The sequence below is a fragment of the Streptomyces sp. KL116D genome (assembly GCF_030766975.1).
Classification (GTDB): Bacteria; Actinomycetota; Actinomycetes; order Streptomycetales; family Streptomycetaceae; genus Streptomyces; species Streptomyces longispororuber_A.
The window spans coordinates 55757-110551 of the sequence record NZ_JASERH010000108.1 but is presented as its reverse complement, the minus strand read 5'-3'; the positions used below and the strand labels follow the sequence as shown (position 1 = coordinate 110551).

Annotated in this window: 61 protein-coding genes and 5 pseudogenes (1 of these 66 running past the window's edge); 34 read left to right on the top strand and 32 right to left on the bottom strand. The window is 68.6% G+C overall.

The genetic code is table 11. The features are described from left to right. The 3 genes from RBJ77_RS42140 to RBJ77_RS42130 all read left to right on the top strand — a co-directional run bounded on the left by RBJ77_RS42140 (window position 1) and on the right by RBJ77_RS42130 (window position 1452). On the top strand, window positions 1-129 hold the full coding sequence (locus RBJ77_RS42140; protein ID WP_372349812.1) for a hypothetical protein: 129 nt from the start codon (window positions 1-3) through the stop codon (window positions 127-129). 143 nt (window positions 130-272) lie between these two features. After that, window positions 273-1028: an MFS transporter gene (locus RBJ77_RS42135; RefSeq protein ID WP_372349811.1), complete on the top strand. Its 756-nt coding sequence runs from the start codon at window positions 273-275 to the stop codon at window positions 1026-1028. A 19-nt stretch (window positions 1029-1047) separates the two neighbouring features. After that, window positions 1048-1452 carry an MFS transporter gene (locus tag RBJ77_RS42130; protein ID WP_372349810.1) on the top strand — a complete coding sequence of 135 codons (405 nt, stop codon included), beginning with the start codon at window positions 1048-1050 and terminating at the stop codon, window positions 1450-1452. On the opposite strand, the gene RBJ77_RS42125 is transcribed toward RBJ77_RS42130, so the two are convergent. The 11 genes and pseudogenes from RBJ77_RS42125 to RBJ77_RS42075 form a co-directional block, all read right to left on the bottom strand. After that, entirely contained in the window at window positions 1371-1736 is a 366-nt protein-coding gene (locus tag RBJ77_RS42125) for a hypothetical protein (protein ID WP_372349850.1), read from the bottom strand. The genes RBJ77_RS42130 and RBJ77_RS42125 overlap by 82 nt on opposite strands. A 284-nt stretch (window positions 1737-2020) precedes the next feature. Further along, window positions 2021-2233, bottom strand: a pseudogene (locus RBJ77_RS42120) (transketolase C-terminal domain-containing protein); the annotation flags it as partial. Window positions 2234-2607: 374 nt separating this feature from the next. After that, complete coding sequence (locus RBJ77_RS42115; RefSeq protein ID WP_372349809.1) at window positions 2608-2850, bottom strand: hypothetical protein; 243 nt, start codon at window positions 2848-2850, stop codon at window positions 2608-2610. Further along, entirely contained in the window at window positions 2847-3494 is a 648-nt protein-coding gene (locus RBJ77_RS42110) for a thiamine pyrophosphate-dependent dehydrogenase E1 component subunit alpha (RefSeq protein ID WP_372349808.1), read from the bottom strand. The genes RBJ77_RS42115 and RBJ77_RS42110 overlap by 4 nt, the downstream gene beginning before the upstream one ends. Next, a complete protein-coding gene (locus tag RBJ77_RS42105; protein ID WP_372349807.1) occupies window positions 3494-3748 on the bottom strand; it encodes a thiamine pyrophosphate-dependent enzyme in 255 nt (84 codons plus the stop codon). Before RBJ77_RS42105 ends, RBJ77_RS42110 begins: the two co-directional genes overlap by 1 nt. Window positions 3749-3843: 95 nt before the next feature. Then, window positions 3844-4257 carry an FAD-binding protein gene (locus RBJ77_RS42100; protein ID WP_372349849.1) on the bottom strand — a complete coding sequence of 138 codons (414 nt, stop codon included), beginning with the start codon at window positions 4255-4257 and terminating at the stop codon, window positions 3844-3846. A 181-nt stretch (window positions 4258-4438) separates the two neighbouring features. Further along, window positions 4439-4744, bottom strand: a pseudogene (locus tag RBJ77_RS42095) (FAD-binding protein); the annotation flags it as partial. Beyond that, window positions 4735-5547: an FAD-binding protein gene (locus RBJ77_RS42090; RefSeq protein ID WP_372349806.1), complete on the bottom strand. Its 813-nt coding sequence runs from the start codon at window positions 5545-5547 to the stop codon at window positions 4735-4737. The pseudogene RBJ77_RS42095 and the gene RBJ77_RS42090, both read right to left, overlap by 10 nt. A gap of 139 nt (window positions 5548-5686) precedes the next feature. Beyond that, window positions 5687-6501, bottom strand: a pseudogene (locus RBJ77_RS42085) (SRPBCC family protein); the annotation flags it as partial. Then, window positions 6498-6686 (bottom strand): Rieske 2Fe-2S domain-containing protein, encoded by a 189-nt coding sequence (locus RBJ77_RS42080; RefSeq protein WP_372349848.1) that lies wholly within the window; start codon window positions 6684-6686, stop codon window positions 6498-6500. The pseudogene RBJ77_RS42085 and the gene RBJ77_RS42080, both read right to left, overlap by 4 nt. Beyond that, a complete protein-coding gene (locus RBJ77_RS42075) occupies window positions 6683-6916 on the bottom strand; it encodes a Rieske 2Fe-2S domain-containing protein (protein WP_372349805.1) in 234 nt (77 codons plus the stop codon). Before RBJ77_RS42075 ends, RBJ77_RS42080 begins: the two co-directional genes overlap by 4 nt. Before the next feature lie 1226 nt (window positions 6917-8142). On the opposite strand from RBJ77_RS42075, the gene RBJ77_RS42070 reads away from it, so the two are divergent. The 11 genes and pseudogenes from RBJ77_RS42070 (at window position 8143) to RBJ77_RS42020 (ending at window position 12912) form a co-directional block, all read left to right on the top strand. Continuing rightward, window positions 8143-8484 (top strand): AMP-binding protein, encoded by a 342-nt coding sequence (locus RBJ77_RS42070; protein ID WP_372349847.1) that lies wholly within the window; start codon window positions 8143-8145, stop codon window positions 8482-8484. Between the two features lie 519 nt (window positions 8485-9003). Beyond that, window positions 9004-9231, top strand: coding sequence for a hypothetical protein (locus RBJ77_RS42065; RefSeq protein WP_372349804.1), 228 nt, complete (start codon window positions 9004-9006; stop codon window positions 9229-9231). 532 nt (window positions 9232-9763) lie between these two features. Beyond that, window positions 9764-10231, top strand: a complete 468-nt coding sequence (locus RBJ77_RS42060; RefSeq protein WP_372349803.1) for an AMP-binding protein — start codon at window positions 9764-9766, stop codon at window positions 10229-10231. Between the two features lie 200 nt (window positions 10232-10431). After that, entirely contained in the window at window positions 10432-10659 is a 228-nt protein-coding gene (locus tag RBJ77_RS42055; protein WP_372349802.1) for a hypothetical protein, read from the top strand. 107 nt (window positions 10660-10766) lie between these two features. Further along, complete coding sequence (locus tag RBJ77_RS42050; protein WP_372349801.1) at window positions 10767-11000, top strand: acyl-CoA dehydrogenase family protein; 234 nt, start codon at window positions 10767-10769, stop codon at window positions 10998-11000. Between the two features lie 136 nt (window positions 11001-11136). After that, on the top strand, window positions 11137-11370 hold the full coding sequence (locus RBJ77_RS42045; protein WP_372349800.1) for an acyl-CoA dehydrogenase family protein: 234 nt from the start codon (window positions 11137-11139) through the stop codon (window positions 11368-11370). 177 nt (window positions 11371-11547) lie between these two features. After that, the gene (locus RBJ77_RS42040) at window positions 11548-11736 is read left to right on the top strand and encodes an acyl-CoA dehydrogenase family protein (protein ID WP_372349799.1); all 189 of its coding nucleotides are present in this window, start codon (window positions 11548-11550) and stop codon (window positions 11734-11736) included. A gap of 424 nt (window positions 11737-12160) precedes the next feature. Further along, window positions 12161-12292, top strand: a complete 132-nt coding sequence (locus tag RBJ77_RS42035) for a hypothetical protein (RefSeq protein ID WP_372349798.1) — start codon at window positions 12161-12163, stop codon at window positions 12290-12292. An 8-nt stretch (window positions 12293-12300) separates the two neighbouring features. Further along, a pseudogene (locus RBJ77_RS42030) lies at window positions 12301-12390 on the top strand (hypothetical protein); the annotation flags it as partial. Next, entirely contained in the window at window positions 12375-12632 is a 258-nt protein-coding gene (locus RBJ77_RS42025) for an OB-fold domain-containing protein (RefSeq protein ID WP_372349846.1), read from the top strand. The pseudogene RBJ77_RS42030 and the gene RBJ77_RS42025, both read left to right, overlap by 16 nt. A 109-nt stretch (window positions 12633-12741) precedes the next feature. Then, complete coding sequence (locus RBJ77_RS42020; protein ID WP_372349854.1) at window positions 12742-12912, top strand: hypothetical protein; 171 nt, start codon at window positions 12742-12744, stop codon at window positions 12910-12912. Between the two features lie 25 nt (window positions 12913-12937). Here the strand turns inward: RBJ77_RS42020 and RBJ77_RS42015 are convergent, their stop codons facing one another. Further along, complete coding sequence (locus RBJ77_RS42015) at window positions 12938-13066, bottom strand: hypothetical protein (RefSeq protein ID WP_372349797.1); 129 nt, start codon at window positions 13064-13066, stop codon at window positions 12938-12940. 442 nt (window positions 13067-13508) lie between these two features. Here RBJ77_RS42015 and RBJ77_RS42010 point away from each other — a divergent pair, with 442 nt between their 5' ends. The 3 genes and pseudogenes from RBJ77_RS42010 to RBJ77_RS42000 form a co-directional block, all read left to right on the top strand. Continuing rightward, window positions 13509-13715 carry a hypothetical protein gene (locus tag RBJ77_RS42010; protein WP_372349796.1) on the top strand — a complete coding sequence of 69 codons (207 nt, stop codon included), beginning with the start codon at window positions 13509-13511 and terminating at the stop codon, window positions 13713-13715. Window positions 13716-14110: 395 nt separating this feature from the next. Continuing rightward, a complete protein-coding gene (locus RBJ77_RS42005) occupies window positions 14111-14314 on the top strand; it encodes a hypothetical protein (protein ID WP_372349795.1) in 204 nt (67 codons plus the stop codon). Between the two features lie 1503 nt (window positions 14315-15817). Beyond that, window positions 15818-15970 (top strand): annotated as a pseudogene (locus RBJ77_RS42000) (acyl-CoA dehydrogenase); the annotation flags it as partial. A 195-nt stretch (window positions 15971-16165) separates the two neighbouring features. Here RBJ77_RS42000 and RBJ77_RS41995 read toward each other — a convergent pair. From RBJ77_RS41995 to RBJ77_RS41980, 4 genes are all read right to left on the bottom strand, one after another. Beyond that, window positions 16166-17425: a TIGR03617 family F420-dependent LLM class oxidoreductase gene (locus RBJ77_RS41995; RefSeq protein ID WP_372349794.1), complete on the bottom strand. Its 1260-nt coding sequence runs from the start codon at window positions 17423-17425 to the stop codon at window positions 16166-16168. Between the two features lie 67 nt (window positions 17426-17492). Then, a complete protein-coding gene (locus RBJ77_RS41990; RefSeq protein ID WP_372349793.1) occupies window positions 17493-18611 on the bottom strand; it encodes an acyl-CoA dehydrogenase family protein in 1119 nt (372 codons plus the stop codon). Window positions 18612-18795: 184 nt separating this feature from the next. Beyond that, window positions 18796-19302 carry a MaoC/PaaZ C-terminal domain-containing protein gene (locus RBJ77_RS41985; RefSeq protein WP_372349792.1) on the bottom strand — a complete coding sequence of 169 codons (507 nt, stop codon included), beginning with the start codon at window positions 19300-19302 and terminating at the stop codon, window positions 18796-18798. A gap of 68 nt (window positions 19303-19370) precedes the next feature. Further along, entirely contained in the window at window positions 19371-20192 is an 822-nt protein-coding gene (locus tag RBJ77_RS41980; protein WP_372349791.1) for an enoyl-CoA hydratase/isomerase family protein, read from the bottom strand. Between the two features lie 87 nt (window positions 20193-20279). Between RBJ77_RS41980 and RBJ77_RS41975 the strand changes: the two genes are divergently transcribed. Together RBJ77_RS41975 and RBJ77_RS41970 are read left to right on the top strand one after the other, a co-directional pair. Beyond that, window positions 20280-21398, top strand: coding sequence for an acyl-CoA dehydrogenase family protein (locus RBJ77_RS41975; protein WP_372349790.1), 1119 nt, complete (start codon window positions 20280-20282; stop codon window positions 21396-21398). 33 nt (window positions 21399-21431) lie between these two features. Then, window positions 21432-22610, top strand: a complete 1179-nt coding sequence (locus RBJ77_RS41970) for an acyl-CoA dehydrogenase family protein (RefSeq protein WP_372349789.1) — start codon at window positions 21432-21434, stop codon at window positions 22608-22610. A gap of 90 nt (window positions 22611-22700) precedes the next feature. Here RBJ77_RS41970 and RBJ77_RS41965 read toward each other — a convergent pair whose 3' ends face one another. The 5 genes from RBJ77_RS41965 to RBJ77_RS41945 all read right to left on the bottom strand — a co-directional run bounded on the left by RBJ77_RS41965 (window position 22701) and on the right by RBJ77_RS41945 (window position 27673). Further along, window positions 22701-23912, bottom strand: a complete 1212-nt coding sequence (locus RBJ77_RS41965) for a CaiB/BaiF CoA transferase family protein (protein WP_372349788.1) — start codon at window positions 23910-23912, stop codon at window positions 22701-22703. 302 nt (window positions 23913-24214) lie between these two features. Beyond that, window positions 24215-25450, bottom strand: coding sequence for an acyl-CoA dehydrogenase family protein (locus RBJ77_RS41960; protein ID WP_372349787.1), 1236 nt, complete (start codon window positions 25448-25450; stop codon window positions 24215-24217). A 52-nt stretch (window positions 25451-25502) separates the two neighbouring features. Next, complete coding sequence (locus RBJ77_RS41955) at window positions 25503-26345, bottom strand: enoyl-CoA hydratase-related protein (RefSeq protein WP_372349786.1); 843 nt, start codon at window positions 26343-26345, stop codon at window positions 25503-25505. A 33-nt stretch (window positions 26346-26378) separates the two neighbouring features. Then, window positions 26379-26879 carry a PaaI family thioesterase gene (locus tag RBJ77_RS41950; RefSeq protein ID WP_372349785.1) on the bottom strand — a complete coding sequence of 167 codons (501 nt, stop codon included), beginning with the start codon at window positions 26877-26879 and terminating at the stop codon, window positions 26379-26381. Then, complete coding sequence (locus RBJ77_RS41945) at window positions 26876-27673, bottom strand: crotonase/enoyl-CoA hydratase family protein (protein ID WP_372349784.1); 798 nt, start codon at window positions 27671-27673, stop codon at window positions 26876-26878. The genes RBJ77_RS41950 and RBJ77_RS41945 overlap by 4 nt, the downstream gene beginning before the upstream one ends. Before the next feature lie 129 nt (window positions 27674-27802). Here RBJ77_RS41945 and RBJ77_RS41940 point away from each other — a divergent pair, with 129 nt between their 5' ends. Beyond that, window positions 27803-28705: an alpha/beta fold hydrolase gene (locus RBJ77_RS41940; RefSeq protein WP_372349783.1), complete on the top strand. Its 903-nt coding sequence runs from the start codon at window positions 27803-27805 to the stop codon at window positions 28703-28705. A gap of 43 nt (window positions 28706-28748) precedes the next feature. Here the strand turns inward: RBJ77_RS41940 and RBJ77_RS41935 are convergent, their stop codons facing one another. From RBJ77_RS41935 to RBJ77_RS41910, 6 genes are all read right to left on the bottom strand, one after another. Continuing rightward, window positions 28749-30344, bottom strand: coding sequence for an AMP-binding protein (locus tag RBJ77_RS41935; protein WP_372349782.1), 1596 nt, complete (start codon window positions 30342-30344; stop codon window positions 28749-28751). A gap of 212 nt (window positions 30345-30556) precedes the next feature. Next, window positions 30557-31411, bottom strand: a complete 855-nt coding sequence (locus RBJ77_RS41930; RefSeq protein WP_372349781.1) for an oxidoreductase — start codon at window positions 31409-31411, stop codon at window positions 30557-30559. Between the two features lie 133 nt (window positions 31412-31544). Continuing rightward, on the bottom strand, window positions 31545-32690 hold the full coding sequence (locus RBJ77_RS41925; RefSeq protein ID WP_372349780.1) for a CaiB/BaiF CoA transferase family protein: 1146 nt from the start codon (window positions 32688-32690) through the stop codon (window positions 31545-31547). Beyond that, entirely contained in the window at window positions 32687-34072 is a 1386-nt protein-coding gene (locus tag RBJ77_RS41920) for an MmgE/PrpD family protein (protein ID WP_372349779.1), read from the bottom strand. The genes RBJ77_RS41925 and RBJ77_RS41920 overlap by 4 nt, the downstream gene beginning before the upstream one ends. Continuing rightward, a complete protein-coding gene (locus tag RBJ77_RS41915; RefSeq protein ID WP_372349778.1) occupies window positions 34069-35529 on the bottom strand; it encodes an NAD-dependent succinate-semialdehyde dehydrogenase in 1461 nt (486 codons plus the stop codon). The genes RBJ77_RS41920 and RBJ77_RS41915 overlap by 4 nt, the downstream gene beginning before the upstream one ends. Window positions 35530-35596: 67 nt before the next feature. Further along, a complete protein-coding gene (locus RBJ77_RS41910) occupies window positions 35597-36289 on the bottom strand; it encodes a GntR family transcriptional regulator (protein ID WP_372349777.1) in 693 nt (230 codons plus the stop codon). Window positions 36290-36425: 136 nt separating this feature from the next. Here RBJ77_RS41910 and RBJ77_RS41905 point away from each other — a divergent pair, with 136 nt between their 5' ends. Together RBJ77_RS41905 and RBJ77_RS41900 are read left to right on the top strand one after the other, a co-directional pair. After that, window positions 36426-37298 carry an N-acyl homoserine lactonase family protein gene (locus RBJ77_RS41905; RefSeq protein WP_372349776.1) on the top strand — a complete coding sequence of 291 codons (873 nt, stop codon included), beginning with the start codon at window positions 36426-36428 and terminating at the stop codon, window positions 37296-37298. Continuing rightward, window positions 37295-38173: an NAD(P)-dependent oxidoreductase gene (locus RBJ77_RS41900; RefSeq protein ID WP_372349775.1), complete on the top strand. Its 879-nt coding sequence runs from the start codon at window positions 37295-37297 to the stop codon at window positions 38171-38173. Before RBJ77_RS41905 ends, RBJ77_RS41900 begins: the two co-directional genes overlap by 4 nt. 58 nt (window positions 38174-38231) lie before the next feature. Here RBJ77_RS41900 and RBJ77_RS41895 read toward each other — a convergent pair whose 3' ends face one another. The 3 genes from RBJ77_RS41895 to RBJ77_RS41885 all read right to left on the bottom strand — a co-directional run bounded on the left by RBJ77_RS41895 (window position 38232) and on the right by RBJ77_RS41885 (window position 43073). Next, window positions 38232-40280: an acetate--CoA ligase family protein gene (locus tag RBJ77_RS41895; protein WP_372349774.1), complete on the bottom strand. Its 2049-nt coding sequence runs from the start codon at window positions 40278-40280 to the stop codon at window positions 38232-38234. A 17-nt stretch (window positions 40281-40297) separates the two neighbouring features. After that, a complete protein-coding gene (locus RBJ77_RS41890; RefSeq protein WP_372349773.1) occupies window positions 40298-41449 on the bottom strand; it encodes an acyl-CoA dehydrogenase family protein in 1152 nt (383 codons plus the stop codon). 247 nt (window positions 41450-41696) lie between these two features. After that, window positions 41697-43073, bottom strand: a complete 1377-nt coding sequence (locus tag RBJ77_RS41885) for a family 1 glycosylhydrolase (RefSeq protein ID WP_372349772.1) — start codon at window positions 43071-43073, stop codon at window positions 41697-41699. Window positions 43074-43301: 228 nt separating this feature from the next. Here RBJ77_RS41885 and RBJ77_RS41880 point away from each other — a divergent pair, with 228 nt between their 5' ends. The 7 genes from RBJ77_RS41880 to RBJ77_RS41850 all read left to right on the top strand — a co-directional run bounded on the left by RBJ77_RS41880 (window position 43302) and on the right by RBJ77_RS41850 (window position 50083). Further along, window positions 43302-44561: a CaiB/BaiF CoA transferase family protein gene (locus RBJ77_RS41880; RefSeq protein WP_372349771.1), complete on the top strand. Its 1260-nt coding sequence runs from the start codon at window positions 43302-43304 to the stop codon at window positions 44559-44561. Between the two features lie 107 nt (window positions 44562-44668). Beyond that, window positions 44669-46135 carry an OB-fold domain-containing protein gene (locus RBJ77_RS41875; RefSeq protein ID WP_372349770.1) on the top strand — a complete coding sequence of 489 codons (1467 nt, stop codon included), beginning with the start codon at window positions 44669-44671 and terminating at the stop codon, window positions 46133-46135. Further along, on the top strand, window positions 46135-47343 hold the full coding sequence (locus RBJ77_RS41870; RefSeq protein ID WP_372349769.1) for an acetyl-CoA acetyltransferase: 1209 nt from the start codon (window positions 46135-46137) through the stop codon (window positions 47341-47343). Before RBJ77_RS41875 ends, RBJ77_RS41870 begins: the two co-directional genes overlap by 1 nt. A 184-nt stretch (window positions 47344-47527) precedes the next feature. Continuing rightward, window positions 47528-48289 (top strand): SDR family NAD(P)-dependent oxidoreductase, encoded by a 762-nt coding sequence (locus RBJ77_RS41865; RefSeq protein WP_372349768.1) that lies wholly within the window; start codon window positions 47528-47530, stop codon window positions 48287-48289. Window positions 48290-48297: 8 nt separating this feature from the next. After that, on the top strand, window positions 48298-49110 hold the full coding sequence (locus RBJ77_RS41860; protein ID WP_372349767.1) for an enoyl-CoA hydratase/isomerase family protein: 813 nt from the start codon (window positions 48298-48300) through the stop codon (window positions 49108-49110). A gap of 53 nt (window positions 49111-49163) precedes the next feature. Further along, window positions 49164-49652, top strand: coding sequence for a MaoC family dehydratase N-terminal domain-containing protein (locus tag RBJ77_RS41855; RefSeq protein ID WP_372349766.1), 489 nt, complete (start codon window positions 49164-49166; stop codon window positions 49650-49652). After that, window positions 49649-50083 (top strand): MaoC/PaaZ C-terminal domain-containing protein, encoded by a 435-nt coding sequence (locus RBJ77_RS41850; RefSeq protein ID WP_372349765.1) that lies wholly within the window; start codon window positions 49649-49651, stop codon window positions 50081-50083. Before RBJ77_RS41855 ends, RBJ77_RS41850 begins: the two co-directional genes overlap by 4 nt. Window positions 50084-50118: 35 nt before the next feature. Here the strand turns inward: RBJ77_RS41850 and RBJ77_RS41845 are convergent, their stop codons facing one another. Continuing rightward, window positions 50119-50925 carry a FadR/GntR family transcriptional regulator gene (locus RBJ77_RS41845; protein ID WP_372349764.1) on the bottom strand — a complete coding sequence of 269 codons (807 nt, stop codon included), beginning with the start codon at window positions 50923-50925 and terminating at the stop codon, window positions 50119-50121. A 124-nt stretch (window positions 50926-51049) separates the two neighbouring features. Between RBJ77_RS41845 and RBJ77_RS41840 the strand changes: the two genes are divergently transcribed. The 5 genes from RBJ77_RS41840 (at window position 51050) to RBJ77_RS41820 (ending at window position 54309) form a co-directional block, all read left to right on the top strand. After that, entirely contained in the window at window positions 51050-51883 is an 834-nt protein-coding gene (locus RBJ77_RS41840; protein ID WP_372349763.1) for an enoyl-CoA hydratase-related protein, read from the top strand. Further along, window positions 51883-52506 carry a DUF2889 domain-containing protein gene (locus tag RBJ77_RS41835; RefSeq protein ID WP_372349762.1) on the top strand — a complete coding sequence of 208 codons (624 nt, stop codon included), beginning with the start codon at window positions 51883-51885 and terminating at the stop codon, window positions 52504-52506. The genes RBJ77_RS41840 and RBJ77_RS41835 overlap by 1 nt, the downstream gene beginning before the upstream one ends. 369 nt (window positions 52507-52875) lie before the next feature. Then, the gene (locus RBJ77_RS41830) at window positions 52876-53595 is read left to right on the top strand and encodes a FadR/GntR family transcriptional regulator (protein ID WP_372349761.1); all 720 of its coding nucleotides are present in this window, start codon (window positions 52876-52878) and stop codon (window positions 53593-53595) included. A gap of 376 nt (window positions 53596-53971) precedes the next feature. Further along, complete coding sequence (locus RBJ77_RS41825) at window positions 53972-54205, top strand: hypothetical protein (RefSeq protein ID WP_372349760.1); 234 nt, start codon at window positions 53972-53974, stop codon at window positions 54203-54205. After that, the gene (locus RBJ77_RS41820) at window positions 54205-54309 is read left to right on the top strand and encodes a hypothetical protein (protein WP_372349759.1); all 105 of its coding nucleotides are present in this window, start codon (window positions 54205-54207) and stop codon (window positions 54307-54309) included. Before RBJ77_RS41825 ends, RBJ77_RS41820 begins: the two co-directional genes overlap by 1 nt. A 72-nt stretch (window positions 54310-54381) precedes the next feature. Here the strand turns inward: RBJ77_RS41820 and RBJ77_RS41815 are convergent, their stop codons facing one another. Continuing rightward, window positions 54382-54795, bottom strand: partial view of an SDR family NAD(P)-dependent oxidoreductase gene (locus RBJ77_RS41815; protein ID WP_372349758.1) — the 3' portion only. 363 nt of this gene lie beyond the right edge of the window; only the last 414 of its 777 coding nucleotides appear in the window; its start codon lies off the right edge, out of view — the gene reads right to left on this strand; the stop codon is at window positions 54382-54384.

Sequence of the window (54795 nt, the reverse complement as noted above, 5' to 3'; positions counted from 1 at the left end):
GTGGACTTCGGTGCGCTCGGGCCGGTCACCCACGAGATCAACGCGACAGAACTGGCCTGGCAGTTCTTCCTGAACCACCGCAGCAACCGCGCCGACCTGCCTGCAGCGCAGGGGCGATTGACCAGCTGAGGCTGCTGTTCCCTTCCCTTCCTCCGGCACGACAACGAGGTCGTCGCGACACATGCACCCCCTGGTCCCGAGCCGATCGCCCCCGCCGAAGTCCCCGCAGGCAAGACTCGTGTGCCGGGCGAACGCCGCCTCTCACCGGTCTGATGGCCAACAGCGTCGCTCTCTACGCTGTCTACGGCGCTGTTCCCGCGATCCTCCTCGCGAATCTCGTCGCCGACGTGGACCCTCACAACAAGTCCACCTCTCTCGGCGTCATCAGCGCGGTCGGCGCGTTCGGCGCCATGCTCGCCAACCCCATCGCCGGCGCACTCTCGGACCGCACCTATGGCCGCTTCGGCCGACGCGCGCCCTGGATGGCCGGTGGTGCCCTGCTTGGCGGGCTCTCCCTCATAGCGGTCGGCCTCGGCAACAACTTGCTGTGGATCGGCGTCGCCTGGACTTTCGCTGCAGGTCGCCTCAACGGCCTGCAAGCACCTCTGACCGCCGTCATCCCCGACCGCACCCCTGAACACCGGCGCGGTGTCTTCTCCTCCGCCGCCGGCCTGGCGCAGATGCTCGGTGGGATCGTGGGCACGGCAGTCGCGGCTGCCTTTGCCCACGCGCTCGGCCTCGGCTTCGCCTTCTTCGGTGTCCTCGTCGTCGTCGGCACGGCGGTCTTCCTGCTCCTCAACAAGGAGCCCGCCGCCTCCGCCCCGGAAGGCGAACCGTTCCGCTGGAAGACCTTCCTCGCCGGATTCTGGGTCAGTCCCCGCCAACACCCCGACTTCGCCTGGGCGTTCCTCGGTCGCTTCCTGCTGATTCTCGGCTACTACGTCGTCTACTCGTACCAGCTGTACATCCTCGACGACTACCTGGGCCTGACCCGCGATCGCGCCAACGAGCTGTGGTGCCGCTGCTGAGTGTGGCGATGCTGCCCGAATGATCGTGATGATCGTCGTGTCCGGCCCGTGGTCCGACCGCGTCGGACGCCGCAAGCCCTTTGTCATCGCCTCCAGCCTGGGCATGTGCGTCGCCCCCGCCATGCCGTTCGTCTTCCACAGTGAAGCGTCGATGTTCGCGTATTCGATCGTCAGCGGCTGTGCGTTCGGGATGTACATGGCCGTCGACACCGCCTCTGATGACGCAGGTACTGCCCAGGCCCGACGATGCGGCCAAGGACATGGGGTCCTCAACGTCGCCAACGCACTGCCGCAGGCCCTGGCTCCCGCAGTCGCCGCGGCGGTCATCGCGGTCCTCGGCGGCTACAGTGCGCTGTTCGTCGTCGGCGTCGTCCTAGTGGCCTTCGGTGCGCTGAGCATCCTGCCCATCCGAACGGTGCGCTGAGCACCCGACGCGGGAGCCCGCCGGACAACCGGGGGCTCCCTCGCCGCGAGATGACTACGGAGAGCTCTGCCCTTCCTCTCCGTAGTCCGTTGCACTCGGTGCTGCACGGACACCGTGTGCTGGCGGCTTCCCTGTAAGAGCAGGAAGCGAGCTAGCTGGGCGTGATTTTCGCCAGAACCTCGCCCACCTTGTGAGGAGGTGTCCTCCTCGCCAATCAAGTGGATGGTTCCTGCGGCTGGGGACTCGATCTCGTGCTCCACCTTGTCTGTGGACATCGAGTAGATGGGCTGTCGGACTCAACGGTGTCGCCATCCGCGACGAGCCACTCCGCCAACTCGCCCTCCTGCATGGTGAGTCCGAGCTTGGGGAGTTTGACCAGGACGACCACTCCGCTCATGACACCGACTTCCTGATCGCACTCTCCACGTCGGAGATCTTGTACAGGTACTCCTCCTCCAGTGCCCTGGAGAACGGCACGGGGCTGTTCACCGAGGTGACCCGAACCACAGGGGAGTGCAGCTGGCCAAGCAGTTCCTCGCCGATCCGCGCGGAGACTCTGGGCGCCCACGCCGAACTGGCCGACCGCCTCGTGGACGATGACGGCACGTCCGGTGGACGCCACCGATGCCAGGACGGTCTCCTCGTCCAACGGAGAGATGGTGCGGAGGTCGATGACTTCCACGCTGATCCCGTCGTCGGCCAGCTTCTCGGCCAGCTCCAGGACCTGGCCCACTGGTCGGCCATAGGTGATCACGGAGACGTCGCTGCCCTGTCTGGCCACATGGGCCTTGCCCGGGGAATGCGCAGCCCCGGCTCCGGGGCGCGCCCTTCGTCCAGTAGAGCTGCGTGTGCTCGACGCACACGCAGGGGTCGTCGTCCTCGATGCAGGACAGCAGCAGCCCCTTGGCCTCGGCAGGGAGGAGGGCACCACGACCTTGAGCCCCGGCACGTGGGCGAGCTTTCAGGCCTCCAACATGTCCGAATGCTGGCCGCCGGTGCCGCCGCCTGCCCCCGATGGCCGTGCGGATGGTCAGCGGAACTCCTGTGAGTCCGCCGGACATGAAGCGGAGCTTGGCCGCGTGGTTCACCAGCTGGTCGAGGCCGAGCGTGATGAAGTTCATCAGCATGATCTCGGCGACCGGACGCATGCCGGCGCTACCGCGGCACCGACGGCGGTGCCGACGATCGCTTGCTCCGAGATCGGAGTCGAACGGACCCGCTCGGTGCCGTACTGGTGGCGAGACCCGAGGTGACCTTGAAGGTCCCTCCGCCCTCCCGGTCGGCGACGTCCTCGCCGAGAAGGAAGACGGAGCTGTCGGTCGCCATGGCTTCGTCGAGGGCCATCGTGCAGCCCTGCTGGAACGAGATCTTCTTGCTGCGTTGGCTGCGGTCGGTCACGCGGGCACCTCTTCGCGGTAGACATCCAGGCGGAGCTCCTCCGGACCGGGGTAGGGGCTCTCCGTGGCGAACTCCACGGCACCCTCCACCTGTGCCGCGATGTCGCCCTCCATGGCGAGCAACTGCTCCTCGGTGGCCAGACCGCGTTCCTTCAGCAGCGCGCGGAGCGCGGGCACCGGGTCGGCCTCCAGAGCCTTGTCGTACTCCCCGCGGTCCATGTAGGCGCCCGGGTCACCGAAGTAGTGACCCATGAAGCGGTACGTGACCGCTTCGACAAGCGTCGGACCACCCCCGGACCTGGCCCGCTCCACGGCGGCTGTGAACGCGTCGAGTGACTCCTGTGGATCATTGCCGTTAACCGTCACGCCGGGCATCCCGTAACCGGCGGCCCGGTCCGCGATGTGCTCGGCGGTCGTGCCATGGGCGTATGCGGTGGACTCGGCGTACAGGTTGTTCTGGCAGACGAAGACGATGGGCAGCTTCCACAGCGAGGCGAGGTTGAGCGACTCGTGGAAGGCGCCGATGTTGCTGGCTCCGTCACCGAAGCAGACCACCGTGACGCGGCCGTCCTTGCGGAGGTCCGACGAGGTGGCAAGGCCCACGCCGATCGGCAGTCCGCTGCCGACGATGCCGGTAGTGACCATTACACCGGTTTCGGGGTGCGTGACGTGCATGGGGCCGCCCTGCCCTTGCAGGCTCCCGTGGCCTTGCCGAAGATCTCCGCGAACAGCAGCTCGAGGGGCATGCCCTTGGCGATCTGGTCATGCATGCCGCGGTACGTGGTGACCAGGTAGTCCTCGTCGCGGACACCTGCGTGTGACAGGGACGCAGCGAGGATCTCCTGCTCCACGCGGCGAGTAGTAGGCCGCAGCGAGTTCACCGGAGGTGAGCATGCCACGAAGCCGTTCGTCAGCGCGGTGGATCAGGGCGGCAGTGCGGTAGATCTCGACGAGCGGTGAGCCGTTCGGTACTGCGGGCGAAGCGTCTGTCGACTCAGGCAACGGAGGTACTCCTTGCGGTGGTGTCGATCATGTGGTGGGTGGCCACCCAACCGAAGATGAAGGAGGCGGCGACGCTGGCCCCGGCACCTGTGTAGGTGTGGCCCGTGATAGCGGCCGTACAGTTGCCGGTCGCGTACAGGCCGGGGATCGGCGCGCCGTCCTCCCGGAGCACCCGGGCATGCTCGTCCGTGATCAGTCCTCCGGAGGTGCCGACGTCGCCCGGGTAGATCTCGACGCCGTAGAAGGGAGGCTTGGTGAGCGGTGCCACACAGGGGTTCGGCCTGACCGTGGGGTCGCCGTAGTAGCGGTCGTAGGCCCGGTCCCCCTTGTGGAACTCGGGGTCCTTGCCGTGTGCCGCCGCAGCGTTGTACTGCTCCACGGTGGCGCGCAGCCCCTCGGGGTCGATGCCGCACTGGGCCGCCGAGGCCCTCCACGGTGTTGTCCTTCTTCATGTAGCTCGAGGTGATCCACTTGCGCGGCGTAATGCCGCCGGGCGTCATTCCCCACAGATGGCGCTGCCGGTTGTTCGAATCCATGATGAACCAGCTGGGGACCGCTCCGACCTTCTGGTGGCGCGCGTACATCGCCTGTCCCACCTCCATGTAGGAGGCGGCCTCGTTGACGTACCGGGTACCCGAGGCGTCGACCATCATGGAGTACGGCTTCGAGCGCTCGTAGACGGAGAACAGCGGCGACCGTCTGGAAGGATCGACGAGGGCGCCCACCAGGCCTCGTCCATGAGGTCCACCGCTCCGCCGTGCCGCACTGGCGACCTCGATGATTTCGCCGGTGTCGCCCTCGTTCGCGGAGGTCCATGCGGTGGAGGCGGGTTTCGGGCCCCACTGTTCGCGCATGGTCGCGTTGTGTGCGAAGCCACCCGAGTTCAGCAGCACTCCGTTGCGCGCCCGGACCTCTGATGCGGCGGCCGTCCCGCTCGGCCAGCACGCCGACCACACGGCCGTCCTCGACGACGAGGTCGACCGCGGGTGTTCGTCCAGATGGGAACTTCGGCCCGTAGTGCGGCCAGCAGCATCCAGCCCTGCAGGGCCGCCCCGGAACCGCGCAGGTCGCGCCCCGTGACCTTCGCGGAGATCGCACGCGCGACCACCTTGGCGGCCGTGATCACCGATTTCAGGGTGCGGGGCGCCAGGGACATCGGCGCGACTTCACTGGTGTAGAGCGGAATGGGCGGGATGTCGATGCGGGCCCGGAACTTGGCGCGCCAAGGCCCGAGTTGATGGACATCGAACAGCTCGGCCTCGAGCGAGCGGCTGCGCGCCTTGCCGCCGGGCGGCTCGTCGTAGTAGTCCGAGTAGCCCTCGCAGTGGCGGAGAGGGACGCCGTGCTCCAGCAGGAATTCCGTCATCGGTTCGACGGCGTTCAAGAAGGCCTCGACGCGTGCCTGGGAGGTCGCGGGCCCGGCGTCGCCGACCGATGCGGCGAAGTAGCGCCGGGCGTCGTCAAGGCTGTCGCGGACACCCGCGCGCCGGGACACCGGGTTGTTCGGCAGCCAGATGATGCCGCCGGACATGGCGGTGGACCCGCCGACCACATCGGTCTTCTCCAGCACAAGAGGCTGCAGCCCGCCCCGTCTCGCCGTCAGCGCGGCGCACAGTGACCCGCCACCACTGCCCACCACGACGAGATCGGAGACCGCGTCCCAGCCTGCCTCGGTATCGGTCGCAAGTTCCGTCATCGACGCACCTCCGCCTTCGTCCGTCCACCTGCCGCTCGGCCTTGACTCTCGTGCCCCGCGCCGGAGGAATGTCGTTGTAGTAGTACTCGTGCAGCACTCTGTGCAGATTGCTGATCGCCACCTCTTGCTTCGGGCTGGGCCGGGAGCCAGGAAAGCCCCGGGACTTCATGCCCTGCTGGACGGCGGCGAGGTTCTCGAAGTCCTGCTCAAGGATCCGTCCCCAACTGTCGCTGTCGCGCCAGTCGTTGTAGAACTCCCTCTTGAGCTCGGGCTCCGCGCCCGGTGCGTAGCGCATGAGCGACCAGACGTCGAAGACGCAGCTGTCGGGTCGGCGCCGTTCGGGCGGGCTCGATACCACAGGGCCCCGTCCGGGTACGGCAGAACGATGAGGTTGGGGAAGATGTGCCAGTCTGGCCGGCGCGGATGAGGTTCTCCGCGGAGAGCTTGGGCCAGCCAGCGCCTTCCTTCTCCGCCTCCTCGGCGGCGAAAGCCATGAGCGCCCCCATCACCCGCGCACCGTCGGCGCCGTCCGCCTCGTCGAGGTCCGTCATGAGGCGGTGTGCGGCGGTGACGTCGCGAGGCGTCCAGATCGCCTTGAGCCGCTTCTCCATCAACTCCAGGAAGGTGACCACACCCGGCCGCAGGTCCTTCGGGAACGGCTGCCCCAGCCGCCGGGAGGGCGCTCCCAGGGGCCGGTTGTCCTCCGCCCCCGTGAAGGTGGAGTGCTTGCCGCGAGGCTGCTGCTGCGGGTCTGGTCGTCGGTGTTCCGCAGCAGCTGGGGTGGGTGGTCTGGACGTGGTAGCCCTCATTGAAGGCTTCGAGCGCGGTCTTCCAGTTGCAGGGCAGTACGACGGTCTTGTACCACGCGGAAGCGAAACTTCTCGAACTCGAACGGGTCGAACACCTCGGGCACGGGTGCGAGGTAGTCGCGCAGGGGCTCGGCGTCGGGTTCATGGTGATGAAGACGAACCCGCCCCAGGTGTCGACCCGGGGCTCCTTGAGCCGCAGAGCGCGTCGTTGCTGATCCGGTCGCCCCAGTCCTGCGGGTCCACCACCTCGCGGACGCTGCCGTCCAGGTTCCAACGCCAGCCGTGGTAGCGGCAGAAGAAGTGCTGGGCGGTGCCGCAGCCCTCGGTCAGCCTCGGCGGCGGTGCTGACAGGCGTTGTAGTAGGCCTTGATCTCGCCCGTGGCCAGGCGGATCACGATGATGGATTCGTCCGCGACATCGAAGGTTACGAAGTTCCCGGCTTTGGGGATCTCCTCCTCGCGGCAGGCGACCTGCCATACGTCCGGCCAGAGACGCTCCTTCTCCAGTGCGACATAGCGGGGATCGATGTAGTCGTCCTTCGGTACGAGGTCTTCTTGCACAGGGCAGTCCGGTGGATGCGTGGGTAGTCCGGGCTGTGGTTCCTCTTGCTGCTCCCGGAAGGCAGGGAGTCGACTGCAGTCATCGTGACGTCCCTTCCGCGGCTCAGGCCCTCAGGGCTTCGCTCTCCTGAGGGAGGTCGATCTTGTATGCAGGCGAGCGGGAGATCCCGCGCCCTGCATATCCCTGGTGTCCGCGCCGGCGTCCGTCGCACAGCCTCGGGCATCAAGGCCACAAGCAGGGTTGCGTGAGAAACTCAATGAGTTATATCTATATCCGAATCTAGCTCTTTGCAATAGGCTGCCACGGCGGATTAACGAGTTCGATGCCGCGCCTCTGTTGCTCTGGGCGCGCTTGCGTGCGCACGACCTCGTGGGCACCCGAACCCGCATCTACAGGAGGCGACATTGCCGCATCGTCTGTCCGATGAAACCTCACTTTCCGAAGCGCACTGGCCGGCTGACACTGGGCCGGAGCTGTGGAGAACAGTGGGGGATTGCTGTTGCGCAACGCCGAGGCTCACCCGACCGGCCAGCGATCCAAGTTCTCAGACGGGGCAGATCTGGACCGCCTGACCAGCGGACTCAGGCGGAGCGGGCAACACGGGCGGCGCACCGGATGCTGGAGCGTGTCGCCCCCGGTGAGAAGGTGGCAGTGTGGGGCGCCAACTCTGTGCCTTGGGTGGTGGCTCTCAATACGCCCGCGCATTGGCAGGCGTGGTGCTCGTACTTCGCCGAACACCTCACTCGCAGACGCGGAGTGCGGCCTGACCAGACGGCAGGGCTGGTGCGCGGTTGCTGCTTGCCTCGGATGGACCATCGCGGGCGGCCGCTGCTGGAGAGTGGCGCAGAAGCTGGCCTCGAGCCTTCCTGCAGCTCTCCGCCCGACCTTCGGCTCGGCTCCCTGGAGCAGGGGCGGCGCGTACCGCACGAGCCTGCCCGAGGTCTCCGCAGATGATCCTGCTGGTCCAGTACACCTCCGGCACCACGGCCGTCCTGCAAGGGCTGCCGTGCTCTCACACCTCGCGTGCGTCAACACCGCGCGTTTCGGCCTCGACCGGCAGCGCACCGGCGCGGAATATGAGGTCATCATGTGCTCACTGCTGCCGCTGCATCACGTCGGTGCCTCGGTGTGCGGGGTCCTGGTCATGAATGCGCGGGCACGCTGGTCACCGCGCCCCGCTTTGATGCCGACACTCTGCTGAGAGTGATGGAGCGGACCGACGACCATCCCGCTGGTCCCCACCATGGTGACCGACCTGCTGCGCCATCCGGATCTCGGCAGTTTCGACCTGAGCGCACTGCGAGTGGCGATGGGCGGCGGAGCGACCGTCTCGCGCACGTGGTCGAGGACTTCTGAGCGGGCGCTCGGCGTCCAACTGATCATCGGCTATGGCCAGTCCGAGAGCCCCGCTGCCTGCAAGCCACCGACACTATCGATGACAAGCCGGAGGACAGGCGCAGCGGCTCGGACGCCCCTCTCACCGCGTGAGATGAAAATCGGCCGCTGCGGGCACTGGGCTCAGCTCGCGGCGCTGGGAGCCGGCGAACTGCTGATCCGTCCCCTCTGAACATGGCCGGCCACGCCACGACATGCCTCAGGAGACCGCGTCCGTCATCGACGAGGACGGCTGGTTGAGCACGGGGACATGTGCAGCATGGACGAGCGCGGGATGATCACTTTTCACGGGCGGACACGTGAAGTGATCGCCTCGTGGCGGCGAGAACGCAGAACCCGCGAGAGGTCGAGGAAGTCCTGGAGCGGCATCCGGACGTCGTGACCGCTGTGGTGGTCGGACTGGCGGATCCGCGGCCTCGGAGAGTCCGAGGCCGCCAGCGTCCAGCTGCGCGCCGGTGCGCGGAAGCGGACTGCTGCGACTTGCAGGAGTACGCGCGGCGCGCAGCCTCGCATCGTTCAAGGTTCCCCGGAGTTGGCAGTTCGTCGTCGAGTTCCCCATGACCGGGTCCGGAAAGGTCCGGCGTGGCGAGGTGCGTTCGGGGTTTGTCGCGACGGACCACGCCTGACGCGGACGACGACATCGCGTCGAGCCGCGCTCCGGGTCGGCGTGCCATGGGCAGGGAGGGCAGGAGTGGCCGACACCGGGGCCGGTGAAGACGCGTGGAGCTACGTCCCTGAGCAGCTCAGGGTCCGCTACGACAAGGAACTCGTTTCCATCCCGAACGCCGTACGCGTGGCGGCACGGCGGTACGGGGACACGGAGGCCGTGGTCGACGGCGCTCTGCGCCTGACCTTCGCCGAGCTCGAGGACGCGATGGTGTCCGTCGTCCGGGCGATGTCGGCGCTCGGCGTGACGTGAGGGCAGACCGTGTCGCAGTCTGGGCCCTGAACAGTGCGCGCTGGATACTGGCCGCCCTCGGAGTGCACGGAGCCGGTGCCGCCTCTGGTGCCCGTGAACACACGGCTCACCGCGGGTGCAGCGGCCACGTACTCGAACGCAGCGCGAAGGCGCTCGTCACCGTCACCGACTTCCTCGCACGACTACCCGGGAATGCTCCGCGAGGCACAGCTTGTGCCCGAACTACTGGAGTCGGGGCGGGTGGTCACCGCTCCGGCCCGGCCGGGCCGGGCCGGCTGTCCTGGAGGAGTTCATCGCGTCCGGCGAGGACGCGGACGCCGCGGAGGCTCAGCGTTCCATTGACGCGGTGTCCGCGGACGATCTATCGGACATCATGTTCACCTCAGGGACGACCGGGCGACCAAAGGCGTAATGCTGACGCATGGTCAATCACTGCGTGCACATGGCTGGTTCAGCAAAGTGCTGGACTTCCGCCACGGCGACCGCCACTCGTCATCCCGCCGTTCTTCCACACCTTCGGCTATAAGGGAGGATGGATGGCCTGCATCGTGCATGGGGTCACCGCTCTCCCCGAGGCGGTCTCTCGCCGGACGAGGTCCTGGACACGATCGAGCGAGAGCGCATCAGCGTAATTACGGGGCCGCCGACTCTCTTCCGGGACCTGCTCGACTCGCCCGCGAGCGACGGGACGCGATCTCTCCTCTCTCCGTGTGGCCCTGGCGGCATCCGCGGCCGTCGACCCCGCGCTGATGCGCCGGATCCGGACGAGCTGCGGGTGGAGATCACCACCAGCTCGTACGGCCTGACCGAAGCCACGTCGCTGACCACCACGACATATCCGACCGTGGACCCGTTCGAGACGCTGTGCTCGACGGTCGGTCGTGCGGCGCTTGACGTCGAGCCCAAAATCGTCGACGAGAAGGGCGCGGAAGTCCCGCCCGGCACGCCGGGCGAACTGCTGTGTCGGGGCTTCAACGTGATGCGGGGCTACTGGCAGTGACTCTGCCGCGACCGCCGCGGCGATCACCGCTGACGGCTGGCTGCACACCGGGATATCGCGACGAAGGACGAGCGGGGCTTCGTCCGTATCACCGACCGGAAGAAGGATGTCGTCCCCGTCGGCGGGTTCAACGTCTATCCCGCGGAGGTCGAACGCATCCTGGTGAACACTCCGGCCGTGGCGGCCGTCGCTGTGGTGGAGTGGTCGACGCGCGGCTCGGTGAGGTGCCTGCCGCCTTCATTGTGCTCAGGCCCGCCGCGTCGCTGTCCCCTGAGGCCTTGCTGGCGTGGGCGCGAGGCCGCATCGCCAACTTCAAGACGCCCAGGCACGCGGCGGTCGTGGCGGATCTCCCGCGCAACGCGAGCATGAAGGTTCTGAAGTCCCGACTGCGGGCGCGGGCGGCCGAGTTGTTCGCGCCGAAGGCGTAGCGCCGCCGGGCAGTCCGTGTTCGACCCCCGCTGGCGGTTCCCGAAGCCACCTGGCAGCAGATCTGCGCCCTCCCGACCCTAGCAGCTGATATAGTAAAAGTAGTTAGATGATTGATCGGCTGGAGGGGGTTGTTGTGGACTTCGGGCTTACTGACGAGCAGGAGATGCTGCGGGCGACAGCGCGCGACTTCGTACGGGACGTCCGCCCGGCGGAGAAGGCTAAGGAGTGGGACGAACAGGGCATCGTGCCGGCCGGCCTCTTCGAGGGGATGGCCGACATGGGCTGGTTCTCGCCGCCGTTCTCGGAGTGTGGAGGGTGGGGACGGTGGCGGGCCGCTTGAACTCATCGTCATCGCCGAGGAACTGCCGCGGCGAGCTTCGATGTCGCCATGTGCTACATCGGAGTCCTGATCCCCGGGCATCACGGTCTTCCGGTGGGGCAGCGAAGAGCAGAGGGCGCTCATCCGTGAGCGCGTGATGACGGGGCGGCACCGGCTCGCCGTCGGCCTGAGTGAGCCCGACAGCGGATCGGACGCCGCCGCGCTGCGCACGAGTGCCGAGGACAAGGGCGACCACTATGTGGTGCGCGGCCAGAAGGCCTGGTGCACGGGTGGCGGCCTCCCGGGGACCACGATCGCCACCTATGCGCGCACCGGCCCGCGCGAGCCCAAGCACGGCGGCATCAGCCTGCTGCTGCGACCCCGCCAGTGACGGGTGGCGGTCAAGCGGACGCCGACGCTGGCGCGCCACATCCTCGGTACGAACGAGGTGTTCTTCAATGATGTCGTCGTACCGAAGAAGAACCTCGTCGGGCCGCAGGATGAGGGCTGAAGGTCATGCTCTCCAATATCGAACTGGAGAAGGTGATCACTACCGGCGGCTACCTCGGTGCAGCGCAGGCCACCCTGGACGAGATGCTCGAGTACAGCGCGTACCCGCGAGGCCTTCGGGCGTCCGATCGGCAATTTCCAGTCGCTCGCGCACGCGATGGCGGATCTGCAGACCGAGATTGATTCCGCGCGACTGCTGGCCCATCGAGCCGCCCGCTCTGGCTCAGGGGAAGCCCTGCACTCGTGAGGCTCGATGGCGAAGCTCAAGGGGTCGGAGACCTATGCCGCGGCGGCGCGCCTGGGTATGCAGGTCTGTGCCGGTCACGGCTTCTCCACGGAGAGCGTGATGAGCTTCCGGTATCGCGAGTCCATCGTGGCCACTCATCTCCGGTGGTACCAGCCAGATCCAGCGCAACGGCATCGCTCGCAGCATGGGGCTGCGCACCTACTGACAGCCCGCCGGATTCCCCGGTGCGGGTTCCGTCTGGGGGTGAGCTGTGTAAATAGTTGACTTATTATCCTCTTAGTCGCACGATTTGAAGGTGCTGAGCCGTCGGCGACACGGACGGCCGCAACGGGGATCGACTCTTCGTACCCTCGCCCTCCGGCCGGACTCCCGTCCCGCTCGCCGCCTCTCTGAGGGTGGACTACGTCGCCGATGGCCTGCGCGTGTGACGGATCGGGTGTTCGGCATCCTCGGTGGCCGGGTCATGGCGCAGGAGGGCTGGGGCAACGGCTCCGTCGCGAGCTTCGAGTCCGCCCCTGTGGACGGCACCGTTTTCCTGTCCACTCCGAACCTCTAAGGAGCCTTGTGACGACACTCAAGCCGGTGGCCGAGGGCCTGTTCACCGAGTCCGCCGAGCGGCCGCAGCTGATCGGCTCCGCCTGCGGTGCCTGCGGGCTGGTCGACTTCCCGGCCGCCACGCACTGTCTGCGCTGCGGGCCACCGACCAACAGGCCAAGCAACTCGGCGACCGCGGGACGCTCTGGACCTTCACCACGCAGAACTTCCGCCCGCCGTCCCCTCCCTACGACGGCTCCGACACGGCGGACACCTTCCGCCCCTACGCACTGGGCTACATCGAGCTCCCGGGCGAACTCTCGTCGAGGCGCGCCTCACCGAGTCCGACCCGACGAAGCTGAAGATTGGGCAGCCGATGCGCATGACGCTGGTGCCCTACACCACCGACGCCCAAGGTGCCGAAGTCTTCACCTTTGCCTTCACTCCCGACACCGACGCACAGGAGGCGTGATGGAAGCCGCCATCATCGGGGTGGGCCTCCACCCCTTCGGGCGATTCCCCGGCAAGGCCGCCATGGACATGGGCGCGGACGCGGTGCGCCTCGCCCTCACGGACGCGGGTATCACTTGGCCGCAGGTACAGGCGGGCTTCATCGGCAGCCACGAGGTCTCCAACCCCTGACGCCATCGTGTGGGCCGTCTCGGCCTCACAGGGATCGCTCCGCGGCGTCTTCAACGGTGCGCGCGACCGCCGGCACGGCCGTCTCCATGGCGCCGCTCGCGCCATCGAGACCGGTGAGCACGACGTCACCATCGCGATCGGCATGGACAAGCACCCGCGGGGCGTTTCCTTCAGCCGCGGACCCCTCGGTGGCCGGGATCCCTCTAGCTGTACGGCCGAGACCGGACTCTTTCCCTCACCACCCACTACTTCGGGATGAAGATCAACCGGTACATGCATCGACCACGACATCTCCGAACGCACACTGGCCGAGGTGGCGTCGAAGAACCCTCGCAACGCGCAGTCCGACAACGAGCAAGGCCTGGCGCCGCACCCTGCCCAGCGTGGACGAGATCCTCGCGTCGCCCGTCCTCGACCACGCTGCTGTGCAGTTCATGTACTGCGGGCCCGACGAGGGCGCCGCGGCCGTCATCTCTGCCGCGCCGACCAGGCTCACCGCTACACCTCGACTCCGATCCGGTACGAGCCACCTCCTTGCAGAGCCGCAAGCTCTGGTGCCTTCGAGGTCCAGAGCCCTCGCTGCCGCTAGCAGGAGCGTGCGGACAGCCCCACCGTGGGCGCCAGCCGGGAGGCGCCTCGAGCGTGCCGGCACCGGGCCCGACGACGTCGACATCGCGCAGCTCCAGGACACCGACGCCGGCTCCGAGATCATTCACATGGCCGAGACCGGCCTGTGCAAGGACGGCGACCAGGAGCGCATGATCGCCGAGGGCGCCACCAGATCGGAGGCCGCCTGCCGGTGAACACCGATGGTGGTCTCCTAGGCAACGGCGAACCAACTCGGAGCCTCCGGACTGCGGTGGCAGATCCACGAGACTGTGCTGCAACTGCGACGGCAGGGGCCCGGCAGGTTCCGAACAGCCCTCGCGTCGGCCTGGCTACACACCTCTACGGTGCGCCGGGTGTGCCCGCCGTGACCATCCTGTCCACCTGATCCACGGAGTCCAGACCCATGCACGACGATGTAGCCCATGGGCTGGGCGCCTTCGAGGAAGAAGTCCGGGCGCTTTCTCGACGCCCGGGCCTCGAAGCGTCCGTCCTCCAGCGAATTCGCCTGGGGGCAGGGTGACGACCGTGGCCTACTTCAATGCCGCACCGCCGGAGGTGAACGCCACGCCGCCGTCGAAGAGGCGCGGCAGTGGCAACGCACCCGCACGAGGCCGGTCTCGGCTGGATCACCGGTCCCGCCGCATACGGCGGCCGTGAGCTGAGCCGCGTTCACGACATGCTCTACGACGCCGTCGAGGCCGAGTACGACGTCCCCGACACGGGCACCCTCAGCGTCATCGGGCTGAGCATGATTGGGCCGACGATCTCCTCGCGCACGCCCAGTCTGCCCTGAAGGACCGCTGGCTGCCAGCCATGTACCAGGGCGAGGTCATCGCGTGCCAGCTCTTCAGCGAACCAGACGCTGGGTCCGACCCAGCCGGCATCACCACCCGCGCCGTGCGCGACGTGCGACAGTTGGGTCCTGGACGGCCAGAAAGTCTGGACTTCCGTCGCCCAGCACAGCCAGATTGGCTCGCGCTGGCCTTTCGCACCAACCCGGACGCGCCCAAGCACCGGGGTATCACGGCTTTCCTCGTACCCATGGACACCCCCGGCGTGGAAGTCCGTCCGCTGCGACAGATGACCGGCGGCGCGGACTTCAACGAAGTCTTCCTCACCGGTGTCCGCGCCCGACGACCATCGCCTCGGCGAGGTCGTGACGAGGGATGTGACCGCGGCGTTGACCACTCTGATGAACGAGCGAGCCACCGTCGGGAGCGATAGGCGCCGGTCCGGTCGCCTCCGCGCTGTCGGAACGCTGTCCGCGCTCATGCGCGCCACCTCGACCTCGGACGATCGCGCACTGCGCGGCAGACTCGCCGAACTTCTCGCCGATTTCAAGGCCACCGAGTATCTCAACGCTCGCGCACTGCGGGCCTCTGCGCTCGGCGCGCCGTACCGGGACCCGAGATGTCCGTGTCCAAGCTGATGTACGGCCAGAACCTTACCCGGGCCGTCCCACTTCGTGTCGGACGTGCTCGGCCCTCGCCTCATCGCGGACAACGGCACAATGGGGCACGCACGCCTGGACGGATCTGGCGCTCGCCACCCCGGCCCTGCGCATCCTGGGCGGCACCGAGGAGCTCGCGAAGAGCATCCTCGCTGAGCGGGTGCTAGGAATGCCCAGGGAACCGGGCATCGACAACACCTCCCCATTCCGCGAGCTGCGTCAGCTCCGCACGCCTCCCAGGGGTCTGACGTGAGCGGTGACCAGGGCGAAGGTCTCGCTGAACTCCGTTCCGAGGTCAGGGGCTTCCTAGAGGCCAGGTCGCCCGAGGAGGCGGTGCGCAAGCTCGCGGAGAGCGAGAGGCGCCATGACCCGGCCGTGTGGGATCAGGCGACGCGGCAGCTCCGCCTGCCGCTCTGGCCCCGTCCGAGCGCTACGAGAGACGGATTCGTCCTGCCGAACTCGGCGTCGTGCTGGAGGAGGCCGGCCGGTCCTGCTGTGTGCTCCGCTGTTCGCGACCGTGGTCCTGGCCGCCCAAGCGCCGCAGGCCTCTGGGCGACGAGGACGCCTGCCAGGAGCACCTCCACGGACATCGCCACCGGCTCACCACGGCGACGCTGGCCGTCGCCGAGGACAGCGGGTCGTGGGACCCCGAGCTCGCATCCACCCGGGCGGAGCCCCGGGAACGGGGTCTGTCACGACCGACCAAGTGCTTCGTGATAGACGGAGCGGCTGGCCGACGTGATCTTCGTGGTGGCCCGCACCGGTGACGGACCCTCGATGTTCGCCGTGAGCGGACGTCGCCCGGCCTGAGGACCAAGGTTCTGAAACACTGATGTCACTCGCGCCATGGCACGCGTGGTGCTGGATGATGTGCGCGGGAGGCTGGTCGGCGCCGTTGGTGGCGCCGGGCGTGTGGTTTCCCGTGTCCTGGACCTGGCCGCGGCCGGGCTCGCGGCTGAGCAGGCGGGCGGGGCCCGCAAGCGCATGGAGACGGCCGCCGAATACGCCCAGGGCCGCTACCAGCTCGGTCGGCCGATCGGTTCCTTCCAGGCGGTCACGCGACCGCCTCGCGGACATGCTGGTGCAGGTGGCGCTCGCCGAGGCCGCCGCGCGCGAGCCGCGCTCCTGGCCGCCGAGATCGCCCGAGTTCCCTGTCGCTGCGGCGGTGGCGCACGCCTGCTGCTCGCGCTGCCTTCATGTTCGTCGCGGCGAGAGCATCCAGATCCACGTGAGGTATCTGGCTCTCACCTGGGAGCACCCGGCGCATCTGTACTTCCGTCGTGCCAAGTCCTCCCAGCTTCTGTTCGGCGGGCCGGCCGTCCAGCACGAACGCCTCCTGGATCGGCTTCGGCGTTTGACCGACATCGTCCCTACCGGACGGCAACGGGCCCCAAGCTGACGCTTGGGGCCCGTTGCCGCTGTGAGTCTTTTCCGCCTACTCAGTCGCGCAGTCTCTGGGCAGCGCCGCTGCCAGATCTCCTGGTCAATCTCGTACGTGGTGTAGAACGACAGTCGGTCCACCAGCGAGCCGTACCGGCGGTCGATTTCGGACGCCACGCGGTCGGGTTCGGCGACCACGGCGAAGGCGTTGAGCACATCGTCGTCGATCAGGGTGCCCATGGCCTCCCAGCGGTCCTCGCGGCGGGAGGTGGACAGGGCGTGCAGCTCATCGCCCAGCTCTCCCCAGCCGTGCAGATCCAGCACATTGCGATACGCCGGGGTGCTGCCGTAGAAGGCGATCTGGCGGCGGGTGGCGCTGACCGCCGTGGCCATCTCCTCCTCGGTCCGGCCGGTCGCGGTCAGCAGCAGATGGCTGACCGTGAAGTCCTCCCGCTTGCGGCCGGACGAGGCCAGGCCGCTCTCGATGGTTGGGAGGGTGACTTCCCGCAAGTAGCGCTCGGTGGTGAAACCGTGACAGAGCAGTCCGTCCGCCACCTCGCCCGCGGTACGCGTCATCGCCTCGCCGACAGCGGCCAGGAAGACCTTCGGCGCGCCACCGGGCGCCGGTGGCGGGGCGAAGAACGGGGTCATGAGGGTGTGGCTGTAGAAGTCACCGCGGAAGTCCAGACGGGTCCCGTCGTTCCACGCGGACCAGATGGCCTTCAATGCGCTGATGTACTCCCGCATCCTGGCAGCCGGACGGCTCCAGGGCATTGAGAATCGGCGCTCGATGTGCGGTTTGATCTGGCTGCCCAGGCCGAGGGTGAAGCGGCCGCCCGAGTAGGTCTGGAGATCATGCGCCGTGTATGCCAACTGCATGGGGGAGCGGGCGAAGGCAAGCGCGATCGCGGTGCCCACTTCCAGCCGTTCCGTGTGCTCGGCGGCGAGGAGCAGGGGCAGGAACGGGTCGTGCTTGGACTCCGAGGACCACAGGCCGCTGTAGCCGCGCCGCTCGTGTTCCACGGCCTGGGCGACCACCTCGCCGGCCCCCCAGGCGCTCAGCTTGCCGTCCACCTTCATAGTGTCAACTCCATTGAGTGCAGGTCCCCGGCCGGTGCCGGGGAGGTCGAGCCGAGGGTTCTCAGACCCCGATGCGCTGGGCCAGCACCTCGCGGTGGTGTTGGGAGTCGCCGAGCAGCATCTGCGAGGTCTTGGCCCGCTTGAGGTACAGGTGGGCGGAGTGCTCCCAGGTGAAGCCGATGCCGCCGTGCACCTGGATGTTCTGAGATGCGGCCTGCACGGCGGCATCCGAGCAGAAGGCCTTGGCCAGACCCGCGACTGTCGGCAGGTCGTCTCCGCCGCCGTCGGCGCTCAGGAGGGCGAAGTAGGCGGCCGCGCGGGCAGACTCGACTTCCAGTAGCACATCGGCGAGCAGGTGCTTGACTGCCTGGAACGAGCCGATGGCTCGGCCGAACTGGTGGCGCGTCTTGGCATACTCGACCGCCATGTCCAGAGCTCGCTCGGCCACGCCGACCTGCTCCACGGCCAGCGCCGCGGCGCTGCGGTCGAGCACCGCGGAGACGTGCTCCCAGCAGTTCCCCGGGGTGCGCAGCCGGACGGCCGGCACGTTCTGGTACTCCAGGCGGGCCTGGCGCCGGGTCGGGTCCAGGGTGGGCAGGTCATCGCGGAGCAGGCCTGGGGCGTCGCCCTCGACCGAGAACAGGCCGATGCCTTCGGGGGTGCGCGCCACGGTGAGGATCACGTCGGCGACGGTGCCGTCGAGAACGAAGTTCTTGTGTCCGGACAGTTGCCAGTCGCCGTCCTTGTCCTCACGGGCGGCGAGCTGTACGCCGCCAGCGTCCCACCGGCCCGAGTCCTCGGTCAGCGCGAACGTCGCGACGATCTCGCCGGCGGCGAGGCGGGGCAGCAGCCGCTTGCGGGCGTCCGGTGCATCGCACTGCAGCAGAGCGGTCGTTGCCATCACGGCGGAGGACAGCAGCGGGGCACACAGCAGGGCTCGGCCCGCTTCCTCCATTACCGTGCCGAGTTCGATCATGCCGCAGCCGGCGCCGCCGAACTCCTCCGGCACGATCAGTCCCTGGATGCCGATCTCGGAGCCCATGCGGTGCCATACGCCCGGGTTGTATCCCTCCGCCGAGTCCATCAGTCGGCGCAGCTCCGGCTCCGAAGAGGTGTCGTCGAAGAAGGCGCGCACGGTCCTGCGCAGATCCTCCTGCTCGTCGGTGAAGGCGAAGTGCACTGGAGCTCCCGGATCCGTTACGGAGATGACGAGGTGCTAAGAGGTGTAATTATATAACCAGATTGCCTCTGGTGGGGCGAGTGGCGGCCGCGCGACCTCTGCGCTGTGTGGCGCCGACGCCCGCGTCCGCGGTGTACCGCGGCGCCTTTCGTCCCCCGGTAGGGAGGGGGCGCCGCGGTCGCGGTCAGTGCTCCGTCGCCTCGAAGTCCTTGCCGCGGATGAGTCGCACCGGCGTGTAGACCAGGACCTCTTCGTCGCGTTGGTTGCGGACGCTGATCCTGCTGGTCACCACCCCCCGGCCGGGCTTGCTCGACGCGCGCGAGTCCATGGTCTCCACGATTGCGCAGAGCGTGTCGCCGACATAGACCGGTCCCTTGACGGACAGCTCCATGTGCATGAAGGCGAGACCGGTGCCGTGTAGGGCGTTGGTCTGCAGCACGAGCCCTTCGGCGATGCAGTAGGACAGGGCTCCCGGGACCAGTCGACCGGTGTAGCCACCGTCGGCGGCGTGCGAGGCATCCCAGAAGAGCGGCTCGTTGAAGCCGCCCCAAGTGATGAAGTTGACCAGGTCGGTCTCGGTGATGGTGCGCCGGGCGGTGCGGAACGTCTGCCCGGTCGGCATCTCCTCATAGGTCAGACCCTTGACCAGCGGGGCGACTTCGTCGACGGACGGTTGTGCGGCCTTGGGCATTGTCAGTCCTTCGGTTTCGTTCGGCTGTCGGCTGTCGGCTGTCGGCTGTCGGCTGTGCGGTTCGAGGGTCAGAGGTCCAGCGGGTGGGCTGCGGCCACGGCCTCGAAATCGGGGGAGCGCTTCTCGCGGTGCGAGGCGACGCCCTCAGCCACGTCGTGCCCGCCGAAGCCGAGGAACTCAAGCCCGAGCGAGGCCTCGAAGATGGGCTGGGCGATCCGATACCAGTGGTTGAGCGACCGCTTGGTCCAGGCGATGGCGCTGACGGAGCCGTTGGCCAGGCGGGTCGCGATCCGCAGCGCCTCTTCCCGCACCTCGTCGTCGTCCACGCACTTGGAGACGAGGCCGATCCGCTCGGCCTCCTCGCCACTCAGTGCGTCGCATGTGAGGAGGTAGTACTTGGCCTTGGCCATGCCGCACAGCAGCGGCCAGCAGATGGCTGCGTGGTCGCCCGCGGCGACGCCGAGCCGGGTGTGGCCGTCGACGATCTTCGCCTTCCGGCCGGCCACGGAGATGTCGGCCATCATGCCGATGACGAGACCGGCGCCGACTGCCGGGCCGTGGATCGCCGAGACCACAGGCTTTGAGCAGTTGAGCACCCCGTAGACCATGTCCCGGGCCTCGCGCATGACCCTGACCCGCACGTCGTACGACTCGGTCATGGCCTCGATGGAGTCGAAGGTCCCGCCGGCCGAGAAAGCCTTTCCGGCGCCCTGGATCATGACGACGCGGGTCTCCTCGTCCCGGTCGATGACCGGCCAGATGTCCGCCAGTTCGCGGTGCATCACCGGGTCGACGGCGTTCAGGTTGGGGGCGTCGAGGACGATCCGGAGTACGCCCGGAGCTGGGCGCTCGAAGGTCAGGCTGCTGAACTGCTCGTATCGGTCGGTCACTTCGGCCCTCCGGTTCAATCAGTATGGATACTGCAATAATCTAACTGTATTGTCGAAGCGGCAACACCGGGGACGGAAGGGCTCTGCATGGAACTCACCTTCAGCGAAGAGCAGGAGGAGCTGCGAACGGTCGTCCGCTCCTTCCTGACGAGGCACTCCTCCGAGGCGGAGGTGCGCCGGCTCGCCGCGACCGAGGACGGCTACGACCCCAAGGTGTGGGGTCGCATGGCCACCGAGATGGGCCTCCAGGGGCTCGCCATACCGGAGGAGTACGGCGGTTCCGGATTCGGTTACCGGGAGCTCGGGGTCGTCTTCGAGGAGATGGGGCGGTCGCTGCTTTGTGCGCCGTACTTCGCCACGGTCGCGCTGGCGGCGGAGACCCTGCTGCGGGTGGCCGACGAGGACGCGCGCCGCGACCTGCTGCCGGGGATCGCGGATGGAAGCACCGTGGCGACCCTGGCTCTCACCGAGGAGGACGGCCGCTGGGACCGGGAGGGCATCCGGCTCGCGGCCGCGCCAGCCGTTGACGGCTGGACGCTGACCGGGACCAAGTCCTACGTACCCGATGGTCACACCGCAGATCTACTGCTGGTCGTGGCGACTACTCCCGGCGGGGTGAGTCTCTTCGCCGTCGACGCGGACGCGCATGGCGTGAGCCGTACGCATCAGCCTGCTGTCGACGAGACCAGGAAGCAGGCCCGCGTCGAGTTCACCGACACCCCGGCACGGCTGCTTGGCGACGAGGGCCAGGCATGGCCGGGCATCGAGCGGGGGCTCGCGACGGCTGCCGTGCTTCTCGCCGCCGAGCAAGTGGGTGGGGCGTCCGTGGCACTGGAAGCGGCGGTCGACTACGCGAAGATCCGTCAGCAGTACGGCCGTGTGATCGGCTCCTACCAGGGCATCAAGCACAAGTGTGCGGACATGCTGGTAGAGATCGAGTCCGCGCGCTCCGCCGCGTACGGCGGGCTGTGGGCCGTCGCCGGCGACGACGACGGTGAGGCGGCCCTGGCGGCCTCACTGGCCAAGGCGTTCTGCTCGCAGGCTTTCACGCGGGTGGCCGGGGACAACATCCAGGTGCACGGAGGCATCGGCTTCACCTGGGAGCATCCGGCGCACCTCTATTTCAAGCGCGCCAAGAGTTCCGAGGTACTGCTCGGTCCGGCGTCGTACCACCGGGAGGCCCTCGCGTCCCGGCTGGGCCTCTGAGGCAGCTATCCGAGCAGGGAAGGGGAAGAGCCAGTGGAGCTGGATTTCGGGCCTGAGGTCCGTGAGTTCCGCGATGAGATCCGCACCTGGTTGCATGAGCACCTGGTCGGCGAGTTCGCCGAGTACCGCGGGGTCGGCGGGCCGACCGACGGCGCCGCATGGGACGTGCGGCTCGCCTGGGACCGTGAGCTGGCGGCCGGGAACTGGCTTGGCGTCGGTTGGCCGCGCGAGCACGGAGGGCGCGGGCTCGGCCTGCTCGAGGAGATCGTGTTCGAGTACGAGTACGCCCGCGCCAACGCTCCCTACCGGGCCACCGGCAACGCGCTGGACCTGCTGGGTCCGATGCTGATCTCGGTTGGTGACGAGGAGCAGAAGAAGCGGTTCCTGCCGCCGATCCTCTCCGTCGAGGAATTCTGGGGCCAGGGGTTCAGTGAACCGGGCGCGGGGTCCGACCTCGCGTCGGTGCGCACCTGCGCCGAACGCGACGGCGACGAGTGGGTGCTCAACGGGCAGAAGGTGTGGACCTCGTTCGGGATGCACGCGGACTGGCTGTACGTGCTTGCCCGCACCGACCCGGACTCCGAGCGCCACCACGGGCTGAGCATGCTGATCGTCCCGGCCGATCAGCCCGGCGTCGAGATCCGCGCGATCAGGAACCTGGCCGGCCAGGAGGAGTTCGCCGAGGTGTTCCTCTCGGACGCGCGCACCTCCGCCGACTTCGTGGTGGGAGGCGTGGGTCAGGGCTGGCGTACCGCCATGGTGACCCTTGGGATCGAGCGCGGCAGCACACTGCTCCCGCAGCAATTCACCTTCGAGCGTGAGGCCGAGGCCCTCCTGGAGCGGGCTCGCGGGCGTGGCCTGGCCGGGGACACCATGCTGCGCGAGCGGGTCGTGGAAGCCTGGATGACGGTCCGGATCATGCGTCTGACCAACCTGCGTACGGTCGGTGAGCTGGTCGTCGGCCGCACGCCGGGAGCGCAGTCCGCGACCGCCAAGCTTTACGCCTCGACGGGGCACCAGCGGCTGGGCCATGTGGCCATGGAGCTGGCGGGCCCGGCCGGTCAGGTCGTCGGCCCGGACTACGAACTCGACGGCACGCAACGCTCGTTCCTGTTGTCCCTCGCGGAGACCATCTACGGGGGCTCCAGTGAGATCCAGCGGAACATCATCGGCGAGAAGGTGCTTGGGCTCCCCAAGGATCCGAGGCCCTGAGCGGTCCGGCGCGTCACCACAATGGGCCGTGCCGGTCCGGTGGCTTCCACCACTTCGGTCCGGCACGGCCCATTGTCGGGTCCGGGAGGACTACACCACGCCGTCGGCCCTCAGGGCGGTCAGCTCATCGGTCCCAACGCCGGTGAGGCGGCCGAGGACGTCGGCGGTGTGCTCGCCCAGGCCGGGCGGCGGCGTGTAGTCGCCGACCGGAGTGGCGGCCAGTCGGATCGGGTTGGCCAGCAGGGGAAGTGTCCCCATCAGAGGGTCGGCAACTTCCGCGAGCATCTCGCGGTGCTTGATCTGTGGATCGGCGAAGACGTCCGGGAGCTCGTTGACCGGGCCCGCCGGGACACCGTGCCGCTCCAGCGTCTCCAGCCAGTCATCCCGGGTGCGCTGGGCCATGACCTCGGCGAGGACAGGCAGGATCTCCTTGCGGTGGGCGATCCTGGCCGACGTCGTCGCGAACCGCTCGTCGTCGAGCAAGTCCTCGCGGTCGGCGGCGGCGCAGAACGACGCGAATTGGCGATCGTTTCCTGCCACCAGGAACAGCGGCTTGTCGCTGCACATGAAGGACTGGGAGGGGATTCCGCCGTAGCCGCCGTTGCCGCGCCGCTCCGGGACCTCGCCCGAGACGAGGTAGTTCATCGCGAAGTGGGAGAGGGAGGCGAGACCGCAGTCGAGCAGCGCGAGGTCGATGTACTGCCCCTCCCCGGTCATGTCCCGGTGGCGCAGCGCGCTGAGCACGGCTGTGGAGGCGTAGAGCCCGGAGATGATGTCGACCATGCTGATGCCGACCTTCATCGGTTCGTCGGGGTGGCCCGAGACGCTCATCATGCCGGACATCGCCTGGAAGACGCCGTCGTATCCGGGGCGTTCGGCGTAGGGGCCGTTCTGTCCGAAGCCGGTGAGCGAAAGGTAGACAAGGCGCGGGTTCTCGGCCCGCAGGCTCTCGTGGTCAAGGCCGTACTTGGCCAGAGTGCCGGCGCGGAAGTTCTCGACCACGACGTCGGACTTGCGGGCCAGTTCGCGGATCAGCTCCCGGCCCCGTTCAGTGGCGTGATTGATCGTCACCGACTCCTTGTTGCGGTTGCAGGCCAGGTAAAAGGCCGAGGTCCGAGTCGGCTCTCCCTCCCGGTCGGTGGCGAAGGGCGGTCCGTAGGAACGCGCGTCGTCACCGACGCCCGGGCGCTCGATCTTGATCACCTCCGCTCCGAGGTCGGCGAGCAGTTGGGTCGCGAAAGGGCCCGCGAGGATGCGGGACAGGTCCAGGACCCGGATACCGGACAGGGCTTGGGAGGGCACGCGGCTCCCCTCTCTGGGAGAGATACCAAGGTGGATGGGGCAGAGGGCGGGAATGTGGCGAGCCGGCCCAGGGCGCCCCCCTCGGGCGTCCGGGACCGGCTCGCGCTCGATGGCCCGTCAGCGGGCGGTCAGCTGAGGGGCAGGGGGGTACATGAGGACGCCCTCCGGCTCCTCGTACTTGTGCTCACCACAGTCGATGGCCCCTTGGCGCTGAGCGGTCATGAGCTTGCGTTCCACACGAAAAGCGAGACGCTAAAGAAATAATTATCTAACGGTATGGCTGATGCAAGGGGTGAGTTACGTCAGCTTGCGATCTTCGGTTCGCGGGGCAGCCCGAGCACCTTCTCGGCCAGGATGTTCCGCTGCACCTGCGAGGTGCCGGCGTAGATCGTGCCTGACCGGGCGAGGAGGTACCCCGTGGACCAGGACGCCGAGCTGTTCACCGCGCCCGGGTCGTCCGCGCGGTAGGTGCGCAGGGGCTGGCGGCCCTTGATCGCCTGAGCGTGCATACCCATGATGTCCATGGCCAGGTCGGTGACCCGCAGGTGGTACTCGCTCCAGAAGAGCTTGGAGATCGAAGTCTCGGGACCGGGTTCCTTGCCTTCCAGCCAGCCGGAGAGTACCCGGTAGCCGAGGTAGCGCATGATCTCGACCTTGGACCAGCACCAGGCGATCCGTTGGCGGATGACGGGGTCCTTGTCCTTGCCGTACTCGCGAGCGAGCTCGATCAACCGCTCCAGCTCGGACTTGAAGAGGATCGGGTTGGTTGCCGCCTCTTCGCCGCGCTCGACGCCAAGCAGGCTCTGTGCCACCGCCCAGCCGTTGTCGACGCCTCCCACCACCAGGTCGGCTCGGGTCCTCGCGCCGGTGAAGAACACCTCGTTGAAGTGCTCCTGGCCGGTCGCCATCCGGAAGGGGCGGACTTCGATGCCGGGCTGGTCCAAGGGGACGAGAAGGAAGGAGATGCCGCGGTGCTTGGAGGCCTCCGGGTTGGTACGGGCCAGGACGAAGATCCAGTCGCTGATGTGCGCCCCGGAGGTCCACACTTTCTGGCCGTCGATGACCCAGTGGTCCCCGTCGTCCTCGTGGACCAGCCGGGCGCGCGTAGTGAGTGAGGCGAGGTCCGATCCGGCGCCCGGCTCGGAGTAGCCCTGGCACCAGGTGTCCTTGCCGCTGAGGATGCGGGGCAGGAAGTGCAGCTTCTGCTCCTCCGTGCCCCAGCGCAGAAGGGTGTTGGCGAGCATCTTCACGCCGAAGGTGTCCTGGGGGAGCCCGAACGGGACGCCGGCCTTGGCCAACTCCTCCATCAGGACGACCTGGTGGAGCTTGGTGAGCCCGCGGCCGCCGTACTCCTGCGGCCAGGCCACCGAGAGCAGGCCGAGTCCGGCGAGCCTGGTGCGCCATTCACGGGCGAAGGCCCAGGCGGCTTCCTCGTCCAGGGCGCCGATGCCTTGCCAGCCCTCCGGAAGGTACTCGGCGAGAAGGTCGCGCACCTCGGTGCGGAACGCCGCGGTCTGCGGGGGATAGGTGATGTCCACGAACGGGCACTCCTCGGTCAAGAGTTGGTTGGGGCTGGGGCCCGGCCGGTCCCTACTCCGGGAGGAAGGGCTTGCTCAGCGCATCCTCCGGGTCGAAGTCCGCGGGCAGGCCCTCGAACGCGGGCGCGCGCCGGTCCGCGAAGCTCGCGACCCCCTCACGAAAGTCGGCGGAGCCGGCGAAGTACTGCATCGCGGAGTAGCTGCGCGACAGGGCCTCGTCGAAGCTGCGGTCAAGATCTCCGTACACCTGGCGGCGCAGCACCGCGAGCGTGCGCGGTGCGCAGTTGCGGGCGATGTCTGCCGCGTACTCCTGCGCCGCACCGAGGAGTTCGTCCGGCTCGACGACGCGGCTGACGAGGCCGAGTTCCTTGGCCTCGTCAGCGTCGAAGGTGCGGCCGGTCAGCAGCAGGTCGAGGGCGTTCTCCAGGCCGACGACGCGCGGGAGAATGTACGGCAGGTTGTACTCGCCGGCCAGGCCGCGGCGCGCGAACGCGGTGGTGATACGAGCACCTCGTGCCGCGAAACGGACATCGCACAGCAGCGCCTGTACCAGGCCGATGCCCGCGCAGCCGCCGTTGATCGCACCGATCACCGGCTTGGGGAGGAAGCGCCTGCTGTACATCGGGGGCCGTCCGGTGAAGTCCAGGCTCTCGCCCGGCTGCGAGTTCTTCTCGAGCCGCTGCACATCCATGCCCGGGCAGAAAGCCCTACCCGCGCCGGTGACGACGAGCGCCCGGACGTCAGGGTCCTCGGCGGCCTGGTCCAGCAGCTCGAAGAAGCGCTTCTCCATGGGGAGATTCCAGGCATTCTTGCGTTCCGGTCGATTGAACGTGAGGGTCGCGACGCCCTCGTCGACCTCGTACAGGACACTGTCCGCCGCAGTGGGTTCTGGCATGGCTTCTCTTCTCTTCTCTTGGGGAAATCGGGCTCAGGTTCCGGCGGTGGGCTTGTGGGTCGTTGCGGGTGCGCCGGGGCGCTTGCCGGAGATGCTGACCACGACCTGGCCCCGGGCGCAGGCTTGTCCGTCGGCTCGGCGCACCTCGACCTCGCTGAAGTGGATCCGGCCGCCGCGGCGCACGCAGCGGGCTTGCGCGACCACCTCCGCCCCGACGGCGGGCAGCAGGTACTGCACCGAGAGGGAGACGGTGCTCAGACGGCTTCCCTTGGCGAAGTCGTGGCCGGCCATCACTGCCGCACCGCCAGCGCTGTCGATCAGCGCGGAGATCACGCCACCGTGGAAGACTCCGTCGTGCGCCGAGAGCCGCTCGGCGTACGGGATCGCCAACTCGGCGCACTCGGGAGTCCATTGCCGCACGCTAAGAGCGCAGTCGCGGTTGAAGGCAACACCTTGCTCCCAGTGCTCTCGGAACCAGTCACGAAGATCCTGCTGCTCCTGCTCGCCCAGCTCTCCGGATCGGGTGGCTGTCATCCGCGGGTCCTTTCCGTACCGAGTCGTTTCCGAGCCGCTGCACGCTGCTCGGGACTGCCGACGTTCTCTTCCATGAACACGCGCTCTGCCCGGAAGCCGGCCTGCAGGGCCTCGGTGTCCCACGTGGTGTTGGCCAACTGCTTGATCGCGACGACCGCCTTGGGGTTGCGCCCGGCGATCTCGTGCGCCATTGCCAGGGCCTCTTCCCGTGGATCGGCCGCCAGCCGGGTAGCCATGCCCATCTCCACCGCTTCCGAGCCGCTCACCTTCCGGGCGGTGAGGGCGAGTTCCATGGCTCGGTCCGGGCCGATCAGGCGGGGCAGGATCTGGGAGCCGCACATGTCGGGCGCCAGGCCCCAATCGAGCTCCAGGACACCCCACTTCGAGTCCGCCGTGGTCAGCCTCAGGTCCGCGCCGAGAGCGAGTTGCAGACCGCCGCCCAAGGCGTAGCCGTGGACCGCAGCGATGACCGGGACCTGGAGGCTGCGCCAGAGCCAGACGGCGCGCTGCCCCCGGCCGAGGCCGGTGGCGGACGCATCGGTGGCGGTGACCGCGTCGGGCCGCCAGGAGCGGCCGTCGGCCTGGGCGCGGAAGGCAGTGAAGTCGAGGCCGACGCAGAACGCCCGCCCCTCCCCGGACAGCACGACCGTGCGCACGCCAGGGTCCTCGCGCAGTCGCAGACCGGCCTCGATGAGTTCCGCGAACAGCGTGTCGTCGAGCGCGTTGAGCTTGTCCGTACGGTTGAGACGCACGTCCGCCACACCGTTCTGGATGCGGCAGAGTACCCGTTCCATGATCGCCTCCTTGGCGGCAGCGGCGCCCAAGGCCACGGCGGGAGCGTCGCTCTGTGCCCACTCTGTAATATAGCTTAATATTTAAGCTAGTGGTACGTGATCTTGCTCATGAAGAGAAGGAGTCGACCCGTGGTGAAGCCCGAAGCGACGACCCTGCGGATCCCAACTGACGGCGGGGTCGAACTCGTCGCCGACACCTATGGCAGTAAGGAGGATCCGCCCGTCGTCCTGCTGCACGGCGGCGGCCAGACCCGTCACTCCTGGCGCTCCACGGCGAGCGACCTGTCCGAGGCCGGTTGGTACACCCTCGCCGTGGATCTGCGCGGCCACGGAGAGAGCGGCTGGTCGCCGGACGGCCGGTACGGGCTCGACCGGTTCGCCGGCGACGTCGTCCGGGTTGTCGATTTCCTTGGCCGCGCACCGGTGCTCGTTGGTGCCTCGTTGGGCGGCAACAGTTCGCTGTCCGCGCTCGGACACCATCCCGAACTGGCCCTCGGTCTGGTTCTGGTGGACGTATCGCCGTTTCTGCAGCCGAAGGGGACCGCCCGGATCAGGGACTTCATGCACAGCGGCCTGGACGGCTTCGACTCCCTTGAGGAGGTGGCGGACGCCGTATCGGCCTACGTGCCACACCGCCCGCGGCCCCGGAACGTGGAAGGGCTGCGCAAGAACCTGCGTCAGGTGGACGGGCGATTCTACTGGCACTGGGACCCTGCCTTCTTGCATGGCCCGGTGGATCAAGCCGTTCAGCGGGACCCGGTGACCGATCCGGTGCAACTCGGCGGTGCCGCGATGTCGTTGCGCGTGCCGACCCTGCTGGTGCGCGGCGGTGAGTCGGACGTGCTGAGCGTCGCCGACTCCAAGAGGTTCCTCGAACTGGTGCCGCACGCCGAGTTCGCCGACGTGAAGGGAGCCCACCATATGGTCGCCGGCGACGACAACGCCGTCTTCGACCGGGTGCTCGGCGACTTCTTGGAGCGTCGGGTCCGTTCCCGCCTCGATCTCTACCGGCAAGCGGCGGTGCAGGCATGAGCCTGCACCGCCGCTCGCCGCCCTGTGCTCGGGCAAGGCAGGGTCAGAGAGCCCCTTCGGGCCAGTAACGCGCCTTGACCTTGCGTGTCGTGATCTTGCCGGTGGGCTCGCGGGGCAGGGTGTCGACGAAGTCGACCGAGCGCGGACACGCGATGTGGTCGAGCCGATCGCGACAGAAGTCGATCAGTCTATGAGCGGTGTCGGCGCCGGCTGCCGTGGGGTCGCGCAGTTGCACGACGGCCTTGACCTGCTCGCCGAACTCGGGGTCGGGTACGCCCACCACTACGACGTCCTCGACGAGCGGGTGGAGACTGAGTGCGTCCTCCGCGGCCCGCGGATACACGTTCACCCCACCCGAGATGATCAGGTGTGTGCGCCGGTCGCTGAGGTAGAGGAAGCCGTCCTCATCGAGCCAGCCCATGTCGCCCATTGTCGACCATCCCTGCGAGTTGTACGCGGCGGCAGTCTTGCCGGGGTCGTTGTGGTACTTGAACCGCATCCCGCCCTCGAAGTAGACCAAACCGACCGACCTGGGCGGGAGTACCTTCCCGTCCTCGTCCAGGATGCGGATGGTGCCGCGCACGGCGCGGCCGACCGTGCCGGGCCGGCTGAGCCAGGTGTGGCTGTCCACGACGGTGACTCCGTTGCCCTCCGTGCCGCCGTAGTTCTCTATCAGGATCGGGCCCAGCCAGTCGATTACGGCCTTTTTGACGTCGCGGGGGCACGGCGCGGCGCCGTGCCAGACCGATCGCAGCGAGCTCAGGTCGTAGCGGTCGCGCACGTGGGGGGCGAGTCGCAGTAGGCGGATGAACATCGTGGGTACCAGCAATGCCTCGGTCACCCGATACCGTTCTACGGTGCGCAGAAATTCCTCCGCGTCGAACGACGGCAGAACCACCGAGTGTGCGCCCAGCCGGTGCGGAGCGAGGGTGTAGCGCAGCGGTGCGGCGTGGTAGAGGGGGCCGGTGTCGAGGAATACCGAGTCGCTGGAGAGCCCGAACCGTTCGACCGCCAGGGTCGTCGCCGAGTCCGGTGTACCGGCGGGCCGTCCGTTGAAGGGGCGGAATACGCCTTTCGGGCGGCCCGTCGTGCCGGACGAGTAGAGCATGTCCGTGCCCTCGGCCCACGAGGGGTCCGGCACGGGCGATGCCGCACTGGCCGCCGCCGCGAGATACTCACCGACCGGCGCGGTGGAGTCGCCGGACCGAACGGCGAGTACGACGAGGCGCCGCAAGGTACCGTCGGCGATCAGACTCGCGACGCGGGGTGCCAGTGATGAGTCGTAGATCAGGCAACGGGCGCCGCTGTCGCGCACGATGAAGGCGACCTCGTCCGGTGAGAGCCGGGTGCTGATGGCCGTGTAGATGAGTCCGGAGCGTTGCGCGGCCCAGGCCACCTCGACGATCGCGGGACCGGTCGGCAGCAGGAAGGCCACGACTTCGCCCGGCCGGATGCCGCGCTCTGCGAGCGCGTTGGCGATCCGGGTGGATCGTTCGTCGAGCGTGGCGTATGTGATCGGATCGGGTCGGTCGGTAAACGTCAGAGCCGACCTGTTGGGATGCTGCCGGGCCCAGGAGCCGAGTGTGTCGACGGCGATCTTTCCGCCCGACAGGCCGGGCAGGGAGCTGCTTGCTGTCATAGTGCCAGTTCCTCCAGAGTTCGCCCTTGCTGACGCTTCCCGAATACTTCGGAGGGCGTCACTGTCTCGACGAGGAGTTCCACGAGAGCGATGATGAGGATGTAGTGGCAGAGCCCGTGCCGTTCAGATCCTGGTCCCTCACCGCCCACGGGGTCTCCTCCTTCCGGGGCAAGGGGAAGGCCGGGAACCGATCGGTTCCCGGCCGGGTGCGGTCAGCGCTGTTCAGAGGCCTCTTCTCGGAACGCGGTGGAGGATGCGACCGGCTCCCAGGTGTCCAACTCCCGGACCACGGACTCCAACTTGTCGCGGACGGCCGCCACCGCGTCGGCGCCGAGCGGGAGACGGGCCGGTGGATCGGTCGTCTCGACGGCCTTGATGATCGCGGCGGCGCCGCGTGCCGGATCCCCTTGTTGATGCCCGTCGTTGCGCTCCATGTTGCGGTCGCCCTTCGAGGAGAGCTCCGCGTAGGCGGGCAGCCGTTCGCCCGCTCGTCGCAGCCCGCGTCCCGCCCAGTTGGTGCGAAAGGCGCCCGGCTCGACGATGGTGACCGCGATGCCGAACGGTTTCAGCTCCTGCCTCAGGGACTCGGACAGGCCTTCCAGGGCGAATTTCGAGGCGTTGTAGACGGACAGCCCCGCGAAGCCCAGGTATCCGGCGATGGAACTGATGTTGACGATGTGGCCGCTGCCGCGTTCCCGCAGATGCGGCAGCAGGGCGCGGATCAGATGAAGGGGGCCGAAGAAGTTGGTCTCCATCTGGTGCCGCAACTCCTCCTCACTGACCTCCTCCGCTGCGCCGAGCAGCCCGTACCCGGCGTTGTTGACCAGGATGTCGATGTGTCCTGCGAGCCGTAACGCCTCGGAGACGTGCTCGCTGATGTTTTCGGGTGGTTCGGTGGTGTCGAATACGACCGCGAAGGAGCGCCCGGGAGCGCTACCCTCGAAGGCCGTCGCACGCGACTTGTCGCGGAGAGTGCCCACCACCGTGTCACCGCGCGCCAGGGCGGCCTGCGCCAGTGCCAGCCCCAGGCCCCCCGACACGCCTGTGATCAGCCAGTTTTTGCCCATTCGTTTTTCACCCGCCTCGTCCGACCGTATCTGGCTCCGAATACGGGAACGTGAGCTTGCCGTGGCAGCTCAACGTCTATGAGTGTTTAAGAAAAATGATCTAACGGATTATGGGTGGCTCGTATGCTCCGGGTCAACGTTCCTGCTGCTCGATGACACCACTGTTCACGAGATTTGCCACCTCGGGTTCCGCGAAGCCCCAGTCGTATAGTGCCTCCCGGGAATGCTGCCCTGGGATGGGAGGCGGCCCGGCGATGCGAGTGGGTGTCCTGCCGAACCTTGGCGCGGGGGCCGGTTGCGTCACCCCGAAGTCCTGGACAAAGGTCTCGCGCGCGGTGTTGTGTGGATGCTCCGCCGCTTCGGCGGGAGTGAGCACGGGAGTGACACAGGCGTCGGTACCGGCGAAGTGCTCGGCCCACTCGTCCCGGGTCCGGGTCCGGAATATCTCCGCGAACTGCCGCTTCAGCTTGCTCCAGTTGGCGGGATCGGACCGATCCGGCAACTCGTCGAGCCGGAGCCCAAGTCCGTCCACCAGTGCGGCGTAGAAGGCCGGCTCGATAGGTGCGACGGCAAGGTACCCTCCGTCGCCCGCCTCGTACGTGTCGTAGTAGGGCGCGGAACCGTCGCTGGCGTTCACCCCCGGCTTCTCGCTCCACCGTCCCTGGGCCGTCATCGAGTGGACCAGGGTGGTGAGCGAGGCGGTGCCGTCCACCATCGCCGCGTCGACGACCTGGCCCCGCCCGCTCGCCCTGCTCTCGAGAAGCGCGCAGACAAGACCGAAGGCGAGCATCAGCCCGCCGCCGGCGAAATCCGCGACCAGGCCGGGAGGGGTCACCGGGCGGCCGCCTGGCCGACGGAACAGCGACAGCGCGCCTGACAGCGCCTGGTAGTTGAGATCGTGACCGGCCGTCGGCGCGAGCGGCCCCGTCTGCCCCCAGCCAGTCATCCGGCCGTAGACCAGGCGCGGGTTGCGTTCCATGCATTGCGTCGGCCCGAACCCTAGGCGTTCGGCGACACCGGGCCGGAATCCCTCCAGCAGGAGGTCGGCCCGCTCGACCAGGCGCAGGAGCACGTCCAGGCCCTCGGCACGCTTGAGGTCTACGGTGATCGAGCGTCTGCCGCGGCTGAGTGCATACAGCTCCGGCTTGGCCGTCCTGGTGCGCGGGCGGTCGATGCGGATCACGTCGGCCCCGAGGTCGGAGAGCATCATGCCGGTGTACGGGGCGGCGCCAAGACCGGCCATCTCGATCACGCGTATTCCACGGAGCGGACCGCTCATCGGTCGGACTCCTTCCGGTGGCAGACGAGCGTGCGGACGTCCGCCAGCTCGTCCAACGCCGAGAGCTGGGACGCGAGTTCGCAGGTGCGGTCGGCTCCGAGTACCTGCTCGGACAGGCCCGTGAACTTGCGGAGCAGATCGGCCTCGCTCAGTGGGTTGTCCGGGTCGCCCTTGCGGTCGGGGACGGTGACGCAGTGCCGGTCGCCGGCTCGGGTGCGGATGGTGACACGGGCCCCACGCCGCTCCGGGAAGAGTGTCGTGAACTCGGAGGCGTCCTTGAGCTCGGTGCGGTCGAGCAGTTCGGTCACGGCGGGGTCGGTCAGGCGCTCCGCGCGGAAGGACTCCAGTCGGACATCCCCGTCCAGCAGCGCCGTGGCCACCACGAAGGGGGCGGAGAATCGCGCCTCGAAGGGGGTACGCGGCCGGGGATTGCCCGCGACGACTGTCGCCGTCCGGTACGTCTCGATCTCGATCGCTTCGATGTCCCCGGGCCGCAGCCCGTAGGGCGCCGCCCGCAGGGCGAGCGATCCGTCGATGGCGGCGAAGGTGTGCCCGCAGCAGGGATACGGTTTCACGCTGGTGCGTTCCACCAGGTACCCCTGCTCGAACGGGCGGAGAGCCTGCTCCCAGTCCGCCCCCTCGCCCATCGCCTCCGCGAATCCGACCTCGCCTTCCAGGGCGTCCGGAGCACCGGTGAATCCGGACGCTGCCGCGAGCCCCGCGGTGACTCCGGCTCGCGCCGCGTGCCCGGAGTGAAGCGGCTTTGCCATGGCGTCCGAGCGGAAACTCTGTTGGAGACCGGAGGCCATGGTCGCGGCCAGGGTCAGCGCGTGCGCAAGAGACTCCACGCTCAGACCGCACAGTTCCGCGACCGCCGCGGCCGCGCCCAGGCAGCCGACCGTCCCAGTGGTGTGCCAGTACCGGTAGTGGGCGGGATTGACAGCGGCGGCTATCCGATCGCCGACCTCGTACCCGACCGCGACGGCGCGCAGCAGCTCCTGGCCGCTGGCGCCGTTCTGCTGGGCGACGGCCAGTGCTGCCGCTATGGTCGGTGCCCCTGGGTGGTAGAGGCCGGGAGAGTAGATGTCGTCCATCTCCAGGACGTGTGCGGCGACACCGTTGACGAGTGCGGCCGTGCACACGTCGGTGCTCTCGCCCCCGCCCACCAGGCGGGGGCCGTTGTCGTTCCCGGCGCCCGCCGTCGGCACGAAGGCCCGGCGAAGGAGGGCGACGGGCTCGCTGTCGGAGCCGGCGATCGTGGCGCCGAACCAGTCGAGCACAGTCGCCGCTGCAGCGTGCTGAGCCACGGGCGATAGCGGCTTGCTGCGAGCCTCGACCACCTTGCGCGCCAGCCGCAGCGCGACGGCCCCCTCGGCGCTCATCCGGCGCTCCGGCTGACGAACTTCACCTGTTGGAAGGCCTGGAGGCCCTCGGCCCCACCCTCGGTGCCGATCCCGCTGTCCAGCACCCCGCCGAATGGTGTCTCCGGCAGGGACACCGCCCAGCGGTTCACGATGACGTTGCCCGCCCGGACCCTCGGAACCACATGGTCCACCACCCGGAGGTCGTTGCTGAACACGTACGAGGCCAGGCCCAGGGGCAGCCGGTTCGCCTCAGCCAGCGCCTCCTCTGTGGAGTCGAAGGCGGAGACGAGGGCGAGCGGACCGAAGGGCTCCTCGTTCGCCGCGCGGCAGTCCTTCGTGACACCGCTCAGCACGGTCGGCTCGAAGTACCAGCCCCTGTCGCACAGCCCAGCGGGACGGTCACCACCGGAACGCAGCTCGGCCCCTGCCGCGACCGCGTCCTCGACCAGCTCGCGGATCGCGTCGAGCCGCCGCGGGTTCTGCAGCGGACCCATCTCGGTTGCCTCGTCCAGCGGGTCACCCACCCGGATCTTTGCGGACTCGGCGGCGAACACGTCGACAAACCAGTCGTGCACGTCGCGATGCACCAGGAAGCGGGTGGGAGAAGTGCATATTTGGCCACTGTTACGGAACTTGGCGCGGGCCCCGGCCCTGGCCACCGCCTCCACATCGGCATCCGGAAAGACCAACACCGGTGCATGACCACCGAGTTCGAACACCGTGCGCTTCATGGTCGCTGCCGCCTGCGCCGCGAGTTCCTTGCCCACAGGGACGGAGCCGGTGAAGGTGACCATCCGTATCTCCGGCGCCGCGAGCAACTCGCGCGCGATGGCTGCCGGATCACCGAAGACCATGCTGAGCACCCCCTCTGGGACGCCTGCCCGGTCGAGTGCCCTGGCCAGGAAGAGTGCGGTGGCCGGGGCGGCTTCGGCGGGCTTGATGATGACGGGGCAGCCCGCGGCCAGTGCGCCAGCGATCTTGCGGGCAGGGGTGATGGAGGGCGCGTTCCATCCGGAGAACGCCGCCACGGGGCCCACTGCTTCGCGCAGCGCGAGGAGTTGGGTCCCTTCCGAACGTGAGGGGATCACCCTGCCGTACGCCCTGCGCCCCTCTTCCGCAGCCCACTCGAACATCTCGGCGGCGGTAGTGGTCTCCTTGCGGGCCTCGACGATGGGTTTGCCGAGTTCAAGGGAGATCAGCCCGGCTAGAGTTTCGCTCTCGTCACGGATGATGTCGGCCGTCCGGCGCAGGAGTGTCGAACGCTGGACGGCAGGGGTGTGGCGCCAGGTCTCGTCAGCCTGCCGCGCGGCATCGAGGGCGATGCGCAGATCGGCGGGACCGGCGTGCGGGAGTTCGCCCAACGTCTCGCCGGTGGCCGGGCAGATCACCGGCTGGCTCGAGCGGTTCTTTCCGGTGCACCACTTCCCGGCGAGGTAGAACTCAAGTCGCGGATAGTCGGGGTGAGCAGATGTCACAGGTGGTCCTTTCGTCGTCCGTCGCCGGATCGCCGGGGATGACCAGACCGCCCGCGGTGTCGTTCGGTCAGTCGGTGAGCTGCTGATTGAACAACTGCAGTCGGATGTCCCGGGCTCGGCTCATGTGTTCCTCAGCGATCGCGCGGGCGGCGGCGGAGTCGCGCTCCTCCACCGCTCGCACGATGCGCTGATGCTCGCCGTGCGCCTGAGCCCAACGGCCGGGGTGACTCAGTGTGGTGGCGGGCATGGCGGCGATCTGCGCGGTGAGGCGATCCTGCAGACTCTGCAGGGTGGCGTTGTGCGCCGCGACGGCGAGCGCGTCGTGGAAGGTGCGGTTGGCAGCGACGGCGGCTGTCGGGTCTTCGGTGTCGACCTTGCTCTCCGCCTGCACCGCCGCCTGGAGGCGGCGCACGTCGCGGTCGGTGCGACGCGCCGCGGCGTCGGCCGCGATCGCGCTCTCAAGATAGACCCGGGCCCGATAGATGTCGATGATCTCCTCGGCACTGCGGCGGCGAACCCGCAGGACCATCCCCTGGCGGTCGATCAGCCCGTCGTGCTCCAACCTGATCGTTGCTTCCCGCACCGGTGAGCGGCTGACGCCGTACTCCCGGCTCAGCGAGGCCTCGGAGAGCCGCTGGCCCGGAGTGAGCCGTCCGGAGACCACGTCGGACTTGAGTCGTTCGTAGAGCAACGCGGCCTTGCCCTCCGAGGTTTCGGCGATTGAGCCGGCACTGTTGCCGATGTTGGAAGCCATGTCCATGTCGGTGATCCTCGAAGCGCGGGCGGGGATGCGGTGGAATTTCGCCGCCGGGCCTGGCGCGTCGGCCCGAACGTCAGGTATACACCGGTCAACACCTGTCGACAAGTGTCGCTGGGCGCGGCACTGCGGAGGAAGCATGACCGCATCCCGATTCCAGGTGCACGCGATCCGCTATGCCCACCGTGACGGCGTTTCACCCCATGAGGTCTTCTGCCGACCGGACGCCGCGGATGAATCCCGTGCCATGGCCTACTACATCTGGCTGATCACAGCGGAGGACGGCGCCGCCTATCTGTTCGACACAGGCTTCGGTCACAAGGTCGCGGAGCAGCGCGGTCGTACGAGCGTTCTGCGCGGCGATCCGACGCAGGCGCTCGCCGCACTGGGCGCGCCGGCGGAGCGGATCCGCCATGTGCTCCTGTCCCACCTGCACTTCGATCACGTCGGGGAGCTGGATCGGTTCCCCGACGCGACCTTCTGGATCCAGCGTCGGGAGACCGCGTTCTGGACCGGCCCGCACGCCTCCAGACCATCCTTCCGCCATGTGGTCATGCCTGAGGACATCACCGCGGTGGTCCGCCTCAACCTGGAGGGGAGGGTCCGATTCACCGAAGGGGACGAGACGATCGCGCCAGGACTCAGCCTGCACCTCATCGGCGGACACACCGCCGGATTGCAGGCCCTGCGGATCGAGACAGCCGCCGGGCCCGTTGTCCTGGCCTCCGACGCCACGCATTACTACGACAACCTCGACACCGACCGGCCCTACTCGGCGCACGACTCGTTGTCCGGCGTGCACGCCGGCTTCGACCGACTGCGCGAACTGGCCGGACCGGACGGTGTGATCGTGCCGGGACACGACCCGTTGGTGATGGAGCGCTTCCCGGGGGTGCCCGGTCTCGAGGGCCAGGTCGTCGAAGTCAGCGCCGGACACATCGGCCCCGGACCCACCGGTGGTGCCATGACCACAGCGGCAACCACCCATCGAGCCAAGGAAGTGACGCCATGAAGGCAACCGTGATCGGACTGGGCACAATGGGCGGGGCGATCGCGCGCCGGCTCGTCGACAAGGGCTTCGACGTCGGCGGATACGACGTCGACCCGGCCGCGGTCGAGCGATTGGCCGAAGCCGGCGGGCGAGCCGTCGATCCGCAGCAGGACGGGCTCGGCGAGGTGGTGCTGACCAGCCTGCCCAATGACGGGATCCTCACCTCTGCAGTGCTGGAGAGCGGACTACTCGACCGGATGAACGGCGCCCTTCTCATCGAAGCGAGCACCGCACTGCCGGCGACCATCGAGCGGATCGTCGAGCGTGCGAAGCCACTCGGCATCGAGGTGGTCGACAGCCCCTTCAGCGGCGGACCGAACGAAGCGCTCGCCGGTTCGCTGGTCCAGTTCGTGGGAGCCTCGGAACCCGCACTGGAGCGCGCTCGCCCGGTACTTGCCGCGCTGGGGAGCATCGAACACGTGGGGGAGGCCGGGCAGGGCAAGACCGTGAAGCTGGTCAACAACCTCATGGCGATGGGCAATGTGGTGGTGGCCATGGAGGCGTTCACCCTGGGCACCAAACTCGGCATGGACCGGGAGAAGCTGTTCGACGTCCTCAGCCGGTCCGGCGCCCGCTCGTTCCACTTCCTCAAGCGGATGCCGTACGTGCTGGCCGACGACTACAAAGCGCGGTTCGCGCTGGACCTCGGCGAGAAGGACATCCGACTCGGCCTCCAACTGGCGCACGAGCAGAACTACGTGATGCCGACCGCGAGCATCGTCCACCAAATCTTCGAGCTCGGGCGGGCGTACGGGCTTGGCGGTGAGGACGTCGTCGCCGTCATGAAGGTCTTCCAGGGCTGGGCGGGCGGCAAGGCGCCGACAGTGGATGCCTGAGCAGCGACGAAGGGGGCGGGGCAGGCATCAGCGGCCTGCCCCGCCCCTTCGTCGCTGCTCATTTCGCGTTGGCCAGGTGTACCAGTGCGTCTACGGCGAGAACCCCTTCTCCTGCGGGCAGCACCACCAGCGGGTTGATTTCGGCCTCCAGCACATGCGGTCGGTCGGCGAGCTGGGAGAGTGCCACCAAGGCGGAGCGCAAGGCGGCCAAGTCGCCGCGCCGGGCACCGCGATAGCCGTCGAGCGTGCGAAGGGCCACGACCTCGTCGATCATCTCCTGCGCGGTGTCCTCGTCCACCGGCGCCATCCGCACCGACCGGTCCCGGTACAGCTCGGTCAGTGTGCCGCCGGCGGCCAGCAGGACCATGGGACCGACCATCGGGTCGACGCGGTAGCCGATCAGTGCTTCACCGGCACCGGATACCATCGGCTGCACCAGCACTCGGTTGACGGTGAATCCGGGCCTGCGCTCGGCGACCTGTCGGACGATCCGCGCCGCCGCCTCCGTGAGGCCGTCGGCGTCCACGCCGAGCACGACTCCGCCGACATCGCTCTTGTGGGCGAGCCGGCTGTCGAGCGCCTTCACGGCGTAGGGCCCGCTGAAGGGCGGCGGCTCGACGGCCGTCGGATCGATCACCGCGCAGGGCGCGACAGGGAGGCCTGCCCGGACCAACTCCGCGTAACCAGCCGCCTCGTCCAAGGGGCGACCGTCCGCCCCCGGCGGCAGTGTGCGCGACCCCACGCCCGGCGTGCGCCGGGCCAGCGTGCTGGCCACCGCGTCCGCGCACGACTCGGGCGTACGGAAGCTAGGTACCCCCGCCTCGGTCAGCTGGCGCAGTGCCTCGGGGGCGTCGGGGACCAAGAACGCGGCGAGCCGGGCCGCTCCCGATGCCGCCTCCAGTACCGGCTGCACCGCCAACTCGGGATTGAGCCGGGCGGACGATCCCACCACCGCCACCACCAGGTCGAACTCCGTTGCGGAGAGCATCACTTCCAGTGCCGCGCTCATCACCTCTGGCCGTGTGCCCGCCAGCGTAAGGTCCACCAGCGCGCCCTCACTCGCCGAGATGCCGACCGCATCGAGCCGCTCCCGGGTCTGCGTGGCGGGAGCGGCCACCCGCACCCCGCGCACGCCGAGCTGGTCGACCACCATGGCCGCTCCGCCGCCTGTGGTGGTCACCACCCCCACTGCGGGAGCGGAACCGCCAGGGCTGCGAGCGGGGATGCGTTTGAGGAGCGCGGGAGCCTCGAAGAGGGCTTCCAAGGTGTCCAGCCGTGCGATGCCGCACTGCGCGAGGAAGGCCGAGGCCACGTCGTCCTCTCCGGCCAGCGCCCCCGTGTGGGAGCGGGCCAGTTCGGCGGCCGCGGCCGAGCGTCCGAGCTTGTAGGCGGCCACCGGCTTGCCGCGCTCGGCGGCGGCCTGAGCGAAGTCGGCAAGGGCCTGCGGGTGGCGAATCGACTCCAGGAAGAGCAGATAGTCGGTGACCGAGGGGTCGTCCAGCGTCGCCGCGCAGATCTCCCCGATCCCCAGGTCGACCTCCGCGCCCACCGAGACCACTGAAGCGAAGCCGATCCCTCGGGCCTTGCCGCGCGAGACCAACGCTCCGATCATGCTGCCGGACTGCGAGGCCACGAAGGTCCCACCGACGGGGAGGTCCAGCTCGGCGAAGACCGCGTTCCCGGTCAGGCGCAGGCCCGAGCGCAGGTCGACCACGCCCAGGCTGCTCGGTCCGAGCAACCGAACGCCGCCCTCGCGCGCGACCCTCAGCAGCTCGCGCTGGCGCTCCTCACCCTCCGGTCCCTCTTCGGCGAACCCGCCGCTGAGCACGGTCGCGACCGGGACGCCGAGCTCGGCGCACTCCCGGACGGTGTCCAGAGCGACCTGGGCGGGCGTCATCACGAAGGCATGGTCGGGGACTTCGGGAAGGTCGCGGAGGGAGGCCCAGGCCTTTTCCCCGGCCACTTGGTCGCGTCGCGCGTTGACCGGGTAGACGGCCGCCGGATGCCCGCTCTCGCGGAGAAAGGTCAGAGGTCTAGAGGACGCCTTGCGGGAATCGTCTGAGGCGCCGACCAGGGCGATGCTCCGGGGATCGAGCAGGGCGGACACGCCCTCGATGCTGTCCCTCACTTGGGCGCCCGCTGAGAGAATCGGCGTCCGAAGACGTCCTCGGCGATCCGATTGCGCAGGATCTCCAGCGAACCGCCGGCGATCTGCCAGCCCCGGGTGCGGCGCAGGCAGTATTCGACCAGAGTCTGGGTGCTGTACCCCATCGCGCCCATCACCTGCACCGCCTCGTTGGCTGCCGCGAAGCCGGCGGTATTGCAGGCGTACTTGGCCACGGCCGTGTCGTAGGCGCTGGGCAGGCCCCGGTCGGCGCTGACGGCGGCCCGGTAGAGCAGAAGCTGCGCGGACTCCATCTGCACGGCGATCTCGGCGAACTTCCACTGGATGCCCTGGAAGTCACTGAGTGGGCGGCCGAACTGCTCGCGTACGTTGGCGTGGTCGCGCGCGATGTTGAAGGCGTGGCGTCCGACGGCCAGTGCCCGGGCGCTGTTGCCGATCCGCTCCACGTTGAAGCCGCTGATCTGCTTCTTGAAGCCGCCGGGTCCGAGCAACACGTTGTCGGTGGGGATGCGGCAGTTCTCGAAGCGCAGTTCGGACCAGTGCTCGCCGCTCATGTAGGACTCCGGAGCGCCGACGGTCAGCCCCGGGGTGTCCCGCTCGACCAGCACCGAGCCGATGCCGCCCACGCCCGGTCCGTAGCGGACGTAGACCAAGAAGAGGGTGGCGTCGGGGCTGTGGGTCGACCAGAGCTTGGTTCCGTTGATGACGTACTCGTCGCCGTCCGGGACCGCGCTGGTGCTCAGGTCGGTGAGCGCCGATCCGGCCTCCGACTCGCTCATCGCCACCGATATCAGCGCCCGGCCGGCCAGCAGATCGGGCAGGAAGCGCTTCTTCTGTTCGGGGGAGGCGTACTCGGCCAGCGTGCGGATAGCGCCAAAGTTGCCCGCCTGGAAGACGTCCGCGGCTGTCGGGCAGACCGACGCGAGCGCCTGAATGGCTACGACGGCGTCCATCAGCGAGCCTCCCGCACCTCCGTCGACCTCGGGGAAGGCGAGGCCCAGGAGGTTCATGGAGGCGAGCCGCTCGGCGACGTCCCACGAATAGGTCGGATTGTGAGCACGTTCGAGCGCTCCTGCGGCCAACTCCTTCTCTGCGAAGTGACGGACGGTCGCTGCGAGGTCCTCTTGCTCCTGGGTCAGAGTGAAGTCCATGCGCTGTCCTCTCGGTCGGCATCGACGACATGTGTATGCACCTGTCGACAGCTTAAGAGAGTTCTTCATGCGTGTAAATAGTGAGACTATTGGCCTGTATCTATGAGATGGATCGGCCAACTGGTTGGTGGGGGGCAAGGTGGCAGTGGCGGCAGATGCCCGGTGATGGTGGGCGAGGTGCGCTACGTCCCGACCACCGGGCGCATGGAGGAGATGGTCGGCGTGCCGACCTTCCGCTCGACTGTTCTCAGCTCGGAACCGCGGCGAGCCGACGGCCGGCCCCGCCCGGCGTGTGGTGGGGCTCCGGGGTGGAGGCGGTGTGCTGGGCGAAGGTGCCGGCCCGTGTCCAGTCGCGGGGGAGCGGAGGCTGCGGAGTGAGGGAGTCGGCGTGCACCGGAAGCGTGTAACGGCGTGCGTAACGGTACTTCCAGTCGTGGTTGTCCAACAGTGGCCAGTACTCGTATGCGGCCAGCGGAATGCCACGGTCGACGACGTCGGCGAGCCAGGCGAGTTGGGCCGCCAGGGCGGTGCGATGTGGGGCGGGCCGGATGCTATCCGGGCCGGCCGGGAGCAATCCCATGCCGCTGTCGCTGACCCGTACGGGCGGAAGGGTCGCCCCGTAGCGGCCGTGCACGGTGGCCAGCGCGTCTGCCAGCGCCTCCGGCATGATGGGCCAGCCCTCCTCGGTGGTCGGCAGGTCCTCGGACGGGAGGACGGCGAAGCCCAGCGGGGCCATGATCCGGTTGGCGTCGTTGAGGGATTGGAATCGGCTTGACGGTGGCAGCAGCCGAGGCAGGTTCTCCGGCGAGGTCACCCGCATCGGCGAGTTCCAGGAGAGTGTCAGGGTGTCGAGAGGTGTGGCGATGGCGGCCAGGTCGCCCTCACGGACCGCTCCCGTCTCGACTACCGGGCAGCGGCCGTCCTCGGTGGCGAGGTGGCGCCCGGTCAGTAGTGGGTCGAGGTAGAGCTGGTTCGCCCACAACTCCAGATCCTCCACCGCCGAACGGTCCCACGGGTCGTCGAGGGCCGGGTACCCGGAGAAGAGCATGTTGGTCGTGCCGACGCCGCCGGGGCCGCCCGCGGCGCGCAGCGCCTGTGAGGCCAACCCGTGGCCGAGCAGTATGTGGTGAACGCTGCGCAGCCCTTCCTGCCCGCACCCGTGGTCGTTCGGGAGCATCCCGAGCACGTGGTCGGCCGCCGACGGCGTCACCAAATCGGTGGAGGTGACCCAGCCCTGTACGCGATCGCCGAAGCGGCGTCCCACCTCCGCGGCGTAGGCGGCGAAGCGCTCCGCGGTCTCCCGGGACAGCCAGCCGCCGCTCTGCTCGACCCAGTCCGGCAGGTCCACATGTAGCAGGGTCAGGGCGGGGTGCACTCCGATGGACAGCAGGGCGTCCAAGTGGCGGTCGCAGCGATCGAGTGCAGCCAGGTCCCAGTGGCCCGGCGCCTCGGGCTGTAGGTGCCGCCAGCCCAGGACGTATCTGCGGTCCGTGACGCTGTGGCCCACCAGTGCGGACACGTCCCTGCACCAGTCGGCGCGCGCCTGGTCGGCGGCGGACCATGAGGGCTCGGGCAGACCAGGAGCGGCCGGGAAGGCCGGGTCGGCCAGAGGCAGGTTGCTCACGGTTCCCCAGCGCACCCCCCGGCAGAGCGGTGCCATCCGGGCCTTCAGATCCACGGGCTCCATCGACAGCCTCCCCGGTGAGTGCCTCTCGCGAATCGCGAGCCGATGTCCGGAAACTAACAGGCGGTCCTTGTCACGACAACGTTTCGGACTGATGTCCGGAGTGCGGCCGGCGGGCTCCGGCCTGCGGGCTGTCAGCTTAATAGTTCAATTATTATTGACAATTGGATGCTGGTGGCGGAGCGTGCGTTCGAAGTCGTGCGGGAACGGAGGCGCGGAGCGCGCGCCTCGTTCGGTCCGCACATGGCAGGCGGAATATCCGCAGTTGAGGGTGAAAGGAACGTCCGGGTGAGTGCCCCTCTCGAAGGAATCACCGTTCTGAGTATCGAGCAGGCGGTAGCGGCCCCGCTCTGCACGCGGCATCTCGCCGATCTCGGTGCACGCGTAATCAAGCTGGAGAACCCGGGGGTCGGCGACACCGCCCGGTATTACGACACGGCTGTGCGCGGGATGGCATCCCACTTCATCTGGCTCAACCATGGCAAGGAGTCCGTCGAGGTCGACCTCGCCGCGCCCGACGGGCGGGAGTTCTTCGACCGGATGATTGCCCGGGCCGACGTCTTCGTCAGCAACCTGGCGCCGGGCGCGCTCGGGCGCCTGGGCCTCGCACCCGACGAACTCGCCCGGCGTCACCCCTGGTTGGTCATCGTCGACATTTCGGGCTACGGCACCGGTGGGTCCCTTGACCACAAGCGGGCCTACGACCTGCTGGTCCAGGCCGAGGGTGGGTCCTGCTCGATCACCGGTCTCGCGGGGCAGCCGGCCAAGCCGGGTATTCCGGTCGCCGACATCGGTACCGGCCTGTATGCCTACTCCGCTGTCCTCGCCGCCCTGTACGAGCGGGAACGGACCGGGAGCGGGGCGGTGATCCCGATCGCCATGCTCGACGTGGTCGCCGAGATGATGGGTTTCGCGCTCAACTCCGTACTGCACGGCGCCGAGGAGCCGGTGCCGGTCGGCATGGGCTCGCCCATGGTGGCCCCGTACGGCGCTTATCCGACCGCGGACGGGCTGACCGTCGTGCTCGGCACCACGAGCGACCGCGAATGGCTGCGGCTGGCGGAGAAGGTCCTGGGGCGGCCGGAGTTGGGGAAGGACTCCCGCTACGCCCACAACGCCGATCGGGTTCAGCGTCGCGCCGAACTCGACCAGATCCTGGGTGCTTGGTGTGCGGAGCGCGACCTGGAGGACATCCAGCGCATCGCGGACGAGGCCGGTATCGGCAACGCCCGGCTCAATGGGGTCCAGGACCTGGCAGCTCACCCGCAGTTGGCGGATCGCGGTCGTTGGAGAGACGCCGGTACGCCGGTCGGTGACGTCCCCGTGCTGTTGCCGCCGGCCCTGGCCCGGCACTGGGAGACGCCGCGTGGCGGGGTCCCCGCGCTGGGCGCCGACACCGAGAGGATCCGTGCGGAGTTCGCCGGATGAGCGAGTGGACCGGTTCCGAAGGCGTGTAAATAGTTAAATAGATATGCTACTCTCGCGGCGAGCTGAGTCGAGGTAGCAGGACGAGACGAGACCGGAGAGGACGCGGGATGGCCGGGATCATCGCCTACGGCGCCTACGTGCCGTACCACCGTCTGCGACGAGCGGACATAGCCGAGACGCTGGGGGTGGGGGGAGGCAAGGGCACCCGTTCCGTGGCGTCGTACGACGAGGACACCACGTCGATGGCCGTGGAGGCGGCGCGTACCGCGCTTCCCCCGGGTCGGGCGAGGGAGAGGGTCGACCAGCTCTTCCTGGCGACCGCGACGCCCGCCTATCTGGACAAGACCAACGCCGCGGCGGTGCACGCCGCGCTGGGGCTGAACCCTGAGGTGCTGGCCGCCGACATGGCCGGCGCCGTGCGCTCGGGCGTCGCCGCCCTCCTGACCGGGGCCTCGGCCGCCGCACCGACCCTGTCCGTGCTCGCCGACGTGCGTACGGGTGCGCCCGGCGGGTCGGACGAGTCCGCGGGTGGTGACGGCGCCGCGGCCTTCCTGTTCGCCGGTCACCGCGAGGACATGCCTGTGCTCGCGAAGCTGATCGGCCAGAGTACGGTCAGCGACGAGATCCTGGAACGCTGGCGCCTGCCCGGCGCCGCGTCCTCGCGCGTCTGGGAGGAACGGTTCAGCGAGGAGATCTACGTTTCCCAGGCCACCAAGGCCCTGCGCTCCGCCCTCGACGAGGCGGGCCTCGGTGTTTCGAAGATCGACCACTTCGCGGTGGCGGGCCTGCACGCCCGGGCCTGTGCCGCCGTGCGGCGTTCGGCCGGCGTGCGATCGGAGGCCCACGCCCCGGACTACACCGGCACTATCGGCAACGCGGGCACCGCGCAGGCGGGTCTGCAGCTGGCGGACGCGCTGGACCGCGCGCAGCCGGGCGAGACCATCGCCCTCGTGGTGCTCGGTGACGGAGTCAGCGTGCTGCTGTTCCGGACCACCGAGGCGCTGCCCGCACACCGCGCAGCCAAGTCGGTGGCCGGTCAGGTAGAGGCCGGTGGACCGCCGCTGAAGTACGCGACCTTCCTGTCCTGGCGCGGCATGCTCGACCGTGAGCCGCCGCGCCGCCCGGACCCGGAGGTGCCCTATGCGCCGCCTGCCCACCGCCGTGCGGCCTGGAAGTACGCCTTCATCGGTTCGCGCTGCGAGAAGTGCGCGACCCGGCACCTGCCGGCCGAGCGGGTCTGCCGCTCCTGCGGCGAGGTGGACGCGATGGCCCCGGAGCCGATGGAGCACGTACGAGGCAAGGTCGCCACTTTCACGGTGGACCGGCTCGCCTTCACCCCCAGCCCGCCGATGATCGCCGTGGTCGTCGACTTCGACGGCGGCGGTCGCTTCCGGTGCGAACTCACCGACGCGACCGAGGCCGAAGCCGTGATCGGGGGACGGGTCGAGATGACCTTCCGTCGCACGGTCACCGCCAACGGGATTCACAACTACTTCTGGAAGGCCCGTCCGGTGCGCGAGGCCGAGGCGCCCGCGGCCGCGGACGGAGACGCGTCGCGAGAGGGAGCACGCTGATGGGTTCGCACGGGATCCGCGACCGGGTCGCGATCGTAGGAATGGGCTGCACGCCCTTCGGTGAGCGCTGGGACAAGTCCGCCGACGACCTGCTGATCGACGCGGTCGGCGACGCGGTCGAGTCGGCGGGCATCACGCTGCCGGACATCGACGCGTTCTGGTTCGGCACCCAGGCCTCCGGTGTCTCCGGTCTCTCGCTGAGCCGCCCGCTGCGGCTCGCCGGACGACCGGTGACCCGGGTCGAGAACATGTGCGCCACCGGTTCGGAGGCGCTGCGCAACGCCTGCTACGCGGTGGCCTCCGGTGCGTACGACACGGCCATGGCGGTCGGCGTCGAGAAGCTCAAGGACTCGGGTATGTCGGGTCTGAGCGGCACGACGATGCCCGGGGCGTGCGACGACAGCCGCGGCGAGATCACCGCCCCGGCCAACTTCTCACTGCTGGCCCCCGCGTACGCGGCCAAGTACGGGGTGTCGGAGGAGGACCTCAAGGAGGTGCTCACCCGTATCGCGTGGAAGAACCACGTGAACGGGGCCCTGAACCCCCGGGCGCAGTTCCGCAAGGAGGTGCCGATGGACCGGATCCGTAACGCACCGACCGTCGCTGGCATGCTCGGCGTCTTCGACTGCTCTGGTGTCTCCGACGGTTCGGCTGCCGCGATCGTGGTCCGGGCCGAGGACGCCTACCGCTACACAGACAAGCCGATCTTCGTGAAGGCGCTCTCCTTCGTTGCCGGTGCGGCAGACGGCGTGAGCGACCCGTCGTACGACTTCACCTCGTTCCCCGAAGTCGTGCAGGCGGCCCAGGAGGCCTACCGCCAGGCCGGGATCGTCGATCCCCGCTCGGAGCTGGCGCTTGCCGAGGTGCACGACTGCTTCACCCCTACCGAGCTCGTACTGATGGAGGACCTCGGGTTCTCGGAGCGCGGGCAGGCGTGGAAGGACGCGTCGGCCGGAGCCTTCGACCGGGACGGTTCTCTGCCGGTCAATCCGGACGGCGGACTCAAGGCGTTCGGCCACCCGATCGGCGCCTCAGGGTTGCGGATGATGTTCGAGGCTTGGCTGCAGTTGCGCGGCGAGGCCCCGAAGGAGCGGGCCCTGCAGAGCGTGGCCGATGGCCGCTCGCTGGCGCTCACCCACAATCTCGGCGGGGGGCCGGGGGAGTGCGTGTCGTTCGTCTCCGTCCTCGGATCCGAGCGCTCTGCCTGATTTCTGACGGCACGTCGGCTCGGGACCGCAATGTGGTCCCGAGCCGACGTGCCGTTCGTGTCGCTCCGACGCACGACCCGCGCGGTCGATGGCGGAGCGCGATACAGTCCTTCAGTTGTCTTCGTTTAATAAGTTAGCTATATGATGTGGGTTGAGAACGGTACCGGAGAGTGGAGGGGAATCGATGGCGGAGGATCTGAAGGGGCGCGTCGCCCTGGTGACGGGCGCGGGCCGTGGCATCGGACGGGCGATCGCCGCGCGTCTGGCCGTCGCGGGAGCGGCGATCGCCGTCTGCGACGTCCACGGCGACACGGCCGTCAAGGCGGCCGACGAGCTGGCGGAGGAGTACGGGGCGCGCGCCGTCGGGGTGGCCGCGGACATCTCGGACTCCGTGCAGGTGCGTGAGGCGCTGTCGGCGGTCCGTAGCCAGCTGGGCCCCGTGAACCTGTTGGTGAACAACGCCGCGGTGGACGTCGTCCGCAAGTTCACGGACACCGATGAGGCGGACTGGGACCGCATCATCTCCGTGAACCTGCGCGGAACCATCACGGTCACCCGCGCGGTGCTGGACGACATGATGGAGCACGGCGGCGGGCGGATCATCAACATTGCCTCGGACGCCGGCCGGGTCGGCTCGTCCGGCGAGGTCGTCTACTCGGCCACCAAGGGCGGGGTCATCGCCTTCGGCAAGGCGCTGGCCCGTGAAGTCGCGCGCTACGGCATCACTATCAACTGCGTCGCTCCCGGCCCGACGGAGACCTCGCTCCTCGGCCAGGTGAACGACTTCAACCCGAAGATCGTGGAGTCCACGGTCCGGAGCATTCCGCTGCGCAGAGTCGCGCAGCCGGACGACATCGCCGGCGTGGTCGCCTTCCTCGCCTCCGACTCCGCCGCCTACATGACCGGGCAGACTGTCTCGGTCAGCGGCGGCCTGACGATGATGTGAGCGGCCTGATGGGACAGACCACACAGACGACCGAGCCACTGATCCGCACCGAACTGCGCGATCGTGTGGCCGTACTGAAGCTCGACCGACCCAAGCAGCTGAACGCCCTCAGCACGCCGCTGGTGGACCGCCTCGACGAGGAACTGAACGCGCTGCGCGCCGAGCGCGCGATCCGCGCGGTGGTGCTCACAGGGGAGGGCCGGGGTTTCTCAGCCGGCGCGGACCTCGCGGAGATCGGCTCGTTTGCCGAGACCTCGGCTCCCTCCGCCCGGTTCCGCGACCTCGTCGGGCACTTGACCGAGGTCTTCCAGCGCCTTCAGGAGCACCCGCTGCCCTCGGTCGCGGCCCTGCACGGCTTCGCGTACGGGGGCGGCCTCGAGCTCTCGCTCGCCTGCGACCTGCGAGTAGCCGAGCGCGGAACCCAGCTGGGCGTGCCCGAGATGAAGCTCGGCGTGCTGCCGGGCGCGGGCGGGACCCAGCGGCTGCCGCGAATGATCGCCCCGGCTGTGGCCCGACAAATGATCCTCACCGGACAGCCGATCGACGCCGAGCGCGCCCACACGCTTGGCCTGGTGAACGAGTTGGCCGAGCCCGGTCGCGGCCTGGACGCCGCCCTCGCACTCGCCGAGACCCTGGCGGCCGGCGCACCGCTGGCGCTGGCCGCAGGCAAGCGCCTGGTGGATGCCGCCGTGGCGGGGGAACTGCGCCAGGGCGTTGGCTACGAGCGCGAGACCGTCTCCGTGCTGCACAGCAGCCGCGACAGTGCGGAGGGACTGCAGGCCTTTCAGGAGCGCCGCGAGCCGCGGTTCACCGGAGAGTGAGACGAGCCATCTGAACAGGTCCGTTCGATGAACGCGAAGGAGGAGCCCCTCCCATGACCATCAGGTTCCCGATCGAGGCGGGCCACGCGATCACCTTCGTGCGTGCTGTGGGCGACGAGAGTCCGGAGTACCTGGCCGAACTCCTCGAGCCCGGAGGCACCGCTCCCGTACCGCCCACTTTCCCGATGGCCGTCGCCCAGTTCGATCCGGACTCTCCCGTGCGGCCGAAGCCGGGCCAGGAGTGGTTCGGCTCGGGCGGCGGGCCCGGCACGGCGGCCGAGGGTGGCGGTGCGCTGCACGCCGAACAGCACTTCACCTATCACCGCACCCCTCGGGTGGGCGATGTGCTGGTGGTCTCCGAGGCCCGGCCAGGAAAGACCTGGGAGAAGAAGGGCCGCAGCGGCGTCCTGCGTTTCAACGAGGAGATCACTGAATACCGGGACCAGGACGGTGAGCTGGTGGTGACGGCCCGCGCGGTCGGCGTCCAGCCGCAGCAGCCGGTGACGGCGGCGGCCGAGGGTGCTTCGGGGGAGAGGCGATGAGCAGCGCCGTGCAGGCGCTCTTCATCGAGGAGGGTCGCTCCAGGAGCCGGGTCGTGGTCACCGACCTCAAACGCACGCGTCTCGTGCAGTACGCGGGTGCTTCGGGGGACTACAACCCGGTGCACAGTGATCACCCGTTCGCCGTCGAGGCGGCCGGTTATCCCGGCGTCTTCGCCCACGTGATGCTCACGATGGGCCTTGCGGCGACTGTGCTGACCCGCTGGGTGGGCAGGGAGAACCTGCTGGAGTACGGGGTGCGGTTCCGTGCGCAGGTGTGGCCTGGGGACACTCTCACCGCGACCGCCGTCGTGGAACGTGTCTGGGACGACGCTGATGGGGACGGCCGACGCGTGCAGTTCGCGCTGACCGTCGACAACCAGTCCGGTGTCGCCGTACTCAGCGGCACCGCGACGGCCAGGCTGGAAGGATGACCGCCATGGCCACAGCGAGGAGGCCGGCGCGCGGCTCAGTCGAGCAGGTCGAGCACGGCCTTCTTGCTGCCGGGCCCGTTCACGAAGTGGTCGGCGCCGGCGATGTGACGGTGCCACAGCTTCTCGGCCTCCTCGCCCTTGCCCGCCTCGATCAGGTCGACGAGCCTGACGTGTGCTCGGTGCCCCTTGCGGGCCTGGGCGTGGTGCTCGGGGGAGTCGATGCCTTCGGCCACGTTGGCGGCGTTGGCGCGGTCCACGATGTACCGAAGCATCTCGTCCAGCAGGTGCAGAGTCTCGCCCCCGCCGAGCTCGACGAGCAGTGCGTGGAACGCGTCCTGCGCCTCCACCAGTGCCATCGGGTCGTCCATCATGGCGGCCTCGTGGTCCACGGCGGTGCGCAGCCGGGCGATGTCGGAGGCGTCGTGCGCCCCGGCGAGCCGTCGCGCGCAGGGGGCTTCCAGTGTCGCCGAGGCGCTGTAGACGTCGCCGACCTGCACGCCCCGGTACTCCAGGATCAGGCCCGCGTAGCGTGCCGCCACGTCCGCGTTGGGCGCGGTGATCCGCGCTCCGCCGTGCGCGCCGCGGTGGATCATGATCAGGTTCTCCGACTCCAGGATGCGCAGCGCCTCGCGCAGGGTGGGTCGGGAGATGCCGAACTGCTCCATCAGTGCCGACTCCGGCGGAAGCGCCGCTCCGGGCTCCAGTTCGCCCTGCACGATCTGCTTTCGCAGATGCCGGCTCACCAGATCGGCGGCCTTCGGAACGCGGACCTCGCGGCCGACCGGCGGGCGCCGGGGCGGTCGGCGGGCTGTGGTCTGTCTGACACGGGCTGACTCGGCCACGGAACTCTCCTTGTCCAGCTGGACAGTCTCTCCAGATATAGTTAAATAAATATGCGTAGAACAAAAAGCATATCAGGTCAAGGCCCCGCAGTAAAAAGCCCGGAGAGGGCGCGAAAGGACCCCGATGAGCACGAATGAGATTTCCACCGAAAACTCGCACCAGCCGGTGATCCTCAGCGAACTCAATGAGCACGGCGTACTGCTCCTTACCCTCAACCGTCCGGAACGGCACAACTCCTGGACTGTGGAGATGGAGGAGCTGTACAACGAGTCGTTCGACAAGGCGGCGGCCGACCCGCGTGTCCGCGTCGTCGTGCTGACCGGTGCCGGGCGCAGCTTTTGCCCGGGAATGGACATGGCCGTCCTGGACGGCGCCTCGTCGGGAGCGAAGCCCTGGCCGACCGACCGGTTCCCCCCGCGGACCCGGCCGATGAGCTTTCTCAAGCCGGTGATCGCCGCGATCAACGGCGCCTGCGCGGGCATCGGGTTCAACCAGGCACTCATGTGCGATCTGCGCTTCGCGTCGACCGCGGCCAAGTTCTCGGCGGCCTTCAGCGCTCGCGGACTGGTCGCCGAGGACGGCGTATCCTGGCTGCTCCAGCGCATCGTCGGTCTGGGCAACGCGTCGGACCTGCTGCTCTCCTCGCGCCGGTTCACGGCGACGGAGGCGATGGACATGGGTCTGTTGAACCGGGTACTCGAGCCCGACGACCTGCTGCCGACCGCGATGGAGTACGCCAACCAGCTGGCGGACACCTGCAGTCCGTCCGCCATGGCGGTCATCAAGCGCCAGCTCCTTGACGACGGAGACCGTTCGTTCCACGCCGGTCGGGACGCGGCGATCATCGCCCTGCGGGCCGCCAGGCGTGCCCCCGACTACCGGGAGGGCGTGACGAGCTTCATGGAGCGCCGCCCGCCGCGCTTCGCAGGCCTCGGTGCCGGGGAAAAGGAGTCCTGATGGTCGGCCGGGCCGCTGTCGGCTCGCTCGCCCTCCACAGTCGGACGCTGCGGGTCGATGTGCACGCGGAGGGTGAGGAGTTCTTCCTCGCCGAGGCGGAGCTGCGCGACGAGCGGCCGTGGGCGGACGACGAGGAAGTCCGGGAGGCGGAGAGCCGCCTGGGCCCGGCCGCCGCGATCGGCCTGCTGCACCACATGGAGCTGCGGGTCCGAGTGCGGCGCGAGGGGCTGATGATCACCGAGTCGTCCGCTGAGATGCGCGCCTTCCCGCACGACGAGTGCCCGCTGATCGCCCCGGTGTTCGGCGGCATGGAAGGCCTGAGCGTGACCTCCGGCTACACCAAGGCGCTCTCTGAGCGCTTCCGCGGCGCGTCGGGCTGCAGTCATCTGCACGAACTCGCCCGGGTCCTGGGCCCGGCGGTGATCCAAGCGAGCATCTCCGCGAGTGCCCGGCGCCGGGCACTGGGCGAGGAGACGCCGGGCGGAGCGAGTGTCGCGGGGGTCCGCGGCAGCTGCCATGTGTGGGCGGACGGCGGCGTCGGAGAACGAAAGCTCGAGGCCGGATGGAAGCCCGGCACGGGCGTGTATCCGGTGCCGCAGTTGCGAGTATCCGAGAGCCGATGACTGGATCCGAGGGAACGTATCGCCCCACCGACCCGGCACAGGGGCGACTGGTCGCGCCTCGCTGTGCCGACGGAGGGCGGCCTTTCTCTAGCCCGTCCGTCGGCCATACGTACACGTACGCGAAGACCTTGCCGAAAGGGGCCCGGTCTTGCGCCGCGCCGTGGACCGCGCACAGAGGGGGGTCGTCAGCGGCACGCGGATTCCAGTCGGGCTCCGGCCACCTGCCGACGGAGCGGTGCCGCCCTGCTTCGCTCCGAAGAAATGCTGAGAAGCCCGAGGAGAGGGGTCGAGATGGCCGACGGGGAGTACGCGACGGTAAGAGGGCAGCAGGCGGGCGCAATCGCCTCATCGCCTGTGCGGGTACCGAAGATGTCCGAGATGGTCGCCGCCGAACTGCGACGGCAGATCGTGCGCGGCGACCTCGCCGAGGGCGAGGCGCTGCCCGCGGAGAGCACGCTCATGGTCGAGTTCGCGGTCTCCCGGCCGACTCTGCGTGAGGCGTTCCGGGTGCTGGAGTCGGAACAACTGATCAATATCCGCCGGGGCGCCCGTGGGGGTGCCAGGGTGCAGCTGCCGGACGCCTCGGTCGCCGCCCGGTACGCAGGCCTGGTGCTCGAGCACCAGGGCACCACGCTGCGGGACGTCTACGCGGCACGGACCACGATCGAGGCACCCTGTGCGGGGCTGCTGGCCCTGACCCGAGACGATGCAGTGCTGCGCAGGCTGCGCGCCACCCTGGCGGAGGCCGAGCAACTCATCGACGATCCACCGGCGTTCATCCGCTCGCACATGGAATTCCACGCACTCGTCGTCGACCTGGCCGGCAACCGGACCCTGCGGGTGCTGAACGGCATGGTCCGGCACATCATCGACCAGGCCAACTGGTCCCATGTCGACCTGGACGCAGGGTCCGAGGACAACATCCGCGCGAACCGCGAGGGCCTGCGTGCCCATGTGCGCCTGGTGGAGCTGGTCGCAGATGGACGGGCGGACGCTGCTGAACGGCTGTGGCACCGCCACCTCGAGGCAGCCGCGGAGTACCTGTCTCGGAGTACCTCCATGACCACCGTCCTCGACTTGCTGGGCTGACAGCGCCCGGCATCACCACGAAGCGCATGCGGATCCTCCCTGGGAGTGTCAGATGGACTACGGCTTGCTGCGATGTCGCGATGTGTTACATCGGTGTGGTGATCCTGGGCACCACCGTCTTCCGCTGAGGCAGCGAAGAGCAACGGCGTTCATCGAGGACAAAGTGATGACTGGTCGGCACCGTCTCGCGGTGCCGACTGGGCGATCCCGGTACCAGGTCCGATGCGGTTGCGCTGAGCACCGCCGCCCACGACCGAAGCGACCCTTTCTGGGGCAACGGCCAACAGACGTGGGGGAACCGGCGCTGGACTGGCCGACACCACCATCTCCACCTACGCCCGCACCGGCCCGCGCGAGCTTAAGTACGGCGGCATCAGTGTTCTTCAACGATGTCGATGTGCCGAAGAAGAACCTCGTCGGGCCACAGGGTGAAGGCTGGAAGGTCATGCTCTCCAACATCGAACTGGAGAAGGTGATCATTACCGGCGGCTGCCTCTTCCAGCCGCTCGTGCACGCGATGGCGGATCTGCAGACCGAGACTGATTCCGCGCGGCGGCGCGCCTGGGTATGCAGGTCTGTGCCGGTCACGGCTTCTCCACGGAGAGCGTGATGAGCTTCCGGTATCGCGAGTCCATCGTGGCCACCATCTCCGGTGGTACCAGCCAGATCCGGCGCAACGGCATCGCTCGCAGCATGGGGCTGCGCACCTACTGACGCGCACGCGCCCGCACGAGGAGAGACCCCGGGAAGCGCATTCCAGGGGCCTCTCTTCGTGTACGGCGGTGGTCAGTTTCGCATGTACGAGCCGGCAGAGACGTTGAGGATCTCGCCGGTCACGAACCGTGCGCGGTCAGAGGCCAGATAGGCCACCGCCTCCGCGATGTCCTGGGCGTGCGGGAGATCGCCGAGGACGCCGAGGACACCCGGCATCTCCTTCAGCTCGGGGTGGTCATCGATGAACTTGGTGCCCTGCACCATGCCCATGGATACGCAGTTGACCCGTATGCCGTGAGGTCCGCCCTCGTGCGCGCAGCTGCGGGTGAGGACGTTGAGCGCACCCTTGGTGGCGGCGTACGGCGCCTCGATCCCGTTGCCGCCCACGTCGGGCGCGTAGCTGCCAATGTTCACAACGGTGCCGGCACCGTGATCTCGCATCAGCGGCATGATCCTGCGGCAGAGGTACCAGGGCCCGGTCAGGTT

What these genes read in the sequence shown, in the direction of transcription:
- RBJ77_RS42135 (WP_372349811.1), top strand. Translation starts at nt 273, where the DNA reads ATGGCCAACAGCGTCGCTCTCTACGCTGTCTACGGCGCTGTTCCCGCG.
- RBJ77_RS42130 (WP_372349810.1), top strand. Translation starts at nt 1,048, where the DNA reads ATGATCGTGATGATCGTCGTGTCCGGCCCGTGGTCCGACCGCGTCGGA.
- RBJ77_RS42110 (WP_372349808.1), bottom strand. Translation starts at nt 3,494, where the DNA reads ATGGTCACTACCGGCATCGTCGGCAGCGGACTGCCGATCGGCGTGGGC.
- RBJ77_RS42090 (WP_372349806.1), bottom strand. Translation starts at nt 5,547, where the DNA reads ATGACGGAACTTGCGACCGATACCGAGGCAGGCTGGGACGCGGTCTCC.
- RBJ77_RS42060 (WP_372349803.1), top strand. Translation starts at nt 9,764, where the DNA reads ATGGATGGCCTGCATCGTGCATGGGGTCACCGCTCTCCCCGAGGCGGT.
- RBJ77_RS42050 (WP_372349801.1), top strand. Translation starts at nt 10,767, where the DNA reads ATGATTGATCGGCTGGAGGGGGTTGTTGTGGACTTCGGGCTTACTGAC.
- RBJ77_RS42045 (WP_372349800.1), top strand. Translation starts at nt 11,137, where the DNA reads ATGACGGGGCGGCACCGGCTCGCCGTCGGCCTGAGTGAGCCCGACAGC.
- RBJ77_RS42020 (WP_372349854.1), top strand. Translation starts at nt 12,742, where the DNA reads ATGGAAGCCGCCATCATCGGGGTGGGCCTCCACCCCTTCGGGCGATTC.
- RBJ77_RS41985 (WP_372349792.1), bottom strand. Translation starts at nt 19,302, where the DNA reads ATGCCCAAGGCCGCACAACCGTCCGTCGACGAAGTCGCCCCGCTGGTC.
- RBJ77_RS41975 (WP_372349790.1), top strand. Translation starts at nt 20,280, where the DNA reads ATGGAACTCACCTTCAGCGAAGAGCAGGAGGAGCTGCGAACGGTCGTC.
- RBJ77_RS41955 (WP_372349786.1), bottom strand. Translation starts at nt 26,345, where the DNA reads ATGCCAGAACCCACTGCGGCGGACAGTGTCCTGTACGAGGTCGACGAG.
- RBJ77_RS41950 (WP_372349785.1), bottom strand. Translation starts at nt 26,879, where the DNA reads ATGACAGCCACCCGATCCGGAGAGCTGGGCGAGCAGGAGCAGCAGGAT.
- RBJ77_RS41945 (WP_372349784.1), bottom strand. Translation starts at nt 27,673, where the DNA reads ATGGAACGGGTACTCTGCCGCATCCAGAACGGTGTGGCGGACGTGCGT.
- RBJ77_RS41935 (WP_372349782.1), bottom strand. Translation starts at nt 30,344, where the DNA reads ATGACAGCAAGCAGCTCCCTGCCCGGCCTGTCGGGCGGAAAGATCGCC.
- RBJ77_RS41930 (WP_372349781.1), bottom strand. Translation starts at nt 31,411, where the DNA reads ATGGGCAAAAACTGGCTGATCACAGGCGTGTCGGGGGGCCTGGGGCTG.
- RBJ77_RS41925 (WP_372349780.1), bottom strand. Translation starts at nt 32,690, where the DNA reads ATGAGCGGTCCGCTCCGTGGAATACGCGTGATCGAGATGGCCGGTCTT.
- RBJ77_RS41920 (WP_372349779.1), bottom strand. Translation starts at nt 34,072, where the DNA reads ATGAGCGCCGAGGGGGCCGTCGCGCTGCGGCTGGCGCGCAAGGTGGTC.
- RBJ77_RS41910 (WP_372349777.1), bottom strand. Translation starts at nt 36,289, where the DNA reads ATGGACATGGCTTCCAACATCGGCAACAGTGCCGGCTCAATCGCCGAA.
- RBJ77_RS41905 (WP_372349776.1), top strand. Translation starts at nt 36,426, where the DNA reads ATGACCGCATCCCGATTCCAGGTGCACGCGATCCGCTATGCCCACCGT.
- RBJ77_RS41900 (WP_372349775.1), top strand. Translation starts at nt 37,295, where the DNA reads ATGAAGGCAACCGTGATCGGACTGGGCACAATGGGCGGGGCGATCGCG.
- RBJ77_RS41890 (WP_372349773.1), bottom strand. Translation starts at nt 41,449, where the DNA reads ATGGACTTCACTCTGACCCAGGAGCAAGAGGACCTCGCAGCGACCGTC.
- RBJ77_RS41880 (WP_372349771.1), top strand. Translation starts at nt 43,302, where the DNA reads ATGCTGGTGGCGGAGCGTGCGTTCGAAGTCGTGCGGGAACGGAGGCGC.
- RBJ77_RS41875 (WP_372349770.1), top strand. Translation starts at nt 44,669, where the DNA reads ATGGCCGGGATCATCGCCTACGGCGCCTACGTGCCGTACCACCGTCTG.
- RBJ77_RS41870 (WP_372349769.1), top strand. Translation starts at nt 46,135, where the DNA reads ATGGGTTCGCACGGGATCCGCGACCGGGTCGCGATCGTAGGAATGGGC.
- RBJ77_RS41865 (WP_372349768.1), top strand. Translation starts at nt 47,528, where the DNA reads ATGGCGGAGGATCTGAAGGGGCGCGTCGCCCTGGTGACGGGCGCGGGC.
- RBJ77_RS41860 (WP_372349767.1), top strand. Translation starts at nt 48,298, where the DNA reads ATGGGACAGACCACACAGACGACCGAGCCACTGATCCGCACCGAACTG.
- RBJ77_RS41855 (WP_372349766.1), top strand. Translation starts at nt 49,164, where the DNA reads ATGACCATCAGGTTCCCGATCGAGGCGGGCCACGCGATCACCTTCGTG.
- RBJ77_RS41850 (WP_372349765.1), top strand. Translation starts at nt 49,649, where the DNA reads ATGAGCAGCGCCGTGCAGGCGCTCTTCATCGAGGAGGGTCGCTCCAGG.
- RBJ77_RS41840 (WP_372349763.1), top strand. Translation starts at nt 51,050, where the DNA reads ATGAGCACGAATGAGATTTCCACCGAAAACTCGCACCAGCCGGTGATC.
- RBJ77_RS41835 (WP_372349762.1), top strand. Translation starts at nt 51,883, where the DNA reads ATGGTCGGCCGGGCCGCTGTCGGCTCGCTCGCCCTCCACAGTCGGACG.
- RBJ77_RS41830 (WP_372349761.1), top strand. Translation starts at nt 52,876, where the DNA reads ATGTCCGAGATGGTCGCCGCCGAACTGCGACGGCAGATCGTGCGCGGC.
- RBJ77_RS41820 (WP_372349759.1), top strand. Translation starts at nt 54,205, where the DNA reads ATGAGCTTCCGGTATCGCGAGTCCATCGTGGCCACCATCTCCGGTGGT.